The sequence below is a fragment of the Reyranella sp. genome, from assembly GCF_050185545.1.
In the GTDB taxonomy this organism is placed as follows: domain Bacteria; phylum Pseudomonadota; class Alphaproteobacteria; order Reyranellales; family Reyranellaceae; genus Reyranella.
In genome coordinates this window covers 1-48,536 of the sequence record NZ_JBFWZI010000039.1, presented here as the reverse complement: position 1 = coordinate 48,536, position 48,536 = coordinate 1, and the positions used below count along the sequence as shown (strand labels likewise).

Annotated in this window: 49 protein-coding genes; 23 read left to right on the top strand and 26 right to left on the bottom strand. The window is 68.6% G+C overall.

What is annotated here, in order from left to right; genetic code table 11:
• Positions 1-62: 62 nt before the first annotated feature.
• The 6 genes from AB7O82_RS13610 to AB7O82_RS13585 form a co-directional block, all read right to left on the bottom strand.
• Complete coding sequence (locus AB7O82_RS13610; RefSeq protein WP_428543029.1) at positions 63-1,040, bottom strand: NAD(P)H-dependent flavin oxidoreductase; 978 nt, start codon at positions 1,038-1,040, stop codon at positions 63-65.
• A 144-nt stretch (positions 1,041-1,184) separates the two neighbouring features.
• The gene (locus AB7O82_RS13605; protein WP_428543026.1) at positions 1,185-3,509 is read right to left on the bottom strand and encodes a molybdopterin-dependent oxidoreductase; all 2,325 of its coding nucleotides are present in this window, start codon (positions 3,507-3,509) and stop codon (positions 1,185-1,187) included.
• A gap of 171 nt (positions 3,510-3,680) precedes the next feature.
• Positions 3,681-4,469, bottom strand: coding sequence for a crotonase/enoyl-CoA hydratase family protein (locus AB7O82_RS13600; protein WP_428543023.1), 789 nt, complete (start codon positions 4,467-4,469; stop codon positions 3,681-3,683).
• A complete protein-coding gene (locus tag AB7O82_RS13595) occupies positions 4,462-5,133 on the bottom strand; it encodes a glutathione S-transferase family protein (RefSeq protein WP_428543020.1) in 672 nt (223 codons plus the stop codon). Before AB7O82_RS13595 ends, AB7O82_RS13600 begins: the two co-directional genes overlap by 8 nt.
• A 1-nt stretch (position 5,134) precedes the next feature.
• Complete coding sequence (locus tag AB7O82_RS13590; protein ID WP_428619579.1) at positions 5,135-5,878, bottom strand: SDR family NAD(P)-dependent oxidoreductase; 744 nt, start codon at positions 5,876-5,878, stop codon at positions 5,135-5,137.
• Positions 5,879-6,175: 297 nt separating this feature from the next.
• Complete coding sequence (locus AB7O82_RS13585) at positions 6,176-6,685, bottom strand: winged helix-turn-helix transcriptional regulator (protein ID WP_428543014.1); 510 nt, start codon at positions 6,683-6,685, stop codon at positions 6,176-6,178.
• 185 nt (positions 6,686-6,870) lie between these two features.
• Here AB7O82_RS13585 and AB7O82_RS13580 point away from each other — a divergent pair, with 185 nt between their 5' ends.
• Entirely contained in the window at positions 6,871-8,073 is a 1,203-nt protein-coding gene (locus AB7O82_RS13580; RefSeq protein WP_428619577.1) for a CaiB/BaiF CoA transferase family protein, read from the top strand.
• A 164-nt stretch (positions 8,074-8,237) separates the two neighbouring features.
• Here the strand turns inward: AB7O82_RS13580 and AB7O82_RS13575 are convergent, their stop codons facing one another.
• From AB7O82_RS13575 to AB7O82_RS13565, 3 genes are read right to left on the bottom strand one after another with little or no spacing between them, the layout of a single operon-like run.
• Positions 8,238-8,843, bottom strand: a complete 606-nt coding sequence (locus tag AB7O82_RS13575; RefSeq protein WP_428543008.1) for a 2-hydroxychromene-2-carboxylate isomerase — start codon at positions 8,841-8,843, stop codon at positions 8,238-8,240.
• Between the two features lie 4 nt (positions 8,844-8,847).
• Entirely contained in the window at positions 8,848-9,591 is a 744-nt protein-coding gene (locus AB7O82_RS13570) for an SDR family NAD(P)-dependent oxidoreductase (protein WP_428543005.1), read from the bottom strand.
• On the bottom strand, positions 9,588-10,307 hold the full coding sequence (locus AB7O82_RS13565) for an AMP-binding protein (RefSeq protein ID WP_428543002.1): 720 nt from the start codon (positions 10,305-10,307) through the stop codon (positions 9,588-9,590). Before AB7O82_RS13565 ends, AB7O82_RS13570 begins: the two co-directional genes overlap by 4 nt.
• 326 nt (positions 10,308-10,633) lie before the next feature.
• On the opposite strand from AB7O82_RS13565, the gene AB7O82_RS13560 reads away from it, so the two are divergent.
• Positions 10,634-11,356: an adenylate/guanylate cyclase domain-containing protein gene (locus tag AB7O82_RS13560; RefSeq protein ID WP_428542999.1), complete on the top strand. Its 723-nt coding sequence runs from the start codon at positions 10,634-10,636 to the stop codon at positions 11,354-11,356.
• 56 nt (positions 11,357-11,412) lie between these two features.
• Here the strand turns inward: AB7O82_RS13560 and AB7O82_RS13555 are convergent, their stop codons facing one another.
• Positions 11,413-11,631, bottom strand: coding sequence for a hypothetical protein (locus AB7O82_RS13555; RefSeq protein ID WP_428542997.1), 219 nt, complete (start codon positions 11,629-11,631; stop codon positions 11,413-11,415).
• A gap of 467 nt (positions 11,632-12,098) precedes the next feature.
• Between AB7O82_RS13555 and AB7O82_RS13550 the strand changes: the two genes are divergently transcribed.
• The 7 genes from AB7O82_RS13550 to AB7O82_RS13520 all read left to right on the top strand — a co-directional run bounded on the left by AB7O82_RS13550 (position 12,099) and on the right by AB7O82_RS13520 (position 19,669).
• On the top strand, positions 12,099-12,338 hold the full coding sequence (locus AB7O82_RS13550) for a hypothetical protein (protein WP_428542994.1): 240 nt from the start codon (positions 12,099-12,101) through the stop codon (positions 12,336-12,338).
• A 70-nt stretch (positions 12,339-12,408) separates the two neighbouring features.
• Complete coding sequence (locus tag AB7O82_RS13545; protein ID WP_428542991.1) at positions 12,409-14,010, top strand: lysine--tRNA ligase; 1,602 nt, start codon at positions 12,409-12,411, stop codon at positions 14,008-14,010.
• Positions 14,011-14,016: 6 nt separating this feature from the next.
• Positions 14,017-14,784: a hypothetical protein gene (locus AB7O82_RS13540; protein ID WP_428542988.1), complete on the top strand. Its 768-nt coding sequence runs from the start codon at positions 14,017-14,019 to the stop codon at positions 14,782-14,784.
• A 42-nt stretch (positions 14,785-14,826) separates the two neighbouring features.
• A complete protein-coding gene (locus AB7O82_RS13535; protein WP_428542985.1) occupies positions 14,827-15,486 on the top strand; it encodes an ureidoglycolate lyase in 660 nt (219 codons plus the stop codon).
• 8 nt (positions 15,487-15,494) lie between these two features.
• Positions 15,495-17,735 carry a xanthine dehydrogenase family protein molybdopterin-binding subunit gene (locus AB7O82_RS13530; RefSeq protein ID WP_428542982.1) on the top strand — a complete coding sequence of 747 codons (2,241 nt, stop codon included), beginning with the start codon at positions 15,495-15,497 and terminating at the stop codon, positions 17,733-17,735.
• A gap of 276 nt (positions 17,736-18,011) precedes the next feature.
• Positions 18,012-19,172 carry an Acg family FMN-binding oxidoreductase gene (locus tag AB7O82_RS13525; protein WP_428542979.1) on the top strand — a complete coding sequence of 387 codons (1,161 nt, stop codon included), beginning with the start codon at positions 18,012-18,014 and terminating at the stop codon, positions 19,170-19,172.
• Positions 19,169-19,669, top strand: coding sequence for a MarR family winged helix-turn-helix transcriptional regulator (locus tag AB7O82_RS13520; RefSeq protein WP_428619574.1), 501 nt, complete (start codon positions 19,169-19,171; stop codon positions 19,667-19,669). The genes AB7O82_RS13525 and AB7O82_RS13520 overlap by 4 nt, the downstream gene beginning before the upstream one ends.
• Positions 19,670-19,726: 57 nt before the next feature.
• On the opposite strand, the gene AB7O82_RS13515 is transcribed toward AB7O82_RS13520, so the two are convergent.
• Positions 19,727-20,239, bottom strand: a complete 513-nt coding sequence (locus AB7O82_RS13515) for a TetR/AcrR family transcriptional regulator (protein WP_428542973.1) — start codon at positions 20,237-20,239, stop codon at positions 19,727-19,729.
• A 78-nt stretch (positions 20,240-20,317) separates the two neighbouring features.
• Here AB7O82_RS13515 and AB7O82_RS13510 point away from each other — a divergent pair, with 78 nt between their 5' ends.
• Complete coding sequence (locus AB7O82_RS13510) at positions 20,318-21,304, top strand: SDR family NAD(P)-dependent oxidoreductase (protein ID WP_428542970.1); 987 nt, start codon at positions 20,318-20,320, stop codon at positions 21,302-21,304.
• On the opposite strand, the gene AB7O82_RS13505 is transcribed toward AB7O82_RS13510, so the two are convergent.
• On the bottom strand, positions 21,262-21,909 hold the full coding sequence (locus tag AB7O82_RS13505) for a TetR/AcrR family transcriptional regulator (protein WP_428542967.1): 648 nt from the start codon (positions 21,907-21,909) through the stop codon (positions 21,262-21,264). The two genes, AB7O82_RS13510 and AB7O82_RS13505, sit on opposite strands and share 43 nt — an antisense overlap.
• Positions 21,910-21,993: 84 nt before the next feature.
• Here AB7O82_RS13505 and AB7O82_RS13500 point away from each other — a divergent pair, with 84 nt between their 5' ends.
• Positions 21,994-23,022: a sterol desaturase family protein gene (locus AB7O82_RS13500; protein WP_428542964.1), complete on the top strand. Its 1,029-nt coding sequence runs from the start codon at positions 21,994-21,996 to the stop codon at positions 23,020-23,022.
• Between the two features lie 44 nt (positions 23,023-23,066).
• Here the strand turns inward: AB7O82_RS13500 and AB7O82_RS13495 are convergent, their stop codons facing one another.
• The gene (locus AB7O82_RS13495; protein ID WP_428542961.1) at positions 23,067-23,276 is read right to left on the bottom strand and encodes a bacteriocin; all 210 of its coding nucleotides are present in this window, start codon (positions 23,274-23,276) and stop codon (positions 23,067-23,069) included.
• Between the two features lie 125 nt (positions 23,277-23,401).
• Here AB7O82_RS13495 and AB7O82_RS13490 point away from each other — a divergent pair, with 125 nt between their 5' ends.
• Genes AB7O82_RS13490 through AB7O82_RS13480 form a run of 3 tightly spaced genes read left to right on the top strand, consistent with a single transcriptional unit; the run spans position 23,402 to position 24,526 of the window.
• Entirely contained in the window at positions 23,402-23,659 is a 258-nt protein-coding gene (locus AB7O82_RS13490; RefSeq protein WP_428542958.1) for a hypothetical protein, read from the top strand.
• A gap of 16 nt (positions 23,660-23,675) precedes the next feature.
• Positions 23,676-23,831, top strand: a complete 156-nt coding sequence (locus AB7O82_RS13485; protein ID WP_428542955.1) for a hypothetical protein — start codon at positions 23,676-23,678, stop codon at positions 23,829-23,831.
• Positions 23,822-24,526: a potassium channel family protein gene (locus tag AB7O82_RS13480; protein WP_428542952.1), complete on the top strand. Its 705-nt coding sequence runs from the start codon at positions 23,822-23,824 to the stop codon at positions 24,524-24,526. Before AB7O82_RS13485 ends, AB7O82_RS13480 begins: the two co-directional genes overlap by 10 nt.
• 16 nt (positions 24,527-24,542) lie before the next feature.
• Here the strand turns inward: AB7O82_RS13480 and AB7O82_RS13475 are convergent, their stop codons facing one another.
• A complete protein-coding gene (locus AB7O82_RS13475; protein ID WP_428542949.1) occupies positions 24,543-25,400 on the bottom strand; it encodes a branched-chain amino acid aminotransferase in 858 nt (285 codons plus the stop codon).
• Positions 25,401-25,439: 39 nt separating this feature from the next.
• Here AB7O82_RS13475 and AB7O82_RS13470 point away from each other — a divergent pair, with 39 nt between their 5' ends.
• Both AB7O82_RS13470 and AB7O82_RS13465 read left to right on the top strand, forming a co-directional pair.
• Positions 25,440-26,327 carry an EamA family transporter gene (locus AB7O82_RS13470; RefSeq protein WP_428542946.1) on the top strand — a complete coding sequence of 296 codons (888 nt, stop codon included), beginning with the start codon at positions 25,440-25,442 and terminating at the stop codon, positions 26,325-26,327.
• Between the two features lie 26 nt (positions 26,328-26,353).
• Positions 26,354-27,241 carry a dienelactone hydrolase family protein gene (locus AB7O82_RS13465; protein ID WP_428542943.1) on the top strand — a complete coding sequence of 296 codons (888 nt, stop codon included), beginning with the start codon at positions 26,354-26,356 and terminating at the stop codon, positions 27,239-27,241.
• Between the two features lie 51 nt (positions 27,242-27,292).
• Here the strand turns inward: AB7O82_RS13465 and AB7O82_RS13460 are convergent, their stop codons facing one another.
• The 4 genes from AB7O82_RS13460 to fsa form a co-directional block, all read right to left on the bottom strand.
• Positions 27,293-28,069 (bottom strand): IclR family transcriptional regulator, encoded by a 777-nt coding sequence (locus tag AB7O82_RS13460; protein WP_428542940.1) that lies wholly within the window; start codon positions 28,067-28,069, stop codon positions 27,293-27,295.
• 415 nt (positions 28,070-28,484) lie between these two features.
• A complete protein-coding gene (locus tag AB7O82_RS13455; protein ID WP_428542937.1) occupies positions 28,485-29,438 on the bottom strand; it encodes a tyrosine recombinase XerC in 954 nt (317 codons plus the stop codon).
• Between the two features lie 219 nt (positions 29,439-29,657).
• Complete coding sequence (locus AB7O82_RS13450; protein ID WP_428619572.1) at positions 29,658-30,401, bottom strand: DUF484 family protein; 744 nt, start codon at positions 30,399-30,401, stop codon at positions 29,658-29,660.
• Between the two features lie 14 nt (positions 30,402-30,415).
• On the bottom strand, positions 30,416-31,072 hold the full coding sequence (gene fsa, locus AB7O82_RS13445; RefSeq protein WP_428542931.1) for a fructose-6-phosphate aldolase: 657 nt from the start codon (positions 31,070-31,072) through the stop codon (positions 30,416-30,418).
• A gap of 109 nt (positions 31,073-31,181) precedes the next feature.
• Here fsa and AB7O82_RS13440 point away from each other — a divergent pair, with 109 nt between their 5' ends.
• The 7 genes from AB7O82_RS13440 (at position 31,182) to AB7O82_RS13410 (ending at position 39,516) form a co-directional block, all read left to right on the top strand.
• Entirely contained in the window at positions 31,182-33,386 is a 2,205-nt protein-coding gene (locus AB7O82_RS13440; protein WP_428542928.1) for a primosomal protein N', read from the top strand.
• A 184-nt stretch (positions 33,387-33,570) separates the two neighbouring features.
• On the top strand, positions 33,571-34,134 hold the full coding sequence (locus AB7O82_RS13435) for a F0F1 ATP synthase subunit delta (protein ID WP_428542925.1): 564 nt from the start codon (positions 33,571-33,573) through the stop codon (positions 34,132-34,134).
• Positions 34,135-35,661 (top strand): F0F1 ATP synthase subunit alpha, encoded by a 1,527-nt coding sequence (gene atpA / locus AB7O82_RS13430; RefSeq protein ID WP_428542922.1) that lies wholly within the window; start codon positions 34,135-34,137, stop codon positions 35,659-35,661.
• Positions 35,662-35,676: 15 nt separating this feature from the next.
• Complete coding sequence (locus tag AB7O82_RS13425) at positions 35,677-36,558, top strand: F0F1 ATP synthase subunit gamma (RefSeq protein ID WP_428542919.1); 882 nt, start codon at positions 35,677-35,679, stop codon at positions 36,556-36,558.
• Between the two features lie 36 nt (positions 36,559-36,594).
• Positions 36,595-38,019 (top strand): F0F1 ATP synthase subunit beta, encoded by a 1,425-nt coding sequence (gene atpD, locus AB7O82_RS13420; RefSeq protein WP_428619570.1) that lies wholly within the window; start codon positions 36,595-36,597, stop codon positions 38,017-38,019.
• Between the two features lie 4 nt (positions 38,020-38,023).
• Positions 38,024-38,437 (top strand): ATP synthase F1 subunit epsilon, encoded by a 414-nt coding sequence (gene atpC / locus AB7O82_RS13415; RefSeq protein ID WP_428556236.1) that lies wholly within the window; start codon positions 38,024-38,026, stop codon positions 38,435-38,437.
• A gap of 260 nt (positions 38,438-38,697) precedes the next feature.
• Positions 38,698-39,516, top strand: coding sequence for a ferritin-like domain-containing protein (locus AB7O82_RS13410; protein WP_428556233.1), 819 nt, complete (start codon positions 38,698-38,700; stop codon positions 39,514-39,516).
• A gap of 181 nt (positions 39,517-39,697) precedes the next feature.
• Here AB7O82_RS13410 and AB7O82_RS13405 read toward each other — a convergent pair whose 3' ends face one another.
• From AB7O82_RS13405 to AB7O82_RS13370, 8 genes are all read right to left on the bottom strand, one after another.
• On the bottom strand, positions 39,698-39,877 hold the full coding sequence (locus tag AB7O82_RS13405; protein WP_428556231.1) for a hypothetical protein: 180 nt from the start codon (positions 39,875-39,877) through the stop codon (positions 39,698-39,700).
• 280 nt (positions 39,878-40,157) lie between these two features.
• Entirely contained in the window at positions 40,158-40,646 is a 489-nt protein-coding gene (locus AB7O82_RS13400; protein ID WP_428619568.1) for an RNA pyrophosphohydrolase, read from the bottom strand.
• 197 nt (positions 40,647-40,843) lie between these two features.
• A complete protein-coding gene (locus tag AB7O82_RS13395; protein ID WP_428552693.1) occupies positions 40,844-42,259 on the bottom strand; it encodes a S41 family peptidase in 1,416 nt (471 codons plus the stop codon).
• A gap of 389 nt (positions 42,260-42,648) precedes the next feature.
• Positions 42,649-44,253: a 2,3-bisphosphoglycerate-independent phosphoglycerate mutase gene (gpmI, locus tag AB7O82_RS13390; RefSeq protein WP_428552690.1), complete on the bottom strand. Its 1,605-nt coding sequence runs from the start codon at positions 44,251-44,253 to the stop codon at positions 42,649-42,651.
• Between the two features lie 24 nt (positions 44,254-44,277).
• The gene (locus tag AB7O82_RS13385) at positions 44,278-44,904 is read right to left on the bottom strand and encodes a hypothetical protein (protein ID WP_428552687.1); all 627 of its coding nucleotides are present in this window, start codon (positions 44,902-44,904) and stop codon (positions 44,278-44,280) included.
• A 282-nt stretch (positions 44,905-45,186) separates the two neighbouring features.
• Positions 45,187-45,657, bottom strand: a complete 471-nt coding sequence (gene rlmH / locus AB7O82_RS13380; RefSeq protein ID WP_428552684.1) for a 23S rRNA (pseudouridine(1915)-N(3))-methyltransferase RlmH — start codon at positions 45,655-45,657, stop codon at positions 45,187-45,189.
• 232 nt (positions 45,658-45,889) lie between these two features.
• Positions 45,890-46,963 carry a nicotinate-nucleotide adenylyltransferase gene (locus AB7O82_RS13375; protein WP_428619566.1) on the bottom strand — a complete coding sequence of 358 codons (1,074 nt, stop codon included), beginning with the start codon at positions 46,961-46,963 and terminating at the stop codon, positions 45,890-45,892.
• A gap of 175 nt (positions 46,964-47,138) precedes the next feature.
• Positions 47,139-48,419, bottom strand: coding sequence for a glutamate-5-semialdehyde dehydrogenase (locus AB7O82_RS13370; RefSeq protein WP_428619563.1), 1,281 nt, complete (start codon positions 48,417-48,419; stop codon positions 47,139-47,141).
• Positions 48,420-48,536 lie beyond the last annotated feature (117 nt).

Genomic DNA, 48,536 nt, shown 5'->3' with positions numbered 1-48,536 from the left:
GCTAGGGAGATTTGCGCGTGGAATGAACCATGAGAGGGCGGGACGTCCGCGGTCCGGATGAGTCACCGTTTCATGAATCCGCCGAGCCTTTGCTCGATGATCGCTTCGGCCTCGCGCATGATGCGCTCGATCAGCTCCTGGACGGAAGGGACGTCGTGGATCAGGCCGGCGACCATGCCGCAGGACCAGGCACCGGCGTCCATGTCGCCGTCCTTCATGATGCGCGGATAGACGCCGCCGACCTCGGCGATGATGTCCTTGAACTCGATCTTGGGCCCGAGCTCTCGCTCCTTCTGCAGCAGGCGCTCGACGGCGGCGTTCTTCAGCACGCGCTCGGTATTGCGCAGCGGTCGCATGACCAGCCGGGTGTCGAGCTCGCTGGCGGCGACCAGGGCCTGCTTCACGTTGTCGTGGATCGGCGCTTCCCTGGTCGCCATGAAGCGGGTGCCCATGTTCATGCCGTCGGCGCCGAGCGAGAGGGCGGCGACCAGCGAGCGGCCATCGGCCATGCCGCCGGAGGCGACAAAGGGAATCCTGAGCTCTTCGGCGGCTCGCGGCAGCAGGATGAAGTTCGGCACGTCGTCCTCGCCGGGATGGCCGCCGCATTCGAAGCCGTCGACGCTTACTGCGTCGCAGCCGATCGACTCGGCCTTCAGCGAATGGCGCACCGAGGTGCATTTGTGGATCACCTTGATGCCGGCATCCTTGAGCGCGGGCAGGTATTTCTGCGGGTTGTTTCCGGCGGTCTCGACGATCTTCACGCCGCCCTTGATGATGACGTCGATGTATCCCGGATAGTCGGGCGGCGTGACCGCGGGCAGGAAGGTGAGGTTCACGCCGAACGGCTTGCTGGTCATCTCCCGGCAGCGCCCGATCTCGTTGGCCAGCGCCTCCGGCGTGCGCTGCGTCAGGCCGGTGATGATGCCAAGCCCGCCCGCGTTCGACACCGCGGCCGCCATCTCGGCAAAGCCGACGAAATGCATGCCGCCCTGGATGATGGGATGCTCGATGCCGAACATTTCGGTGATCTTGGTCTTCATGGCCGCTCGCTCGCTTGGGTGTGCTGGTCTCGTCGGATCCGTGGCAGGACAGGTGCTTCACTTGCTCGATCCGAAGGGGAGGCTCCGCGCGCTTCTCACCGGCCAAGTGAAGCAGCTGTCTCGCCACAGACCCTTATCAGGTCGTCAGGCGGCTGCCATCCCATGAATGCGCCGCGAGGTCTGCTCCGCGAGCGCGGCCTCCTCGGGCCTTGCCCTCTCCAGACGCACCCAGACGTTCTTGTGATAGGGCGTGCCGGCGATCGGATCGCAATTGTCCGCCGTGGTCAGCAGGTTGATGCGCGGCCCGTTGGTGAGCCGCGTGCCGTCGGCAGCTGGGTAGGCTTGGCCGAAGCCGTGCGGCAGGGCGAGCTGGCCGCGCCGCAGTGAAGGATCGGCCGCGCCCCGCACCACCAGGCGGCCGCGCGGCGATTGCACCGCGAGCCATGTTCCGTCGTCGGCGGAGAGTGCCGCGAGGTCCTGCGGATTGACCGACAGCGCGCCATCGGGATCGCCGCGCCGCCATGCCGGGTTGCGGAAGATCTGGTTGGCGTTGAACATCCGCCGCTGGCCGGCCGCCAGCACGAACGGATACTCCGGGTCCGCTCGGGTTTGCGCCGTATCGAGTCGGGCCAGCCACTCGAGCATCTCCGGAATGGCCAGGCGCACCTTGTGACCGGGCGTGTCGATCAGCGACCACACGTCGTCGTAGGAATGTCTGGTGAACGCCGTGCCGTTGCGCGCGCCGACCAGCGCTTCGAAGAGCCTCTGGGCGAGTTGCGAATCGGGGATCTCGGCCGGCACGTCGAGCGCTCGCCTGACTGCCGCCGGCGAGCGGCGGGCGCAGGCTTGCGCCGCCGGCCACAGGACGGCGGCGGACGCCGTTCCGTTGGGCAGAGTCGGACCCAGCGTCTCGTACAAAACCAGCGCCGCCGCCGGACCGGCCGACGGGTTGTCGCGCATGAAACCGCCGAAGGCGCGGTCGAACTCGGCGAGAGAGCGGCCGGCCGCCTCGCGCAAGGTCGCCAGCACGTTGTCGCCCGGCAGCACGCCCATCGCCCGGGCGAGACGCACGTAGATGTCCGGTTCGGGCAGGGTGCCGGGCAGGCGCGGCAGCACCGCCGGCCGGACGTGGAAGAAGTTGGTCGGGAATTCGAAATTGAACAGCGTGTACTCGGTCTTCTCGTACTGCGAGGAGGCCGGCAGCACGTAGTGCGCCAGCCGCGCCGTCTCGGTCATCGCCACGTCGACCACGACCAGCAGGTCGAGCGCGCGCAACGCGCGTTCGACTTCCCGCGTGTCGGAGGCCGTGTTGGCGGGGTTGCTGCTGTCGACGAAGACGGCACGAAGACGCTCCGGATGGTCCGACAGAATGGCGCGCGGAAAGCTGTTGGGCGGCAACAGGCCGCCGATCACCTGGTCGCCGGTCGGCGCGTAGACCTTGCCCTGGCTGTTGCCCCACAGCGGTGCCAACCAGCTGTGCAGCTGGTTGGTGCCTGGGCGGCCGAAGCTGCCGGTCAGCATGATCAGGAGCTTCTCGAGGTACGAGTTCAGGGTCGAGTTGACGCCCTGCTGGACGCCGAGCTCCACGCGCACCACCATCGCCTTGGCGGCCGCGATCATGTCGGCGCAGCGTTCGATCTCGTCGCGCGTGATGTCGGCCGCCGCCAGCCACGCGTCGACAGGCAGCGCGAGCAGAGCCGCGCGCACCTCGTCGTAGCCTTCGGTGTGCGCGGCGAGGAAGCCGTGGTCGACAGTGTCGCGGCGTACCAGCACGGCAAGCAGCGCGCCCAGCAGGAAGGCGTCGGCGCCGGGCCGCACCGCGAGGTGCAGGTCGGCGAGCTCGGCCGTCTCGGTGCGCCGCGGATCGACCACGATCAGCCTGCGTGCCGGGTCCTTGCGGATCCGGTTGAGATGATCGCGTGCATTGGGGAAGCCGTGCGCGACCCATGGATTGCAGCCGATGGCGAACAGCAGGTCGCAATGATGCACGTCCTCGGCGGTGTGGCAGTTCTGGCTGCCGAACATGCGGCCGTTGACCCAGAAATCGCCGGTCTTTTCCTGGGCGAGCGCGTTGAAGGTGTTGCGCGAGCCGAGCGCGCGGAGCAACGCGGTTGCGTAGGCGCCGCCGGCGTGATTGCCCTGGCCGCCGCCGCCATAGAGGGCAAAGCTCTGCCCGCCGTGACGCGCCTGGATCGCGCGCGCCTTCTCGGCAATTTCGGCGATCGCCGTGTCCCAGTCGATCGGCTCGAAGCCACCGTCGGATCGCCGCCTGAGCGGCGTCGTCAGGCGGTCGGCGTGATGAGCGTAGTAGGGGATGCGCGCGGCCTTGTTGCAGAGATAGCCCTGCGACTTGGGGTTGGCCTTGTCGCCGCGCACCTTGACGATGCGCTCGCCCTCGACCGCGACCTCGATGCCGCAATTGACGTAGCAGAGATTGCACGCAGTCTTGTGCCATTGGGGGGATGACATGGAAGGCTCCTAGAAGTTTTCCTCCCCAACTTCGTTGGGGAGGTGTCGCCGTCATACGGCGACGGAGGGGTCATGAGCGTCAGTCGTGGTGCCCATGACTCCTCCGTCGCGTAGGACGCGACACCTCCCCAGCGAAGCTGGGGCGGGGAATGAAGAGGGGCATTGCATTGCTCACCTTCCCTCGAACCGCGCCGCGCGGCGCTCGACGAAGGAGCGGATGCCTTCGCTGGCGTCCTCGGTGCCCATCACGCGGTCGTGGATGGTCGGGATAGCGGCGATCGCCATCGCCTCGCCGGCCTCGATGTAGCGCAGCGCCGCCTCTTTTATGGCACGCAGCCCGAGCGGGGCGTTGCGGGCGATCTGCTGCGCCAGCGCGACCGCGCGCGCGACCTGCTGGCCGGCCGGCACGACTTCCTGCACCAGGCCGATCTGCAGCGCGCGCGCCGCGTCGAACTCGTCGCACAGCATCAGGTGATACATGGCGTTGCCCCAGCCGGTGCGTGTGAGGAAGCGGAAATGCGCACCGCCCAACGGGGCGATGCCGCGTTTCGACTCCATCTGGCAGAAGCGGGTGTCGTCGGCGGCGACCACGATGTCGGCCGCCAGCATCATCTCGATGCCGACGGTGAGGCAGAGCCCCTGCACGGCGACGACCACCGGCTTCATCGTGCGCCGCTTCAGGGCGAACGGGTCGATGTTGCCGGCCGGGCTGTCGCGCGGCTCGCGGTTGGGCCCGAAGAATTTCGGCATGTCGAGGCCGGCCGTCGTGTCCTTGCCGGCGAAGCTGAGCACGGCGACCCAGCTCGTCTCGTCACGATCGAACCGGGTGAGGGCGTCCGACAGCTCGGCCATCATGCTGGGCGTGAAGGCGTTCTTCTTGGCGACGTTATCGACGAGGATCCTGAAGAGGCGTCCATCGGCTTCCGTGCGCACGATGCCGCTGCTTGCCGGTTCAGCCACGGGGTGTCTCCTGCCTGGGTTCGCTGGGGAGGTTGGCACGCAGCGCCGACTGGTAGGCCGGGCGGGCGGCGATGCGTTCGAGATAGTCGTGACAGGCCGGCGCCACCGGCACCTGGTAGTCGATCGCCCAGACCAGGCAGGTCGCGAGCAGCATGTCGGCGCTGGTGAAGCGGTTGCCCAGCAGGTGGGGGCGGCCGTCGGCCAGCGCCGCCTCGACATGGCGCATCTGGCTCTGGAAGTAGGTGCTGGAGCTCTCGAGCGCGGCCGGCGCCTCGCCGTAGATGTGCTTCAGCGCGCCATGGCGGCGCATGATGTAGAGGCTCGTCGCGTCGAGCTCCATGGCGATGAAGAAGCACCATTCCCGCCAGCGCGCCCGCGGCCTGGGCTCGAGCGGCACCAGGCGGTTGGCGTCGGTGCCATAGGTGTCGGACAGGTAGGCGATGATCGCCGCACTCTCGCCAATCGTGAAATCGCCATCCTGCAGCAGCGGGATCTTCTGGCGCGGATTGAGCCGCGTGTACTCCGCCGTCTTGGTCTCGCCGCTGCGCGGCAGGATCGGGCGCAGATCGTAGTCGAGCGCGAGCTCGTGCAGCGCCCATGCCGCGCGGAGCGTGCGGCTGGTGCTGACACCCCACAGGATGAGGCGGGACGGGGAGTCGGCCATGTCACCACTTCTCGATGGCGGGACGGAGATCGAGCTCGTGGGTCCAGGCATCGCGCGGTTGCCGATGCAGGCTCCAGTAGGCCTCGGCGATCGACGATGTCTTGATCAGGCTGTCGGCTGGCAGCGAGTCGACGGCGTCACCGATCCGTGCGCGCATGCGATTGCGAATCGCCTCGCTGTCGACGCCGCCGTCGATCACCAGGTGGGCCACGTGGATGTTCTTCGGCCCGAGCTCGCGCGCCATCGATTGCGCCAGCGCGCGCAAGCCGAACTTGGCCGAGGCGAAGGCGGCGAAGCCCGGGCCGCCGCGCAGGCTGGCGGTGGCTCGGGTGAACAGGATCGTGCCCGCCGCCCGGGGCACCATGCGGCGCGCGGCCTCGCGACCAGTGAGGAAGCCGGCGTAGCAGGCGAGCTCCCAGGCTTTCTGGAACAGGTTCGACGAGGTGTTGGTAAGCGGCGTGTTGACGTTGGAGCCTGCGTTGAACAGGCAAAGCCCGATCGGCCCGACCTCGCGTTCGACCGTGGCGAACAGCTCCTGCACCGCGCTTTCCTGGCGCGCATCGGCGCTGAAGGCGCGGGCCGTGCCGCCCTTGGCCGCGATCTGGTCGACCACCGCCTGCGACTTCGCGGCATCGCGCCGGGCGATGCAGACTTTCAGCCCTTCGGCGGCGCAGCGCCGCGCCACCGCCGCCCCGATGGCGTCCCCGGCGCCGACCAACAGTGCGACCGCCCCGCCGTCTGCCATGCTCGCTTCCTTCCCCAGGCCCTCGCTTCGCGACGACGGCTCATGTCAGTGCTGTTTCAACACGGACTAAGTGTTGCGCTGAATGGGGCAGGAGGCAAGGGGATTCATCTCTCCTCCCCAGCTTCGCTGGGGAGGTGTCGCCGTCTTCGGCGAGGTCATGCTTCTTCCGGACCGCGGGCGTCCCGCCCGCTCATGACTCATGATCATGAGCGGCGGGACGCCCGCGGTCCGCATGATTCATGACCCCTCCGTCCGCGATTACGCAGACACCCCAACGGAATTGGGGAGGAGCGAGAGTTACGCCCGCCGCCGCTTCGACTCCGTCTCCGGCGCCGCCGGCGGCAGGTGACGCGTGCCGGCGGCGCCGGGGCCGCGATGGACGTGGACCTGGCGCGGGCTCAAGGGCTCGCCGCATTCGGAGCAGACCATCACCGGGTCGAACGTCTTGCCGCAGGTCATGTGCTGGTGCAGCAGCGGCCGGCCCTTCTTGCCCGCCATGTGGACGTCTCCCCAATGCACGATCGACATCACGATAGGATAGAGGTCGAGGCCCTTCTGGGTCAGGCGATACTCGTGGCGCAGAGGGCGCTCCTGGTAGGGCACCTTGGCGAGGACGAACTCCTTCACCAGCTTGCGCAGTCGGCTGGCCAGGATCGGCCGGGTGATGCCGAGCCGCGCCTGGAAATCTTCGAAGCGGCGCACCCGCAGGAAGCAGTCGCGCAGGATCAGCAGGGTCCAGCGGTCGCCGATCACCGACACCGTGCGGGCGAGCGAGCAGGCCTCGCCATCCAGATCGTTCCAGCGCATCCTCGACGTCTCCAAAACCAGCCCGGTCAATCTACCTCACGTTCAAAAAGAAAACCATTTGGCCGCCGTCTCGATTAGGTTTGATCGTGGACGGATGATTTCTCCGACGGCGAAGCGCGGCATCGGACGTTGTCGCTCCCATGCCGCGCCGATATACGTTTTGAAACCAAACCGGAGGATCGGAGATGGCGGGACCCTTGTCGGGGGTGCGGGTAGTCGACCTGACCAGCGTCGTATCGGGCCCGTTCGCCACCATGTTCCTGGCCGACCAGGGGGCCGATGTGATCAAGGTCGAGCCTCCCGTCGGCGACATGACCCGCCGCACGCGGCCGCCGATCGACGACGACGGCCAGTTCTCCCCCATGTTCATCTCGACCAACCGCGGCAAGCGCTCGATCTCGCTCGACCTCAAGCGGCCCGAGGGCGTCGAAGCGCTGCGGAAGCTGATTGCCCGCTCCGACGTGCTGGTACAGAACTTCCGGCCACAGGTCATGGAGCGGCTGGGCCTCGGCGAGGCGGCGGTGAGGGCACTCAATCCACGGCTGATCTACGTGTCGATCAGCGGTGTCGGCGACAGCGGGCCCTATGCCGGGAAGCGGGTCTACGACCCGATCATCCAAGGCTTGTCGGGCTTCGCCGACGTGCAGGCCCAGGCCGGGACGCGCCGGCCGCAGATGATCCGCGCCATCGTCGCCGACAAGACCACCTCGGTGATGACGGCCCAGGCGATCACGGCGGCGCTCTATGCGCGGGAGAGGACCGGTGTCGGCCAGCACGTCAAGGTGGCCATGCTCGATGCGATGATCGCCTTCCTGTGGCCGGAAGCGATGACGAACTACGTGGTGGTAGGCCGCGAGGCGCCGGCGGGCGATCACAATGCGCGGCCCGACCTGGTATTTGCGACGATCGACGGCTACATCACCGCCGGCACGATCTCCGACTCCGAATGGGCGGGCTTCTGCAAGGCCACCGACCGGCCGGATCTCCTGGACGACGAGCGTTTCAACTCGCAAGGCAAGCGGGCGGCCAACGCCACCGAGCGCATCACCCTGATGGGTGAAATCCTGGCGACGCGGACGACCGAGAACTGGCTGAAGCGGCTCGATGACTGCGACGTGCCGTGTGCGCCGGTGCTGCGTCGTGCCGAGGTGCTGACCAACGAGCAGGTGGTGGCGCGCGAGCTGATCGCCGAATATGTCCATTCCGGCGTCGGCCGCGTCCGCCAGGCCCGGCCCGCCGCGCAGTTCAGCGCCACGCCGGGGCGCGCGCCATCGGCGGCGCCCAGGATAGGCCAGCACAGCCGCGAGATTTTGGAGGAGCTGGGTTACGGCGCCGAAGAGATCGATGGGTTGGCGAATACGAAGGTGATCAGGGAAGTGAAGGGGTAGGTTGCTGGAGGCGCGCCACTCCAGTGGCGCGTCTTCTGCGTGACCCATGAAGATCGCGCGGCTGGAGTGGCGCGCCCCCAGCAAGCGAGCTCTTCCGGACCGCGAGCGTCGCTCAAGCTCATGAGCGAGCGGGACGCTCGCGGTCCGGAAGACGATGACTGAACTCACTTTTTCGCCGCGATCGCCTCCTCGACGTCGCGCAGGCGGTCCTTGCCGAAATAGATATCGTCGTCGACGAAGAAGGTCGGCGAGCCGAAGGTGCCACGGTCGACAGCGCGCTGGGTCTCGGCGAGCAGGGCATCCTTGACTTCCGGGGTCTGCACCAGCTCGAACAGGCGGTCGGCCGGCAGGTCGGACTCGAGCAGCGCTGCCTTCAGTACGGCCGGGTCGTCGAGCTTCTTCGGCTCGGCCCACATGTGCCTGTAGACCTCGTCGACATAGCGCTCGAAGATCCCGAGCTTCTTCGCCGCCACGGCGCCGCGCATGATCGTCAGCGTGTTGACCGGGAAGAACGGGTTGGGCTTGAAGCGCGTGATGCCGTGTTGGCGGATGAAGCGCTGCGTCTCGAGCTGCTGGTAGGCCGGCTTGTTACTGATGCCGGCGTTGGTCTCGGCGGGCGAGCGGTTGTTGGTGAGCTTGAATACGCCGCCCAGCAGGATCGGCACATACTCGAACCTGACGCCCTGCCGCTGCTCGATGGCGGGGATCACCAGATGACTGAGATAGGCGTTGGGGCTGCCGAAATCGAACAGGAAGTCTACTCTGGGCACGGGATCACCATTTCTCGCCGAAGGGACGGATTTCGAGCTCGAAGGTCCACGCATCGCGCGGCTGGTTGTAGAGCGACCAGTAGGACTCGGCCACCGACTCGGGCCGCATCAGGCGGTCGGGAGGCAGGTTGGCGAGCGCCGCTTCGCCTTCACGCTCCTTTATGCGCTCGCGCACCCATGCCGTATCGACACCCGAATCGATCACCAGATGGGCGACGTGGATGTTCCTGGGGCCGAGCTCGCGGGCGGCCGACTGGGCCACGGCGCGCAGGCCGGCCTTGGCGGCGGCGAACGCGGCATATCCCACGCCGCCGCGCAGGCTTGCGGTGGCGCCGGTGAAGAAGATGTTGCCGCGGCCGCGCGGCAGCATCAGGCGCGCGGCCTCGCGCCCCGCCAGGAAGCCCGAATAGCAGGCCATCTCCCACACCTTGCGAAAGACCCGCTCGGTGGTGTCGAGGATCGGGAAATTGACGTTGGCGCCGATGTTGAAGATGCAGACCTCGAGCGGCGCGTGCCGGTCGGCCTCCTGCAGGAAGGCGGTGATGTCCTCCTCCTTGCGGGCATCGAGCGAGCGCGCCGAGACCTTGCCGCCAGCCTTCTCGATGGTGCTCACCAGCGGCGCGAGCTTGTCGCCGTTGCGCCGGCCGGCGAACACGGTGAAGCCCTCGGCAGCGAACCTCCGCGCGATCGCCGCGCCGATGAAATCGCCGGCGCCGATGACGGCCGCGGTGGCGTGTCGTTCAGTCATGCAGGTCCTCCAGGAAGCGGATGGCGCGCCGCGGCGGCCAGCTTGTGTTTCAGGATCTTGCCGGTCGCCGAGGCGGGGAGCGCGTCGAGCACGATGATCTCGGCCGGCCGCTTGTACGCCGTGAGCTGGCGCGCCGCATGCGTCGTCAGCGCGTCGACACCGGCCGCGGCGCCGGGCAGCAGTTGCACGTAGGCCACGACTTCCTCGTTGCCCGGCTCGGCAATCGCCGCGTCGTTGACCGGACTCACCGCGAGTGTGCCGAGCGCCCCCATGTCGATGTCGCGCGCCGCGTGGCGGGCCGCATGGGCGCGCGCCAATTCCGAGACCCCGACGGTGTAGTAGAGTACGCGGGCGCCGCAATGGTCGCGGATCTGGTCGATCTCGCGCTCCGACAGGCGCGGATTGACCACGACCGACCAGGCATCCATCGCCGAGCTCGCCAGAACCAGCGCCGCAAGGGCCAGGCTGTTCTCGCTCACGATCATGACGCGATCGCCGCCGCGCACACCGTGGTCGCGCAAGAGCGTTGCCGTATCATCGACGATGCGGGCGAGGTCGCCATAGGTCCAGGTCCTGCCGTGACCGATCAGGGCCGGCTGGTGGGGCGCCGACTGCGCCCACGGCCGCAGCACCTGGTCGAGGCGCTGCGGCAGGCCCTCCAGGATCGACTGCGCAGCCTGTGCGATTTCCGCTGGCGTTCCATTCGGTGCACTCAACCTGTCCTCCCGCGGCGGCCGACTCCGGGGTCGTTTGCGTCTGCGATAGTCAGTGTTGTTTTAGAACTTGTCAATCGACGATTCATCAGATGCTCATGGCTGGGGCAGGGCATTCGCACATGACGGAACTCCGTCATCCCGAGCGGAGCCGCCCGAAGGGCGGCGCAGTGGAGGGACCCTTCTTGCTGATGCTTCGGCAAGAAGGGTCCCTCCACTACGACTCGCTGCGCTCGGCTCCGGTCGGGATGACGGTGCCTCTTTACCATGGGCAAATGCTTTGCAGTGGGAGGGGCATCATGCGACGGAACGCGCTATGATGGGCGGTGATGACGGCCCGCTACGCCACCTTGTGCAAGGGATGCTGGCAGCAGATGCACATGCCGGTGCCTCTGAGCGGCGTCCTTGCGGCGCCGCTGCGCGCCTTCGGCATCCGCCGCAGCAAGATGAATCCCAATCTCTGCACGATCTGCGAGATCATGTTCGAGCGCACGATGAAGGCGCGCTCGATCACGCTCGAGGCGACGATCCTGTTCGCCGACCTGCGGTCGTACACGAAGCTCTCCCAGTCGATGTCGGCCGAGGCGATGACGGGGGTCCTGGACTCCTTCTACGACACCTGCGCCGCCGCCATCTGGCGCCACGACGGCCTGCTCAACAAGACGATCGGCGACGCGGTGATGGCGATATTCAATTTTCCGGTCCGCCACGCCGATCATGCCCGGCACGCGGTGCTCGCCGCCCGCGAGATGCAGGAGGCGTTCGCCGCCACGCGCGCCGAGTTTGCCGCAGCGGACACGGAGTTCGGTGTCGGCATCGGCATCGACACCGGCAAGCTCGCCTTCGGTGAGTTCGGGCGCTCCCATCGCGACTTGACGGCGATCGGTACGGTGGTGAATACCGCGGCGCGCTCGCAGTCGGCGGCGAAGCCCGGCCAGATCCTCGTCACCCGGTCCGTGCTCGAGGCCGCCCAGGCCGACATCGACGCCAGCAAGGCTGCGGACTACGAGCTGAAGGGCTTCGATACGCCGGTAACCCTCTACGAGGCGTGAAGTGCTTCATGCTCTTCGCCGGGGGCGCGTCACTCCCGTGGCGCGATCATCGTCGATCACACAGAAGACGCGCCACGGGAGTGGCGCGCCCATAGGCGCTCTCCCTCACTTCCATGAGAACGCGTCCGGCCCAGTTCGGGCCGTTGCCGTCCGGGCCGATGCCCCAGAAGGGCTCGGTGGGGGGAGTCCTCGACCAGCTCGGCGCTGCCGGTGTCGAGCAGCAGGGCGCGCAGGTTGGCGTTCTGCTCGAACTTGGCTCGGTCGGCGCGACGCATGATGTCGAGCTTGACCTCGTGCGAAGTCCCGGCGCGGCATCCGGTCGTGCGCCTTGAACCAGGAATGCCGCGAGATGCGCCGCGGCGCCATCGGCTGCGCCGCCAGGCTCTTGGCCCGGCCGGGGTGGATCGCCTCGCGAATCGCGGCGCGATAGTGCGGATCGGGGGACTTCTGCGCCTGGTAGAAATGCTCGACGGTCGGCCACAGCTCGCCGTCGAGCAGCATCGGGCTGGGATGGAAGTGCGACAGGAAACCGAACTGCGCCCGGTCCCGGGCGAAGTACAGGATGCGGTTGTCGGTCGGGATGGGGATCATGCAGGCTGGTGTGCCATTCCCGATGTTTCGCGTCGGGTTGTCAAACCGGGCATGGGCAATGACCGGCAATCGCCGGCAACCGGCGGACATTGCCGACCGGTCAGGCGGCATGGAAGAGAGGCGCTACGAGCAACTGTCGAGGTGAACCGTCATGACAGAGCAATCCGGAAGCGGGCCGACACCATCGGGCCCCGGCGAACCGCCCAAGCCGGCACGCGTCGACGTGGTCGAGCTCGTCATTTCCGTGCTCGCGGGCGCGGCCTTCACGTACCTCCTGCTGCAGCCCGCGCCGCCGGATCGTCCGATGTGGCAGACGATCGGGCTGTTCGTGATGCTGGGGGTGGCGATCAGCCGCATTATTGCCTTCTTCGGCCGGAGATTCGGGAAATAAGCCGAGGCCGGCTCTCCGTGCGCGCCGTCGCGTTGACGGCGCTGGCCTGCGCTCATAGTTTGTCCGATCCATGTCCCAGATCGATCGTTCCCTCGCCGAGGCCGCGCGCGCGTGGCCATTCGAAGAAGCCCGCAAGCTCATCGCCCGCACCGAAGGCAAGGTGCCGGCGAAAGGCTACGTGCTGTTCGAGACCGGCTACGGACCGTCGGGCCTGCCGCATATCGGGACCTTCGCAGAGGTCGTGCGCACGACCATGGTGCGCCAGGCGTTCCGCCGGCTTTCGGACGTGCCGACGCGGCTGTTCTGCTTCTCCGACGACATGGACGGGTTGCGCAAGGTGCCCGACAACGTGCCGAACAAGGAGATGCTGGCCGCCTATCTCGGCAAGCCGTTGACCTCGGTGCCCGATCCGTTCGGGAGCGAGCATCCGAGCTTCGGCGCGGCCAACAATGCGCGCCTGCGCGCCTTCCTCGATTCGTTCGGCTTCGAGTACGAGTTCCAGTCGTCGACCGACTGGTACAAGTCGGGCCGCTTCGACGCGATGCTGCTCGCCATGCTGCGGCACTACGACGAGCTGCAGGCAGTCATGCTGCCGACGCTCGGCGAGGAGCGGCGCGCGACCTACTCGATCTTCCTGCCGATCTCGCCCAGGAGCGGGCGCGTGCTGCAGGTGCCGGTGATCAGGACCGACCCCGACGCCGGCACCATCGTCTACCGCGACGAGGACGGCAGCCTGGTCGAGGCGCCGGTGACCGGCGGCAACGTCAAGCTGCAATGGAAGGCTGACTGGGCCGGCCACTGGTATGCGCTCGACACCGACTACGAGATGTACGGCAAGGATCTCATCCCGTCGGCCGAGCTCAGCGCCAGGATCGTGCGCATTTTGGGCAAGCGGCCGCCGGACGGCTTCAATTACGAGTTGTTCCTCGACCAGGAAGGCAAGAAGATCTCCAAGTCCAAGGGCAACGGCCTCTCCGTCGAGGAGTGGCTGCGCTATGGCACGCCCGAATCGCTCGCCTACTACATGTTCCAGTCGCCGCGCCGCGCCCGCCGGCTCTATTTCGACGTGATCCCGCGCGCCATCGACGATTATCTGGCGAGCGTCGAGAGGATGCCGGGCGAGGAGCCCGCCAAGGCGGCCGACAATCCGGCCTGGCACATCCATGACGGCAAGCCGGTCGATCATCATTCGGGCGGCGTCAGCTTCGGCATGCTGCTGAACCTCGCCGGCGTGGCGCACACCGAGGACAAGAACGTGCTGTGGCAATACCTGCGCCGCTATGCGCCCGGCGCCACGCCCGAGAACGCGCCCTACCTCGACCGGCTGCTGTCGGGAGCGGTCGCCTACTACGAGGATTTCGTGAAGTCCTCGAAGAAGTTCCGGCTGCCCACGACGCAGGAACGCGCCGCACTGCAGGACCTTGCCGACACGCTGCGCCGGATCCCCGACGACGAAAGCGCCGAGTTCATCCAGAACGAGGTCTACGAGGCCGGCAAGCGCCACTTCTCGCGCGAGGAGCTGCGGCAGTGGTTCAAGACGCTCTACGAGGTGCTGCTCGGCAGCGAGCAGGGCCCGCGCATGGGCGCCTTCATCAAGCTCTATGGCCGCGACAACGTCATCCGTCTGATCGAGCGCGCGCTCGCGGGCGAGGATCTCGGCAAGGCGGCCTGAACCGCCTTGGAGTCGTCGACGCGCGACAGCTGGACGACTCTCTGCGCCGATCACGAGCTCGACTACTTGGCGAGCCGGACGCCCTTCGAGCGAGGCCGGGGGCTGGCGCTGGACGAGTCCTATCGCCTGGCCCACCTGCCGCTGGTGGCCCCCGACCATCCCCGCGTGATTGCCTTCCGCGAAGGCAGGTACTATCGCCGCGGCCGGCATGAACGGGTCTATTCCCTGGGGATGCCGGTCGCAGACCAGCCGCTTCGGCGGTCCGAGGCCTATGGTGCGCTCGAAGCCGAGCTCAAGGCGTCCGTACTCGCGCCGAAGATCGCGTGGGACATCGTCGAGCTGCGACGTCACAAGCTGCACGCCACGATCTGCGGCTCGCTGTCGGTCGGCGAACCGCCCTCGCTCGACAGAAAACAGCGCGATGCCTTGCGCGCCCTTGGGCCGATTTCGGCGGAGCTGCGCGGCCTCTTCTCCGGCAACGTCAATTGCGGCCGGCTGTATCTTCGCGTCTATCCGGAGAAGCGCGACGGCATGAACATGTTCCGTCGCATTCAGCAGGTGCTAGGTCGACGCGAAACCCTGCTCTACGTGGTCGGCGTCTACAATCTGGTCGACGATCTCGATGCGGCCGAGGCGGCAATCCTCTCGGACCTCATTGCACGCTGGTGGGACCGGCCAATTCTTCGGCTCCAGCTCGATGCCCTGTGGCTGTTGGGCGCGACGGATGACCTGGTACTCGGTCCCAGCACGGTGGAGACGATTCCACTGGCTTGACGGCCGATTGCCGCGCTGTTGCGGCTCATGCATGCTCCGGCAATGGACCAGGTCGTCATCGACTATCTCAATCCGTCGATCCCCACCGGCGTGCGGCTGGTCGACGTGCCGCTCGTGCGGGCGACGCCCGAGTCCCTCGCAGGCTACGGCGAGATCGTCCGCGATCCCAAGGCGCACCGCGTCGAGATCGTTCCGTGGCCGTTGAGCGGCTGGCGCCGGCTCGATGCCGGCACCGGCGTCGAGGGCGGCACGACCGAGGGCATCTTTTCCTGCGCATGGCGCGGCAACGAGCTGCTCGGCCGCAACGAGGCTGTCGGCGGCCATTACGTGATCGGCTTTCGCGAGCCGCCCGATCTGGCGAAGCGGGCGGGCGCGGCGCTCGGCGAGGGCCGCGTCCTGCTCTGGCATTGCAACTATCATCCCGACGGCGGCCAGCTCTTCTGGCCAATCGACGGCCAGCCGTTCGTCGTGCCGGCGGCATTGCCGGGCGACGATCTCAGGCCCGAGTCGTTCGTGGGCTTCTGGTCCGATGGCAGCGTCGGCATCTACATCCATCCCGGCATCTGGCACGAGGGCGTGTTTCCGGTGAACGCTACCGGCCGCTTCTTCGACAAGCAGGGCAAGGTCCATGCGCGGGTGAGCTGCGATCTCGCGCAGGAGCATGGCGTGCTGCTGGCAGTGCCGCTGCCGCACGTCCTGTAGTCGCGCCGATGAGCGGCATCGGCATCGCGCTGCCCCGGCTCGAGGATTCGCGGCTGCTCACCGGGCAGGGCTGCTACAGTGACGATTTCCGGTTGCTGGGCCAGGCTTATGGCTGCGTCGTGCGCTCGCCGCTCGCCCATGCCCGCATCGTCGGCATCGATGCCGCGCCAGCGAAGGCGATGCCCGGCGTGCTGGCCGTGCTGACCGGCGCCGACCTTCTGGCCGACGGGCTGCAGCCCATCCCGCTCGCGCCGATGGCGTCGAGCCCGCCCGACATCAAGCTCGCCAATGTCGACGGCACGCCGCTCCGCATCGTGCGGCCGCACGTCCTCGCCGTCGAGACGGTGCGCTTCGTCGGCGAGCCGGTGGCGTTCGTCGTCGCCCAGTCGCTCGGCGCCGCGCGCGACGCCGCCGAGGCGGTGCAGGTCGCGTACGACGAGCTGCCGCCGCTCGACGAGACGGCGGTCGATGCCCTGGTGGGAGACATCAAGGGCGCCGAGGCGGGCTTCGCGCGGGCCCGACACACGGTGAAGCTCGACACCATGATTCCGCGGGTCACCGGCGTGCCGATGGAGCCGCGCACCGCATTGGGGGATTACGACGTAGAAACCGGCCGCTACACGCTGCGCGCCGGCGTAGGCGCGATCGTGCGGCCCAAGCGCGAGCTTGCCATCATCCTCGGCATCGATCCCGAAAAGGTGCGCGTCATCGCGCGCGACATCGGCGGCAATTTCGGCACCCGCAACTATTTCTTCCCCGAGTTCGCCCTGGTGTGCTGGGCGGCGCGCCGGGTCGGGCGGCCCGTGAAATGGATCGGCGACCGGCACGAGGCCTTCCTCAGCGATTATGCCGGCCGCGACTTCCACATCGTCTCGGAATTGGCGCTCGATGCCGACGGCGGCTTCGTCGGCCTGCGCGCGGCCAGCGTCAGCAATCTCGGCGCCTACACCGCCTCCTTCGTGCCGCTGACCAAGGGCACGCAGCTGATGACCAGCCTTTACCGCATGCCGGCGGTGGCGCAGGCGCGCGGGAGGCTCAGCAACACCCCGTCGACCGCGCCCTACCGCAGTGCCGGCCGGCCCGAGGTGATGTTCGTGATCGAGCGGCTGATCGACCTGGCGGCGCGCACGCACGGCTTCGACCGCATCGCGCTCCGGCGGCGCAACCTGGTGACGGCCGCGCCCTACACCAATCCGTTCGGCATCACCTACGATACCGGCGACTACCTCGGCACCTTCGATGCCGTGCTGGAGCTCGCCGACTGGCAGGGCTTCTCCGCGCGCAAGGCCGACAGCACGGCGCGCGGCCTCAGCCGCGGCATCGGCCTCGGCGGCTATGTCGAATCGCAGAGCGGCGCGCCCGTCGAGCGCGCCGAGGTCGCCGTGCTCGGGGAGAGCGGCGGCATGGTCGAGATCGTGATCGGCACGCTGTCGACCGGGCAGGGTCATGCCACCAGCTTCGCCCAGCTCGCCAGCGAGTGGCTGGGCGTGGTGCCGGAGCGCGTCCGCCTGGTGACCGACGACAGCGACCGCGTGAGCGTCGGCAGCGGCTCGCATTCCGGGCGCTCGCTCAGGCTTGCCGCGACCACCATCCGCCAGGCTTCGCTCGGCATCGTCGCCAAGGGGCGCAAGCTCGCCGCCGAGGCGCTCGAGGCGGCCGAAACCGACATCATGTTCCAGGCCGGCCGCTTCGCCATCGAAGGGACCGACCGCGGCATCGGCCTGTTCGAGCTGGCGGCCGAGCGCGGGCCGATCGCCGACCAGGCCGAGGTCGACAGCCGCGTCGGCTCCTATCCCTATGGCTGGCATGTCTGCGAAGTCGAGGTCGACCACGAGACCGGCGCCGTGCAGATCGTGCGATACACCGCGATCGACGATGTCGGCCGCGCGGTCAATCCGCTGATCCTGCATGGCCAGACCCACGGCGGCATCGCGCAGGGCGCGGGCCAGGCCCTGATGGAACGCTGCGTCTACGATCCGCAGGGCGAGCTGCTGTCGGCGAGCTTCATGGATTACGCCATGCCGCGTGCCGACGACTTCCCGATGTTCAGGACGGCGCTGAGCGAAGTGCCGTCGAGCAACCATCCGCTGGGCTTCCGCGGCGGCGGCGAGGGCGGCATCACCCCGGCGCTGGGCGTAATCGTCAATGCCGTCGTCGACGCCCTGGCTGATCTCGGCGTCACCCACATCGACATGCCGGCCACGCCGGAAAGAGTCTGGCAGGCGATCCAGGCGGCGCAGCGCCGATAGAATCATTCTTTTCCAGCTCAGCTGGCGAGGTGTCGCCGTCATACGGAGAGGGAGGCGTCATGGTTCAAGCGGACTGCGGGCGTCCCGCCCGCGGTCCGGAAGAGTCATGACCCCTCCGCCTGCCTGCGCGAAGCCGAAGCGGCTTCGCCTCGGTGAAGGCAGGTCAGCGAAGACGCCGACACCTCCCAGCGATGACGCTGGGGCGGAAAAGGAGGCTTGCGTTCGAACATTCCATGGAATATATATACATTCCATGGAATGATTCGGAGGTCGACGATGCCGATGTCACGGAAGACGTTCCTGAGGGTGCTGGGCGGCGGAGTCATCGTCGCAGGGGGGGCGGCGATGGCCGCGTCACGGCTCGATGCCATGCCGGCCGAAGCGATCGAGGGATGGCGCGGGCCGGCGGCCGGGGAGAGCGATCCGCGCCGCCGCGCGCTCGCCTGGGCGCTGCTGGCCCCCAATCCGCACAATCTCCAATCCTGGTCGGTTGATCTGGCCGAGCCCGACACCATCCGCCTGTTCGTCGACGGCGAGCGGCTGCTGCCACAGACCGACCCGCTGTCGCGGCAGATCCTGATCGGGCATGGCTGCTTCCTGGAGATTCTTTCCATGGCCGCCGCCGCCGAAGGCTGGCGCATCGAAACGACGCTGTTCCCCGCCGGCGAATGGCGGCTCGATCGGCCGGTCGCGCTGATCCGCTTCGTCCGGTCGGTCGGGATCACGCCCGAGCCGCTGTTCGAGGAGGTGCCGCGCCGCCGGACCGCGAAGCACGCCTTCGACGACCGCCCGCTCGACCCGGCGCACAAGGAGGCCTTGCGCGTGGGCTTCGAGCCCGGCGCGGCCCGGCTGTCGATCGTCGACGAGCCCGCGCATGTCGACCGCCTGCGCGCGCTGGCGATTGCCGGCAGCGAACTCGAGATGAACCTGCCGCGCACGCACAAGGAGAGCATCGACGTCGTCCGCATCGGCGCCGGCGCGATCGCCGCGCATCGCGACGGCATCTCGCTCACCGGGCCGATGATCTGGGTGCTGCGGCAGGCGGGCCTGATGACGAAGGAGAACGCCCAGACGCCCGGCACGGTCGCCTGGAACGGCGGCCGCGACTACACGCTCGCCGGCTATGCCAGCGCACGCGCCTTCGGCTGGCTGTCGACGGCGGACAATGCGCGCCCCACCCAAATCGCCGCCGGCCGCGCCTTCGTCCGCCTGCAGCTTGCCGCGACGAGACTCGGCGTTGGCCTGCAGCCCCACAGCCAGACCCTGCAGGAATATCCCGAGATGGCCGAGTTGCAGGCGGCGATGAAGCGGGAGACCGGAACGGCCCAGATTGGCGCGGCACCTGGCGAGACGCTGCAGATGTTCTTCCGCCTGGGCTATGCTGGCGATCCCGGGCCGTCGCCGCGGCGGCCGATCGAGAGCTTCGTGCGAGCGTGACCGATCCCGAGAAAGATGGGCCAGCCCCGCCGCTTGCCTTCCGCATCGTCAACTGGATCGGCATCCTCGACCAGCTGACGTCGACCGAGGCCAACCGCCTGCTGAAGCCGCTCGACCTCGGCCTGCCTCAGTTCGTGCTGCTCAATCACTTCAGCCATCGCCCCGACCAGGCGCGCACGGTGACCGACATCGCGCGCGCCCTGCAGCAGCCGCAGCCCGGCGTGACCAAGACCGTACAGAAGCTGGTCGACAAGGGCTGGCTGGGCGAACGCGCCAATGGCCGCGACGGCCGCTCGAAGCTGTTGGTGCTGACCGCCGCGGGCAAGGCCAGGCATCGCGCGGCGATTGCTGCCCTCATGCCGAGCCTGTCACGCGCCTTCGCCGACTGGTCGGCGCGCGATCAGCAGACCCTGTTCAAGCTGCTCGATCGCCTGAAGGTGTGGTTCGACCGCGATCGCGACCCGACGCAGGAACCTCGGGACCGGCAAGCGACGTGAAGAGCCGCGCCAGCGCCGAGACCGTCTCGGGCCGGTCGAGCGCGGCTTCATCCTGGCTCAGGATCTCCCAGATTCGACGGCAGCAAGAGCGACGGCGAGTTGTGCCGGCGCGGGTGCGACGCCGACAGCGGCCGCGAGCTTGGCCTGCAGGGCGGGAACGAAGGCCCGCGCCTCTTCGAGAATGGCCTGGCGGCCCTGCATCGCGGCGAGGTTGTCGCGCAGCGCCAGGGTCATGGCGAGCTCGCGCCGCTTCTCCTCGATGAACACGGCCATGGCGATCTGCGCCACGGCTTCGAAGTCGTCGGCGCCCGAAAGATCGGCAGCCAGGACCGCCGTCAGGAACTGGCGGGTGCGGCGGCGCACGATCTCGACAGCGATCGCCGCGCGGTTGGGGAAGTACTGGTAGAGCGAGCCGACCGAGACGCCGGCCACCTCGGCGACCCGGGTCGTGGTCAGGCCGGCCCAGCCGTCGCGCCGCAAAATGCGAATCGCTGCCTCGATGATCGCGTCGACCGTGGCGGTGGAACGCTCCTGCGTGGGCTTCTTGCGCGGTTTCAGGGCGGTCGGCACGGGCGAGCCTGCGATGCGAATGGACGGTGAGGGGAGGGCGCTCCCATCTTCGACGGGTTGCCGCCGGAGTCAAAATCCATGTCCTCGCCTGTCACCTCGCCATTCGCCTCGCCGCTCTCCTCGCCAATCCATCTTCTCACCGGCGCCACCTCGGGAATCGGCCTCGAGCTGGCCCGCCAGCTCTTGGCCCAGCCACGGAGCAGCCTGATCGTGGGTGCCCGGCACCCCGCCGCCGCGCACGCCTTGCGCAGCTTGGCGCGGGAAGACCGGCTCACCATCTTGCCGCTCGACCTCTGCTCGCTCGCCTCGACCGCGTCATTTGCCGACGCCGTCTCCGTGCGCCTGATCGATCGCCGGCTCGCCTCGCTTGCCGCGAATGCGGGCGTCCAGGTCGTCGGACCGCGCCGGGTGACCGGAGACGGATACGAGGAGACCTTCCAGGCCAACTGGCTGTCGCACGCCACTCTGATCGAATGGCTGAGACCCATGCTGGCACCGGCGGCGCCCGTGGTCTTCACCGCCAGCGGCACGCACGATCCGGCGCACCCCGCGGCGCGCCGCTTCGGCTTTCGCGGCGGCCTGTTTCCCGACATCACGCGCGTGGCGCAGGGAAAGCTCGACGAGGCGGCGTCAGTCAAGCAGCAGGGAATGGACCGCTATGCCACCTCCAAGCTCGTCGCCATCCTGCACGTCTATGCCCTGGCGCGACGCGAGGAGGCGGACGGTCCACGCTATTTCGCCTTCGATCCCGGACTGATGGCTGGTACCGGCTTGGCCCGCGAGCGGTCGGCCGTCGAGCGCTTCGGCTGGTCCGCCCTGCTGCCGCTGTTCGCGTCGGTCATGCCGGGGGCCAGCACGCCGCTGCGCTCGGCGTCGGCCCTGGCGCTGCTGCTCACCGGGCGCGCTTTTGCCGGTGCGACCGGCCGGCATCTCGACTTCACGCTCACCGAGATTCCGAGCTCGGCCGATTCGCATCGCTTCGACTGGCAGGACGAGGTCGCCGATTTCGCCCGGCGTGCCGCTCACAAGGGTCGTCCGGCGTCGCGCGCGATCGATTCGATGTAGGACATCACCAGGCGCACCAGCTCGTCCTCGAAGGCTCGGCTTTGCAGGAATGGCTGCTCTTCCATCACGGCGGCGCGGATGGCGCCCAGCAGGGCGCGCGACAGCACGAACACCTGCTCGCGTGCGAGCGGCGGCAGTCGCGTCGCATCCGGACCGATTACCGAGCCGATGTTGGCGATGAAGCTGTTGATCGGGCCGATCATCTCGAAGCCGAGCCCTTGCGCGAGGATGGCCTGCACCACCGCCTTGCGGGCCCGCGAGCGGCCGCGGAAGGCGTGCACCATGGCCCGTACCATGGCGCGCACGCGACTCTCGGGCGCGGGGTCGCCGGCGCCGGACAGGGCGCGGCCGACCTCGATCAGCGCCGCGCTCATCTCCTGGCGGGCAAGCGCCAGCAGAAGCGCGTTCTTGTCGACGAAGTACTGGTAGAGCGTGCCGATGCTCACTCCGGCGCGCTCTGCCACCGCGTTGGTGGTGAAGGCGGCGAGGCCGCCGGCCTCCAGAATCTGAGCCGCCGCCTCGAGGATCGCCGCCACGGTCTCGGCCGCGCGCGCCTGGCGCGGAATTCGGCGTTTTATTTCAGGGAGTTGGCGTTTGATTGCCATGGCGATCCGGCGTTCGGGAAGGCGAGTAAGTAAACCTGAGCATCGCTCATATATTAGCCTGGGCCAACCACCGGGAGTCCTGCCGTGGAAGATCTCGCCATCCTCTATCTGACCCTGCTGCCGATGGTGCTCGGCGCCGCCGTCATCGAGGGCGTCTGGCTCGCGCGAAAGCGAGCCGAGCCGTACGACTGGCGGTCATCGGCATGCTCGATGGCCGACCTCGCCGGTCGCCGCGTGCTGGGCTTCATTCCCTACGCCCTGGCCGCGCCCTGGCTCGACTGGGTCTGGCAGCATCGCCTGTTCACCCAGTCGCTCGACAGCATCTGGTCGGTGCTGCTGCTCTTCGTCGGGCTGGAGTTCTTCTACTACTGGTATCACCGCGCCGCGCACACCGTGCGCTGGTTCTGGGCGGCGCATTCGGTGCACCACTCGCCCAACCAGCTCAACCTGTCGGCCGCCTACCGCCTGGGCTGGTTCGGCCGCTTCACCGGCACGTCGCTCTTCTTCACACCGCTGGTGCTGCTGGGCTTCACGCCGACCGAAGTGCTGGCGGCCCTGTTCCTGAACCTGCTCTACCAGTTTTGGCTGCACGCCGACTGGATCCCCAGGCTGGGTTGGCTCGAGCACGTGCTCAACACGCCATCGAGCCATCGCGTCCACCACGCCCGCAATCCCGAGTATCTCGACGCCAATTTCGGCGGCGTGCTGATCGTGTTCGACCGCCTGTTCGGCACCTATGTCGTGGAGCGCAAGGACGTGCCGTGCGATTTCGGGCTGGTCGCGCCCGAGGTCTCCTCGCGCAACCCGATCGCCCTCAACGTCATGCCGTGGCTCGGTCTGCTCAAGGACCTGCGTTCGGCGCGCTCCTTGCGCGACGTGTGCATGTACCTATTCGGCCCGCCCGGCTGGCGTCCCGACGGCGCCGGCCTCACCAGCGCCGAACTGCGCCGTCGCGCCGGGCTTGCCAATGCGCCGGCAGCAGAGCCGGCGATGATGGGAATCCGCCTTTCATGTTCCTCTCCCCCGCCAGGGCCCGCCAGGGGGAGAGGTCAGGTGGAGGCCTCGAAGGATGTGAGATCGCCTGTAACCCCCTCACCCAGCCTCTCCCTCTAAGCGGGGGAGAGGAGCATGAGAGAGACTCCTCGAACGCCCAACGTCTAATACCTCGGCGCCGTGGCCGCGCCGACGCCGGCGCCGACGGCGCCGCCGACCAGGGCGCCCGGCAGGAGGCCGATCGGCGTCAGGGCGCCGATCAAGGCGCCCGAGCCGGCGCCGATGCCGCCGCCTGTGACGGCGCGCTGGCCCCAGGTATCGCCGCAGGCGGCGGTGCCGAGCAGGATCAGGGCGAGGGTGACGTACTTGGCCATGGTGAGGGGGTCCCCTAGGTCAGTTGCTTAACCCCTAAGATACGGAGCGGGCGCCCGGAACGATGGTGACCAAGTTGTGACCCGAGGGTTGCTTCTGCGGCGGCGGAACGGGACACTCCGCCGGCATGAGCAACGACATCGAAATCTGGCTACTGTTCGCCCCCTTCTGGATCCTGGGTCTCGGCGCCCTCATCGGCGCGGGCTGGCATCTCGTCCATTTCAAGATCAACCATGGCCGGGCTCAGGCGGCCGGCCATGCCCATCTGATCGACGCCAGCCGGCACCATCTGCGGCGCGGCCTGATCGCGGTCGGCGCCTTCGTCGTCCTGGTCCTGATCGGGCTGGGCGTCGCGGCGGCGATGGGTGTCCTGTTCGGGCGCTGATCGCGGACTGTCGACCGTGCTGAAACTTCTCGAACACGAAACGACGGCGGTCACCGACCTTGCGGCGGCGCGGCGCTTCTTGGCGATGCCGGACTCCGCGCAGGACACGGCGGTGGTGATGTTTCTCGAAGGGCTGGCGGGAATCACGGCCGAGCTTGCCCAATGGACGTAGCCAGCAGCCGGTTTCCGCGTCCGCTGCTTCGGAGGGTCGCCTACCTGCGTCGCAATCGCTGCAGCGCCCTGCTGGCGATGCTCTGCGTCATCATCGTGGCTGCCCCACTGCTCAGCGGCACGCCGCTCGCCGGCGGGTTCGTCGGCATCGGCACGATGGCCGTCCTGCTGCTGGCGGTGTGGGCGCTGCGCGTGCGTCGCATGACGCTGTGGGCGGTCGGCGTGCTGGCGCTGTTCGCCGTTCAGGCGATTGCGGTCGAGCAGATGGGAGAGCACTGGCTGCGCCCGGTCGTCTTCGGCTCGACCGCCCTCTTCATGGCGGTCGTCACGCTAGCGCTGCTGCGTTACGTGCTCGACTGGCATCCGATTACCACCGACAAGGTATTCGGGGCCGTCTCGGCCTATGTGCTGATCGCCTTCACCTTCGCCAGCCTGTTCAACTTCATCGAGCTGTTCGACGCGAACGCCTTCAGCTACGCGATCGAGAAGGGACCCTACGGACACCTGCGCTGGTCCGACATGATGTACTTCTCCTTCACCGTTCTCACCTCCACCGGGTTCGGCGAGATCACGCCGGCGACCGGTCTCACGCGCAGCCTGATCGTGCTCGAGCAGGTGCTGGGCGTGATGTACGTCGCCTTCCTGATCGCGCGCCTCGCGAACCTCTACAGCGGCTCCGGCCTTGGCAAGAAGTGAAGCGGAAGGGACTCCGTCAGATCACGCGCTGGGTGCGCGACCAGGCCATGTAGAGCTCGTGCGCCTGGCGCGCGATCGGGCCGGGCTGCAGGTCGCGGCCCTCGTAGCGGCTGACCGGCTGGACCTTGCCGGCGTTGCCGGTGGTGAAGATCTCGTCGGCGCCGTCGAGCTCGTTCGTGGTCACGGTGCGCTCCTCGACGGTGATGCCGGCATTGCGCAGCAGCTCCACCGTGCGATAGCGCGTGATGCCGGCCAGGAAGGTGCCGTTGGGCACCGGCGTGGCGACCACGCCGCCGCGGGCGATGAAGATGTTGGAGCTGCAGGTCTCGGCGACGTTGCCGTTGGCATCGAGCACGACGCCGTTCTGGAAGCCGCGCTTCATCATCTCGGCGACGCCGCGCGAGGAGTTGGGATAGAGGCAGCTCGCCTTGGCGGCGGTCGGCGCGCTCTCCGGCGTCGGCCGGCGGATGGAGCGGCAGAGGCCGAGCGTCAGCGGCGTGCCCGCGCGCATCGGCGAATGGTAGACGCAGAGCAGGAACTGGGTCGAATCGGGGTCGACCGAGATCGGCCCGGCGCCGCCCTTGCCGGCCCAGAACATCGGCCGGACGTAGAGCTCGGCCTTGGGGCCGAAGCGGCGGATGGCCTCGTGCATCAGCGCGAGGATCTCCTCCGCCGTCTTGCTCGGCTCGAGGCCCAGCGCGCGCGCCGAGCGCACCACGCGTTCCGCATGGAGGTCGAGATCGGGCCCGCAGCCCTCGAAGGCGCGGCCGCCGTCGAATACGATCGAGCCCAGCCAGAAGGCGTGATCGCGCGGGCCCAGGATCGCGGGGTTGCCCTCGTGCCACGTGCCGTTCCAGTAGGTGAGCGTATCCATGTTCCTCTCCGCCACGAAAGCCGGCGGACATAGCAGACGGTGAGCGGCACGGCCATCCCGCCGTCCAGCCTGGCGCCCCTGCTGGCGCTGGGTGCGGCATTCTGCTTCGCCCTGGCGCTGATCCTGACACAGTACGGCCTGCGCACCGTGCCGTCATGGCGCTCGCCGCTCTACACGATCGGCGGCTCAATGGTGATGGCGTGGCCGCCGGCGCTGGCCTTCGTCGACTGGCGCGGCTTCGACTTGCGGGCGGCCGCGATCTTCGCCGGCGTCGGCTGCATCTTCCCGGTAGTTGTCTCGATCCTGTCGGTGCGGTCCAACGAGCGGCTGGGCCCGGCCATCGCCGGCGCCGCCGGCAACGTCACGCCCCTCTTCGCCGTGCTGGGGGCGGTGCTGTTTCTCGGCGAGCGGATCGGGCCGGGACAGGCGCTCGCCCTGGTCCTGGTGGTGGGCGGCGTGGCGCTGATGGCGCTGCGCGGCGGCACCGGCCGGCGGCAATGGCCGGTCTGGGTGCTGGGTCTGCCGCTCGCCGCCGCCCTGGTGCGCGGCTCGATCCAGCCGGCAATCAAGACGGGGCTCGGCCTGTGGCCCGAGCCGCTCGCGGCCGCGGCCATCGGCTATTCGTTCTCTACTCTGGTGATCGTGTCGCTGATCGGCCGCCGCGCACTCAGCGCCGGCCCGGCCGATCGCCGCGGCCTGCTGTGGTTCCTCGCGGTGGGGGCGAGCAACGGCACGGCGACCTTCCTGCTCTACGCCGCGCTCGGCCTCGGCTCGATCACCGTGGTGGCGCCGCTGGTCGCGGTGTTTCCCCTGATCGCCGTCGCGCTGAGCTACCTGCTGCTGCGCGAGGAGCGGCTGCACATCGTCGGCCTGCTCGGCGTGCTGACGAGCGTCGCCGGAGTCATCCTGCTCCTGCTGTTGCAATAGCCGTGTCGGCTGTGTTGGATGAGGGGATGCTGAAGCGCGTTCTGGGTCTGCTTCTCCTGCTCGCGGCCGTGCCGGCGGCGGCGCAGCAGAACGTGCGCGTGCCGGTGACCCAGAACGGCCGCACGCTGCAGCTTGCAGCGCAGCTCTTCCGTCCCGCCAAGGTGGCCGGCACTGTGCCCGCGGTCGCGATCTTCCACGGCTGCGGCGGGCCAGGCCAGAACACGGCACGCATGGCGGGGCTTCTCGCGTCGTGGGGCTATGCCGCGCTTGTCGTCGACAGCTTTTCCGCCCGCGGTCTCAAGGATGTGTGCGGCCGCAACTGGCCGACCCAGGCCGACGCCGAGGCGCGCGCGCACGACATCGATGCGACGCTGACTTGGCTCGGCAGGCAGAGCTACGTCGATCCCGGCCGGCTTGCCTTCATGGGCTATTCCTACGGCGGCGGTGTCGCGATGCTGCGGGCCCTGTCGGCGCAAGCCGACACCTCGAAACCGCCGGCGCCAGCCGACACCTCAAGACCGTCGGCCCGGCCCGACGCGGCTTCCTCCGCGGCGCGCGCCGCCATCCTGGTCTATCCCGACTGCGCGCTGGCCGATGCGCTGGGGCCGCGCCTCGCCGTACGTCAGCCGACCCTGTTTGCCCTGGCGGCGCTCGACGACTGGACGCCGGTGTCGCAATGCAAGGCGGTAGTCGAACGCATCGTGCAGGGCCGCGACCTGGTGGAGACGCGAACCTACGAAGGCGCGCATCACAGCTTCGATGCGCTCGGCCTGCCGGTGCGCTATCTCGGCGGCGTCGGCAACCGCAGCAAGCCGGGCGGCTGCTGCGGCGCGCACTACGGTGCCAACGAGACGGCGTGGAAGGCCTTCGTCGGCGACGTCAAGGCGTTCCTCGCGAAGGTGTTCGCGCGGTGATCCATGTTCCTCCCCCGACTACGGAGGAGGCAAGCAATTGGGACGTGTCCTTTACGGTAGCGCCGACAACTGGACCGACACGTCCTGCGCAGCGCTCTTCATGTCGCGGGCGAGCTTGAGCGAGGTCGCGCGGTCGAGCTGGTTCCCGAGGCCGACCGCGACCAGCGTGTGCGAGATGGTGCCGCGGCGGTTCAGCACAGGTACGGCGACGATCGTCACGCCGGCAATGTAGTTGCCGCGGTCGATGCTGAAGCCCTGGCGGCGCGTCTGCTCGACCTCGCGGCGCCAGTCGGCATAGCTCGGCGCCTTGTTCCAGCGCAGCCGGCGGAACCGCTTCTCGATCTCAGCCGGAGGATGGTCGCTGAACGCGACGAGGCATCGGCCGGTCGCGCTGATCAGGGCAGGGAAGCGGCTGCCGACATCGACATGCAGGCGCACCGGAGCCTGCGCCCGCGCCAGCGCGACCACGACCATGTGATCGAGGTCGGGCAGCTCGACGCCGATCGCGGTGACGCCGTAGCGACCCGACAGGTCGTCGAGGCTCGCCTGCACTAGGCTCGGGAAGTCGCTGTTCTCCAGCACGGCGCGGGCGAGCGGCAGCATGCCGACGCCCAGGCCGTACTGCTTGGTGAGAGGATCGACGCGCACCAGCCCCTCGGCGAGGAGCGCCCGCAGGATGTGCAGGGCCGTGCTGGGCACCAGACCGAGCGATCCCGCGATCGCCTTCAGGGCGAGCGGCGCGCGGCTGCGGCTCAGCAACCGCAGGATGGCGATGGCCCGCGTGACGGCGGGCACGGCGCGGATACGGGGCGGACGGGGTTCCGGCATTTTGTCCAAATACAACACAGTTCTCAATAAAGCAGCCAGCGGCATCATCGCCCACCGTATGCGGCACCGATACACAAGGCTTCCTGCTCGTTGGACGTCGACGCGGCCAGCATTCAAGGTCCGCCCGGTGCCGCGCCCCTGTTGCGCGACCTGCGCCGCAGCCTTCCAAGCTTGCGCCACAGCCTCTCAGGGTGCCTCTGAGGGGGAGGTGCCTTTGCAAGTTGACGCCTGCGGGGCTGTCTCCTGCAGGGCGCGTCCCAGCATTTGTAGAGGAGGATTTCGCCATGACTCGACGGAACAGCGGCGACTAGCCGCGCAGGAGATCAAGCCGCTCGCGACCGCAACTAATGCGCGTACTTTGTCGGTGAGGGTGCGGGTTGGTGGGAGCGACCGGTTCGAGCCCGAACCGGCTGCCTCACCCCTTCGCGCGCGGATGGGCGGCGCGGTAGACGGCGGCGAGACGGGCGGAGTCGACGTCGGTGTAGCGCTGCGTCGTCGACAGCGAGGCGTGGCCGAGAAGCTCCTGGATGGTGCGCAGGTCGCCGCCGGCGCCCAACAGGTGGGTGGCGAAGGAATGGCGCAGCGCGTGCGGCGTCACGCTGTCCGGCAGGCCGAGGCCGTGGCGGATCTCGCGCACGCGCTTCTGCACGATGGCGGGGTCGAGCGCGCCACCGCGGGCGCCGAGAAAGAATGCCTCGCGCGGGGCGAGGGCGGCCATGAAGGGGCAGGCGTTGCGATAGGCCCGCAGCGCCTCGAGCGCTTGCGGCAACAGCGGCACCAGGCGCGTCTTGTTGCCCTTGCCGGTGACGCTGAGCGTATCGCGGCCGGCGCGCAGCAGCTCCTCGACCGTGGCCTTGGTGAGGCCGAGCGCCTCGCCGATGCGCAGGCCAGCGCCGTAGAGCAGCAGCAGAACGGCGGTGTCGCGCAGGTCGATCCAGGCGGCGCGCTCCTGCCCGGGGGCCGAGTCGAGCACTTCTTCCATGTCGCCTTCGGAGAGCGCCTTGGGTACGGAGCGCGGCAGCTTGGGCGTCTGGATGGCGGCGATGCTGGCGTTGTGGGCGAGACCACGCTTGTCGAGGAAGCGGAAGAAGGAGCGCACCGAGGAGAAGGCGCGTGCCGTCGAGGTCCGCGCCATGCCCTCGCGCGCCCGCTCGGCCAGCCAGGCGCGGAACTCGGCCGGTTTCAGCTTTGCCAGCGCGTCGAGGGTCGGCGGTGCACCGAGATAGATCGTCATGAAGCCCACGAACGAGGCCACGTCGTGCTCGTAGGCGATCAGGGTGTGGCCGGCCAGCCGGCGTTCGCTCTTCAGCCAGTCGCGCCAGGCCTCGCGCGCAGCGTCGAGCGATGGGCTCACGGGGAGTGGACACATCTTTCGTGTCCCTCCCCCGTAATCGGGGGAGGTGGTCCCCGTCGGCGCTGTTTACAGCGCCTTTGCCGGAGGGGGAAAGCCACAGTCGAGCTTTCTCCGATCCTGACGTCGTAATCCGAATCGTCTCGACTGAGGCCTTCCCCCTCCGCCCCGTACGGGGCACCTCCCCCGATTACAGGGGAGGAACAGGAGACATGTCCGCTTCGCAGCACCCGCCGTTCACTCCGGCAGGTCGAGCCAGGCGCGGATGGTGTTCTCCAGCACCTTGGCGAGGAAGAACAAGAGCTCGGTCGCCTGCTCCGGGCCGAACGCCTTGGGGTCGCGCGCGCCGAAGCACATGACGCCGTCGGGAGAGCCGCTCGACACGCGCAGCCGCATCAGCACGTCCGACTTCACGAAGCGCGAGATGTCGCCGAAGAAGGCCTCTTCGCCGACGATGTCGGAGCGCAGGCGCGCCTGCTTGTCGGGGCCGATGGCGGCGTCGATGGCACCCGGCGCCAGCACGTAGACGCCGCGCACCGGCACGCGCTTGGGCGCATCGGCGTTGGCCTCGATGGCGAGCGTGATGAAATCGACGTCGAGCAGCTCGGGCAGCTCATGGGTGACGACGTGGATCATCTTCTCGAACGTCGTCGCCTGGATGATGCTGATCACCGCCGCCTGGATGCGGCTCTGCACGATCTGGTTCTGCTGCGAGTTGGCGATGATCTCGGTGCGCTCGTTCTTCAGCCGGTCGATCTCGCCGCGCAGGCGCTTCAGGATCACCTGCTGCATGTCGATGACGCCGGGCCCCTGCACCCGCGGCACCATGCTCATCGTCTCGACCAGCTCGGGATGACCTTCGAAGAAGGTCGGGTGCGCCTTGAGATAGGCGACGACGTCGTCGGCCGTGATCACCTTGACCTGGCGACCCGAACCGTCGGGCGCCGTGACCGTGCCGCTGCCCTCCGGGTGGCTGTCCATCGGCGCCTCTCCTGTCAGAGAATCGACTGGCCGGTCTTGGCCCAGTCGTCGAGGAAGGCCTTCAGGCCGTTGTCCGTGAGGGCGTGCTTGAACAGCTGGCGCAGCACGTTGGGCGGCAGGGTCGCGACATGGGCGCCGAGCTTGGCGGCCTGGATGACATGCTGCGAATGGCGCACCGAGGCGACCAGCACCTCGGTCTTGAAGTGGGGATACTGGCGGTAGATCGTCATGATCTCGCCGATCAGGTGCATGCCGTCCTGGCCGATGTCGTCGAGCCGGCCGACGAAAGGCGAGATGAAGCTGGCGCCGGCCTTGGCGGCCAGCAGCGCCTGCGCCGCCGAGAAGCACAGGGTCACGTTCACCATCGTGCCTTCCGAGCTCAGCGCCCTGCAGGTCTTGAGCCCGTCCGGAGTCAGCGGCACCTTGACGGCGACATTCCTGGCGAGCTTGGCGAGCTTGCGGCCTTCCTGGAGCATCGTCTTGTGGTCGGTCGCGACGGTCTCGGCGCTGACCGGGCCCGGGACGATGGCGCAGATCTCCTGGATCACGTCCAGCATCGGCCGCCCCGCCTTCATGACCAGGGACGGGTTGGTGGTCACGCCATCGAGCAGACCGGACGCGGCCAGGTCCTTGATCTCGGCGACATCGGCGGTATCGACGAAGAACTTCATATAAACTGTTCCAATGGCCAGTGGTTCAGGCTCGGCGTCTGCCACAATTTCTAGCGATTCTGCCTCGGAGCCACAAGCCGAGGCGGTCGCGTTGGCGGAGGCTCGTCCGGTGGAAAACGCCTCGGTGCGAACGCTGCGCGTGCTGCTGCCGTTGCCGCTGGCCGACGCCTACGATTACAGCGTCCCCGAGGGCCAGGCGTTCGAGCCTGGCGCCTTTGTCGTCGTGCCGCTGGGCAAGCGCGAGGTCGTCGGCGTGGTGTGGGGCGAGGGCACGGGCGGCGTGGCAAGACACAAGCTGCGCGACATCGCAGGCCGCCTGCCAGCGCTGCCGATGGCCGACGCCATGCGCCGCTTCGTCGACTGGGTCGCCGCCTATACCCTGGCGCCGCCCGGGGCGGTGCTGCGCATGGCGATGAGCGTACCCACGGCGCTGCTCGCACCGCGTACCGAGATCGTCTATCGGGTTGCGGCCAATGATCATCGCGGCGCGCCGACGGCGGACGACACGGCGCTCAAGATCACCAGCGCGCGCCGTCGCGTGCTCGAGCAGCTGAAGGACGGTCCGGCCCTGCCCATTGCCGAGTTGGCGCAGCTCGCCGGCGTCGGCCAATCGGTGGTCAAGACCATGGCGTCGATCGGCCTGATCGAAGGCGTCGAGCGCGTCATGCGCAAGCGCTTCCCGCAGCCCGACGGGCGACGCGAGGGTCCGGCGCTGTCGGCCGAGCAGGCGGTCGCCGCGCAAGGGCTGGTCGACAAGGTGCTGGCGCACGGGTTCTCCGCCACCCTGCTCGACGGCGTGCCGGGCGCCGGCAAGACCGAGGTCTATTTCGAGGCGATTGCCGCCGCACTCGCGTCGGGCCGTCAGGTGCTGGTGCTGTTGCCCGAGATCGCGCTGACGGCGCAGTGGCTGAAGCGCTTCGAAGATCGCTTCGGCGCGCCGCCGGCGGCGTGGCATTCGGGACTGACCTCGCTCGAGCGGCGCGAGACCTGGCGCGCCATCGCCGAGGGCCGCGTCGGCGTTGTCGTGGGAGCGCGCTCGGCGCTGTTCCTGCCGTTCGCCAACCTCGGCCTGATCGTGGTCGACGAGGAGCACGACAGCTCGTTCAAGCAGGAGGACGGCGTCACCTACAATGCGCGCGACATGGCGGTGGTGCGCGCGCGCCTGGTGTCGGCGCCGATCGTGCTCGCCTCGGCGACGCCCTCGCTCGAGAGCGTAGTCAACGTATCGTCCGGCCGCTACGGCGCCGTGCACCTGCCGGCGCGGCACGGCGGACGCGACCTGGCGACGCTCCGCGCCATCGATCTCAGGCGCGAGCAGCCGGCGCGCGGGCGCTGGCTGTCGCCGCCGGTCGTCGAGGCGATGAAGCAGACCCTGGCGGCCGGCGAGCAGACGCTGCTGTTCCTCAACAGGCGCGGCTATGCGCCACTCACCCTGTGCCGCGCCTGCGGCCATGGCATCGAGTGTCCGCAATGTTCGGCCTGGCTGGTCGAGCATCGCTTCCGCCGCTCCCTGATCTGCCATCATTGCGGCTACGCCGAGCAGCCCGAGCAGGCCTGCAAGTACTGCGGTGCGGTCGACCAGTTCGTCGCCTGCGGCCCCGGCGTCGAGCGGCTCGCCGAGGAGGCCATGGCCCTGTTTCCGGACGCGCGGTTGGAGCTTTTCACCTCGGACAGCCTGATGAACCGCGACGAGGCGACGGCCGCCGTCGAGCGCATGATCGCGGGCGAGATCGACATCCTGATCGGCACCCAGATGGCGGCCAAGGGGCACCATTTCCCCAAGCTCACCCTGGTCGCCGTGGTCGATGCCGATCTCGGCCTGAACGGCGGCGATTTGCGCGCCGCCGAGCGCACCTTCCAGCTGCTCTACCAGGTCGCCGGCCGGGCGGGACGCCAGGACCGGCCGGGGCGGGCGCTGGTGCAGACCCACATGCCCGAGCATGCGGTGATGCAGGCCCTGGTGTCGGGCGATCGCCAGCGCTTCATCGCCGCCGAGCTGGCCGACCGCCGCGCCGCCGGCATGCCGCCGTTCGGCCGGCTGGCGGCGCTGATCGTCTCGGGGCCGGAACCGGCCGCTGTGGATAATGTCTGCGCGGCGCTGGCGCGGCGGGCGCCGCAGGGCGAGGGCATCACCACGCTCGGACCCTCGACGGCGCCGCTGGCGCTGCTGCGCGGCCGCCACCGCCGCCGCTTCCTGCTCAAGACGCGCCGCGATATCGCACTGCAACCTCTATTGCACGGCTGGCTGGCGCGGATCGGGCTGCCCGGTTCAGTGCGGCTGCAGATCGACGTCGATCCCTATTCCTTCCTGTGACATAACGCGCTGAAAAAGCGCGGTAATATCGAGCTTTCGCAATCTTGCGCGGGGCCGGGGCGCATGCTAGCAACGCGCGCTTTTCCGGGGTGGGGCGACGGCTGCGCAGACCGTTCTCCTGGGAAAGTCCTGCCGGCTCAGTCAGTTGCCGGCTGGACCTAACGGCAATGGAGAGGCTTTCACAGTGACTTCCGCCACCTCCGCCACGTCCGTCGTGGCCGGTCGCTATGCCAGTGCGCTGTTCGAGCTGGCGGATAGTGCCAGGTCTCTCGATCAGGTCGCCCAGGACCTCACCACCTTTCGCTCCCTGGTCGGGGAGAGCCCCGAGCTTGCCCGCCTGCTGGCGAGCCCGGTGGTCGGCCGCGACGTCCAGGGCAGGGCCCTGCTGGCCGTGCTCGACGCCGCCAGCATCAAGGGCCTGACGCGCAACTTCATCGGCACCGTCGCCGCCAATGGCCGCGCCCGCGAGCTCGTCGCCATGGCCACGGCCTTCCTGGCCGAGCTGGCGAGGCGGCGCGGCGAGACCACGGCCATCGTCACCTCGGCGGTGCCGCTCACGCCGGATCAGCTACAGCAACTGAACGCCGCGCTGCGCGGCGTGCTGGGCGGCGGCCGCGTTTCCATCGACGCGCATGTCGATCCCGACATCCTGGGCGGGCTGGTCGTCAAGGTCGGCTCGCGTCTTTTCGATTCTTCCATCCGCAGCAAGCTGCAGCGCTTGCAGCTTGCCATGAAGGGGGTTGCCTAAATGGATATCCGTGCCGCCGAAATCTCGGCCATTCTCAAGCAGCAGATCGCCAATTTCGGCACCGAGGCCGAAGTCGCCGAAGTCGGCCAGGTGCTCTCCGTCGGCGACGGTATCGCCCGTGTCTATGGCCTCGACAGCGTCAAGGCCGGCGAGATGGTCGAGTTCCCGGGCGGCATCAAGGGCATGGCGCTGAACCTCGAGCGCGACAATGTCGGCGTCGTGATCTTCGGCGAGGATCGCACCATCCGCGAAGGCGACACCGTCAAGCGCACCGGCGCCATCGTCGACGTGCCGGTCGGCAAGGGCCTGCTCGGCCGCGTGGTCGACGGCCTCGGCAATCCGATCGACGGCAAGGGCCCGATCGCCTCGACCGAGCGCCGCCTCGTCGAGCTGAAGGCGCCGGGCATCATTCCGCGCAAGTCGGTCAGCGAGCCGATGCAGACCGGCCTGAAGGCCCTCGATTCGCTGGTGCCGGTCGGCCGCGGCCAGCGCGAGCTGATCATCGGCGACCGCCAGACCGGCAAGACCGCCGTCGCCATCGACACGTTCCTGAACCAGAAGACCATCAACAAGGGCACCGACGAGAGCCGCAAGCTCTACTGCGTGTATGTCGCCATCGGCCAGAAGCGCTCGACCGTCGCCCAGATCGTCAAGACTCTCGAGGACAACGGAGCGATGGAATACTCCATCGTCGTCGCCGCCACCGCGTCCGACCCGGCGCCGATGCAGTTCCTGGCGCCTTATACCGGCTGCGCCATGGGCGAGTACTTCCGCGACAACGGCATGCACGCCGTGATCGTCTATGACGACCTGTCCAAGCAGGCGGTCTCCTACCGCCAGATGTCGCTGCTGCTGCGCCGCCCGCCGGGCCGCGAGGCCTATCCGGGCGACGTGTTCTATCTTCACTCGCGCCTGCTCGAGCGCGCCGCCAAGCTGAACGAGAAGAATGGCTCGGGCTCGCTGACGGCGCTGCCGGTCATCGAGACCCAGGCCGGCGACGTCTCGGCCTACATCCCGACCAACGTGATCTCGATCACCGACGGCCAGATCTTCCTCGAGGCTGAATTGTTCTACGCCGGCATCAAGCCGGCCATCAATGTCGGCCTGTCGGTCAGCCGAGTGGGGTCGGCGGCGCAGATCAAGGCGATGAAGCAGGTTGCCGGCACCATGAAGCTCGAGCTGGCGCAGTACCGCGAGATGGCCGCCTTCGCCCAGTTCGCCTCCGACCTCGATGCCACCACCCAGCGTCTGCTGGCGCGCGGCCAGCGGCTAACCGAGCTCCTGAAGCAGGGTCAGTACCAGCCCATGCCGGTCGAGGAGCAGGTCGCCTCGATCTACTCCGGCACCCGTGGCTTCCTCGACAGCATGCCCGTCGGACGCATCGGCGAATTCGAGCGCCAGATGCTCGACGCGCTGCGCGCCGAGGGCTCGATCCTCGCCTCGATCCGCGACAAGCGCGAGATCGTCAAGGAGACCGACGACAAGCTGAGGGCGTTCCTGACCGACTTCACCAAGAAGTTCGCGTAAAGGTTCCGCCGTCCGATGCCCAGTCTCAAGAGTTACCGCCTCAGGATCCGAAGCGTCCAGTCGACGCAGAAGATCACCAAGGCGATGAAGATGGTGGCCGCCGCCAAGCTGCGGCGCGCCCAGGAGCAGGCCATGGCGGCGCGGCCCTACGCCGAGGCCATGGACAGCCTGATGGCCTCGCTCGGCGCCAGCTTCAAGGGCGGCACCGGCCCGCGCCTGCTGGCCGGCACCGGGTCGGACAAGGTCCATCTGGTGATCGTCGCCACGTCCGATCGCGGCCTGTGCGGCGCCTTCAACAGCTCGATCGTGCGCGAGGCGCGCCGGCTCATCCGTGCGCTGATGGCCGAGGGCAAGACGGTCAAGGTGCTGGCGGTCGGCCGCAAGGGCCGTGACCAGCTGCGCCGCGATTTCGCCCAGAACATCGTCGAGACCATCACCGACCTCGGCCGCCCGCGCCTCGGCTACGGCGACGCCCAGAAGGTCGCCAACCGCGTCATGCAGATGTTCGAGGCCGGCGAGTTCGACGTCGCCACGGTGATCTTCAACCGCTTCAAGTCGGCGATGACGCAGATCGTCACCCGCCAGCAGCTCATTCCACCGCCGCCGCCGGAGACGACGGCAACGCCGGCCGCCGTCGGTGGGGCGGTCTACGAGTTCGAGCCGGACGAGGGCGAGATCCTGGCCGACCTGCTGCCACGCAACCTCACCGTCCAGATCTTCCGCGCGCTGCTGGAGAACGCTGCGAGCTTCTATGGCTCGCAAATGACGGCCATGGACAGCGCCACCAACAACGCCGGCGACATGATCCGGCGCCTGACCCTGCAGATGAACCGCTCGCGCCAGGCCTCGATCACCAAGGAACTCATCGAAATCATTTCCGGCGCCGAGGCCGTCTAGCCCGCGCCGTCTACTATCGAAGGAAAGGGATCCGTCATGGCCACCAACAACATCGGCACGATCACCCAGATCACGGGCGCGGTCGTCGACGTGCGCTTCGAGGCCGATCTGCCGAACATCCTGAACGCGCTGCATGTCGATGCCGGCGGCCGCAAGCTGGTGCTCGAAGTAGCCCAGCACCTGGGCGAGTCGGAGGTCCGCACCATCGCCATGGACACGACCGACGGCCTGGTGCGCGGCGAGAAGGCGGTCGACACCGGCGGCCCGATCGCCATGCCGGTCGGACCCGAGACGCTCGGCCGAATCCTGAACGTCATCGGCGAGCCGGTCGACGAGCGCGGCCCGGTCAACAACACCCAGACCCTGCCGATCCATCGCAACGCGCCGGAGTTCGTCGAGCAGTCGACCGAGGCGCAGATCCTGGTCACCGGCATCAAGGTCATCGACCTGCTGGCGCCCTACGCCAAGGGCGGCAAGATCGGCCTGTTCGGCGGCGCCGGCGTCGGCAAGACCGTGACCATCATGGAACTGATCAACAACGTCGCCAAGGCGCACGGCGGCGTGTCGGTGTTCGCGGGCGTCGGCGAGCGTACCCGCGAGGGCAACGACCTCTATCACGAGATGATCGAATCGGGCGTCATCAAGCTCGACGGCGCCGGCTCGAAGGTGGCGCTTGTGTACGGCCAGATGAACGAGCCGCCGGGTGCCCGCGCCCGCGTCGGCCTGTCGGGCCTCACCGTCGCCGAGTATTTCCGCGACGCCGAGGGCCAGGACGTGCTGTTCTTCGTCGACAACATCTTCCGTTTCACCCAGGCGGGCTCGGAAGTGTCGGCGCTCTTGGGCCGCATCCCCTCGGCGGTGGGTTATCAGCCGACGCTGTCGACCGACATGGGCGCTCTGCAGGAGCGCATCACCTCGACCAAGAAGGGCTCGATCACCTCGGTGCAGGCGATCTACGTGCCGGCCGACGACTTGACCGACCCGGCGCCCGCCACCTCGTTCGCCCATCTGGACGCGACCACGGTGCTCAGCCGCGGCATCGCCGAGATGGCGATCTTCCCGGCCGTCGACCCGCTCGACTCGACCTCGCGCATGCTCGATCCGCGTGTCGTCGGCGATGAGCACTACCAGGTGGCGCTGTCGGTGCAGCGCGTGCTGCAGCAGTACAAGTCGCTGCAGGACATCATCGCCATCCTGGGCATGGACGAGCTCTCGGAAGAGGACAAGCTGGTGGTGGCGCGCGCCCGCAAGATCCAGAAGTTCCTCAGCCAGCCGTTCCACGTCGCCGAGGTGTTCACCGGCACGCCGGGCGTGTTCGTGAAGCTCGAGGACACCATCAAGGCGTTCAAGGGCATCGTCGCCGGCGACTACGACGAGCTGCCGGAGGCGGCCTTCTACATGGTCGGCACGATCGACGAGGCGGTCGCCAAGGCCAAGAAGCTCGCGGCCGAGGCGGCCTGAGCCGATGGCCAAGGTTTCGTTCCGGCTGGTCATGCCCGAGCGCGAGCTGCTCGCGACCGAGGCCGACATGGTCGTGGTGCCGGGCAGCGAGGGCGATTTCGGCGTCCTGCACGGCCATGCGCCGGTGATCTCGACCGTTCGGCCGGGCGTGCTCGAGGTTCTGCAGGGCAACAAGGTCGACAGGCGCTACCTGGTGGTCGGCGGCTTCGCCGAGGTGACGCCGGAGCGTTGCACCGTGCTGGCCGACGAGGCCATGCCGTTCGAGGACGTGACGGCCGAGCAACTTGCCGAGCGCGAGCGCGCGGCCGAGCGTGAGCTGATGGACGCCCGGGGCGACCAGGAGAAGGCGGCGGCCGAGAAGGCCGTCGCCGTCGCCAAGGACCTGCGCCGGGCCCAGGCCTACTACGCCACGCGCTGACGGCCGGGAACGCGCCACTCCGTGGCGCTCGTCTTCTGGACCGCGGGGGTCCCGCCCGCCTCATGATACATGAGCGGGCGGGACGCCCGCGGTCCGCATGAGCGGGCCGTTGACGGCCAGGTCCTTGGCCTGTCCCGGCGGCTGATTTTCACAACCTCCCAACTGTAATATTTCGAGATGTGCACGGGCGGGCCATTGCAAGCCGGCTCCGGTCTCGCTTTATTACGCAAAAGCGACAGGTCGCCGAGGGTGCTCGAAGCATGGGCAACTGGACTCTCGAAACGATCGCCTGGGATCGGTTCGACGCGTCGAAAGTCGATCCGGAGATTCTGCGCAACATCAAGGCTGCCGCCCTGGTGGAGCGCAACGGGGGCGATTACGGCATCTATCTCGGCCGCGTGTTCGCGGACGATCCGGCGTTCATGGAGGCCGTCGACACTTGGGCGGTCGAGGAAGTCCAGCACGGCATGGCGCTCGGCCGCTGGGCCGAGATGGCCGACCCGACCTGGAATTTCGACAAGGCCTTCGAGCGCTTCCGCGCCGGCTACCGCCTGCCGCTCGACGCCAGCGGCTCGGTGCGCGGCAGCCAGGCCGGCGAGATGATGGCGCGCTGCATCGTCGAGACCGGCACCAGCTCCTACTACAGCGCGCTCAAGGACGCGTCGGCCGAGCCGGTGCTGAAGCAGATCTGCGCCAAGATCGCCGCCGACGAGTTCCGCCATTACAAGCTGTTCTACGACCACCTGCGGCGCTGCCTCGCGCGCGACCGGCTGAGCCGTCTGGCGCGCCTGCGCATCGGCTGGGGCCGCCTGGCCGAGAGCGAGGACGACGAGCTCGCCTACGCCTACTTCGCCGCCAACGAGCCCGCGGAGGCGGTCTACGACCGCAAGCGCTGCGCCCGCGCCTACGCGCGGCGGGCCTATCCGCTCTACCGAGAGAGCCACGTCCAGCGCGCCATGGCGATGGTGCTGAAGGCTGTCGGCCTCAAGCCGCAGGGCCGCCTCAACAGCCTGATGACCCGCGCCGGACTGTGGTTCCTGCGCCGCAACGCGACCCGGTACGCCGCGCAGGGAGCGTGAGGGAACGAATCATTGCCGGGAGCGCGCCACTCCGATGGCGCTCATGGGAATGTGTGTCCAGCAAGCAGAGCGCCGCCGGAGTGGCGCGCTCCCAGTGATGACGCATTCTATTCGCAAAGGTAGGCTAACGCCCATGAGCGCACCGCCGGCGCGCCCCGTATCGGCGCCACCGCGCGAGTGGTCAGCCTGACGTGTCGGCGGCCGGCTCGGTCTCCAGCCGCGTGATGTGAGCAACCCTGGCCAAGGTGTGCCAATGCTTGGCTGTTTCGCGCAGTACCCGCCGGTCGCTCGCAAGAACGCAGTCGCCCGCCATCTGCTCGCATTGAGCAGCCTTGAGCAGACACTCGAGCATCGTCCTCATGGGCGCGCCCTCCCTCGTGCATGGATGAGCGGGAGCGCGTGGGCGCGCTTTGATCGTGGCGCCTTGTTCTCTCAGTCGCCGACGCTCCGGAAGTGCTGCCGGCAATGGGACCAATAGGCGCCCGCTGGCGCATCGTTGCAAGGACTGATTTGTCCCGCGAGCGGACGCTTCGTCGGGGCCTGTGGCGAGACGAGTGCTTTGGATCCCGATGCTGGCGCATGGTGCGCGCGACAACGACCTCGTCATCGCAGGCAGGCTCCTGGAGTCGCACTCGCCGAGGCTACGTCGCCGTCGGCTCCACCAGGTCGGCGAACTCGGCCAGCACCGTCTCGTAGACGGCGCGCTTGAAGGGGACGATCAGCTCGACCAGCTCGCGCGCGGGCACCCATTTCCAGGCGTCGAACTCATCGCCGTGCGCGGTGATGTCGATGTCCGCGTCGCGGCCGGTGAAAGCGAGCGCGAACCATTTCTGCGCCTGGCCGCGCCAGCGGCCCTTCCAGTAGGCCGGCGCCACCTCTGCCGGCACGTCGTAGCGGATCCAGTCGCGGCTCTCGCGCAGCAGCAGTGCCCGGGTAGTGCCGACCTCCTCGCCGAGCTCGCGGCACGCCGCCTCGACCGGGCTCTCGCCCTTGTCGATGCCGCCTTGCGGCATCTGCCATGCCTGGCCGGCCGGCATGCCCGGCCGGTGACCGACAAACACCCGGCGGTCGGCGGCAATCAGCATCAGCCCGACATTGGGGCGATAGCGATGGAGGAGATCGTGGGTCATCGGGTCACTCCACCGAAACGAAGTCGAGGCGCGACAACTGCGACTGGGGCGGCTTGATTGGACCGCGGGCGACCCGCCCGCTCTTGATCTGTAAACCATGAGCGGGCGGGACGCCCGCGGTCCGGAAGACCATGACCCCTCCGCCCCGTGGGACGGGGCACCTCCCAGCGGAGCTGGGGAGGAGTGCAGAAGACCGCTCAATTGGCGCGGCTGCTGTAGAGCGAGATGCCGCGGATCAGGTCGGCGGCGCGCAGCAGCTGGTAATCGGCCGCCGCTTCCTTCGGCGGCTCGTCCGACTCGCCGGGCTTGGCCGGCGTGGGCTGGCCTGGCGTCGTCTGGCCCGGCGCGGTCTGGCTGGTCGACGGCTTGTCGTCCTTCTTCTCGCCCGGCTTGCCCGCTTCGGGCTTGGCCTCGTCCTTCTTGTCGCCGCTCCTGTCGTTCGGATTGAGGATCGAGCGGCGCAGATTCTCCTCGCGGAAGCCGGGGCGGCCCGCGATGTTCTCGATCTTGGCCGGCTCGACCTCGATGTCGGGCTTGATGCCTTCCTTCTGGATCGAGCGGCCCGACGGCGTGAAGTAGAGCGCCGTGGTGAGGCGAATGGCGCCGCCGCCCGACACCTGCATGATGGTCTGCACCGAGCCTTTGCCGAACGAGCGCGTGCCCAGCACGATGGCGCGGCGATGGTCCTGCAGGGCGCCGGCGACGATCTCCGACGCCGAGGCCGAGCCGCCGTTCATCAGCACCACGATCGGCAGGCCGCCCGCGACGTCGCCCGGCTTGGCGTTCCAGCGCTGCACGTCCTCGCTCTTGCGCGCCTTGACCGAGACGATCTCACCCTTGTCGAGGAAGGCGTCGGACATCGAGATCGCCTGGTCGAGCAGGCCGCCCGGATTGTTGCGCAGGTCGATGACGAAGCCCTTGAGCTTGTTGCCCGCCTCCTTCTTGAGCTTCTCGACGGCGTCGAGCACGCCCGCCGTGGTCTGCTCGGTGAACGAGGTGACGCGGATGTAGCCGATGTCGCCGCCCTCGAGGCGGTAGCGCACCGCCTTGACCTTGATGGTGTCGCGGGTCAGCGAGACGTCGAACGGATCCTTGGTGCCGCGCCGGATCGACAGCTTGATCGGCGTGCCGACCTTGCCGCGCATGCGCTCGACCGCCTCCTGCAGCGTGAGGCCCTGCACCGGCTCGCCGTCGAGCGCGAAGATCAGGTCGCCCGACTGGATGCCCGCCTTGGAGGCCGGCGTGTCGTCGATCGGCGACACCACCTTGATGACCCCGTTCTCCATCGTGACCTCGATGCCGAGCCCGCCGAACTCGCCCTTGGTCTGGACCTGCATGTCCTTGTAGGTCTTGGGGTTCATGTAGCTCGAGTGCGGGTCGAGCGAGGTCAGCATGCCGTTGATGGCGTTCTCGATCAGGGTCTTCTCGTCGACCGGCTCGACATAGTCGCGGCGCACCCGCTCGAGCACGTCGCCGAACAGGTTGAGCTGCTGGTAGAGCTCGCTCTTGTCGCCGCCCTTGGCCTTGGGGTCGGCCTTGTCCTGCGACCACGCGGTGATGCCGACCGGCACGGCCAGGAAAGCCATGATCGCGGCGACGGAGGCGATACGCATACGGGTCATCGTCTTTCCTTCGAGGTGGGGCCTTCGAGGCGGGCCTTCGAGATGGGGTCGCCGGGCCGGCGGGCCGGGCGATCAGGGTGTCCGGGTCGTGGGGGCAAGATAATCGCAGGAGCAAGATACAGGGGGGTCTTTGGCAGTATCAAGGCGGCGGCAGGGGCTCTTCGGGAACCTCTTCTATTCCTCCCCCGTAATCGGGGGAGGTGCCCCGCCATGCGGGGGTCATGGTCGTCCGGACCGCGGGCGTCCCGCCCGCTCGTGATCATCCGCTGACTCATGATGATGAACGGGCGGGACGCCCGCGGTCCGGATGACCATGACTCTCCGCCGGCGAAGACGTCGACACCTGGGGCGCTGGAGAAGCGATAAGGAGAATGGGCACCTCATGCCGAGGCTGCGGCAGCTTGTCCCGCCCCATCTCCCCTTGGTGTCACCGCCAGGATGTGCGGCCGGGCGCGCTCGGAGAGCAGGGAATGGCCGGTCATCTCGGCGGGCTGGCGCACGCCCATCAGGGCCAGCATGGTCGGCGCCACGTCGGCCAGCTTGCCGTCCGACAGCGAGCGGATGTTGGCCGGGGCGTTGAACAGGAGCGCCGGCACGCGATTCAGCGTGTGCTGGGTGTGCTTCTGCCGGGTCGTCTCGTCGAACATCAGCTCGGCGTTGCCGTGGTCGGCGGTGACCAGGAGCACGCCGCCCGCTTTCTCCACCGCCGCCATCACCTGGCCGAGGCAGGCATCGACCGCCTCGACCGCCTTCACCGCCGCGTGGTAGACGCCGGAATGGCCGACCTGGTCGGTGTTGGCGTAGTTGACGACGACAAGATCGTAGCGCCCCGAGCCGATCGCCTCCACGAGCCTGGTCGTCACCTCGTCGGCGCTCATCTCGGGCTTGAGGTCGTAGGTCTTGACCTTGGGCGAGGGCACCAGGATGCGGTCCTCGCCCTCGAACTGCCGCTCCTCGCCGCCGTTGAAGAAGAAGGTGACGTGGGCGTACTTCTCGGTCTCGGCGATGCGCAGCTGCGTCAGCCCGGCCCTGGCGACGGTCTCGCCCAAGCCCATCTTGATCGTCTCTGGCGGGAACAGCGTCTTCAGGAACGGATTGAGCGCCGCCGAGTACTCGGTCATGCCGACCGCCGCCGCGATCTTGACGACGCGCCCGCGATTGAATCCGTCGAAGCGCGGATCGAGCAGCGCCGTCAGGATCTCGCGCGCCCGGTCGGAACGGTAGTTGAACATCAGCACGCCGTCGCCGTCGGTCATGCCCTCGTAGCTGTCGATCACGGTCGGCACGACGAACTCGTCGTCCTGGCCCGCGGCGTAGCCCTTGTCGACCGCCGCTTCGGGAGTCGCGGCGTGTTCGCCCCTGGCGTCGACGATGGCGTCGTAGCCCAGCGTCACGCGCTCCCAGCGCTTGTCGCGGTCCATCGGATAGAAGCGGCCGGCGACGGTGGCGAAGCGGATCGGCAGCCCCTGCTTCAGCCCGGCCTTGATCTCGCCGATGCACTCCTGGGCGCTGCGCGGCGGCATGTCGCGTCCGTCGAGGAAGGCGTGGATCCATACGGGCACGCCGGCGCCGGCAATCAGGTTGGCGAGTGCCACCAGGTGGTCCTGGTGGGCATGCACGCCGCCCGGCGAGGCGAGCCCCATCAGATGGCAGGCGCCGCCGCTTTTCTTCAGCACCGCGATCAACTCGGCCAGTACCGGACTCTTCGCCAGCGAGCCGTCGGCGATGGCGTTGTCGATGCGCGGCAGGTCGGGCACGGCGACGCGGCCGGCGCCGAGATTCATGTGGCCGACCTCGGAATTGCCCATCTGGCCCTTGGGCAGGCCGACGAAGGTCTCGGAAGCGTCGAGCAGGCCCTGCGGGCAAGTCGCGACCAGCCGGTCGTAGTTCGGCGTCTTCGCGTTCAGGATGGCGTTGTACGGACGATCCGGCCGGTGTCCCCAGCCGTCGAGAATGCACAGGACTGCGGGACGCCGGTTGGCCATGAATACCTCAGAAGGGGGTGCAACTCAGGACGGCGCCTGCGGGCGCGGCGGCTGGGCACGCTCGACCGAATTGAACTTGTTGGGGCAGTTGAGGTCGCGCGGATCGGTGTCGGGGTTCTGGTCCGGCACCTCGATGGCGCAGAACACGAACTCGCCGCGCGGCTCGCCGTCGATCGAGATGTCGTACGTGTAGGTGCCCGGCGGGTCGCCCGGGATGATGCACCACGAGCGCTGCAGCACGCCGTCCTGCACCGTCTCCAGCATGCGCGTCGTGGCGCGCGTCTTGTCGGCGCTGACCTCGGTCTCGGGCCCGGCGATCACCTGCTCGGCGGGCGACGACGTCGTCAGCACCTCCTTGAGCGAGACCACACGGTTGGGCCCGCCGAGATACATCCGCCAGCCGAAGCAGGCGCGGTTGAACAGGAGCGGGATGGCGTTGGTCTCGTAGTGCCGCTGCTTGCCGTCCTCCCCGGTGATCGAGACGTAGGGAATGCTGCGCACGGCCTTCGGCCTGTCCGTCGACGGCTTGTCGGACGGCGAGCGCGACGGCGGGGACTGGGCCCAACCGGACTGAGCCAGGACGGCCGTCGTCACGGCCGCGAGGGCGAGGACGGAGCAGGCGGCGAGCAACCGTCGGACAGGGGCGTACATGGCTGCAATGTAGCCTCGGATTTTCGTCAGAACAGGGGCAATTTCGGAGATTTCCCCCAATCGGGTCCAAGGCGAGCCTCTCATGACACGAAGCCGCGCAACTCGGTCCTGAGCGCCTGTTCGCTCCCACCGAAGCTTGCGATCATTGCCGCAAGGAACCGTCTCGGGCGCAGCAAGTCGAGATCGACAGTACGCCCAGCGCGAATGGCCAGCAGCACCAGGAAGGTCGTCTGGGTCGCCCGTTGCCTTCCCGAAAGGGGTGTATGGCGTTCAACCCTGAGGCTACGCCCGATGGTACGGGTGCCCGGCCAGCAGCTGCTGGGCGCGGTAGAGCTGCTCGGCGAGCATGGCCCGCGCGAGCAGGTGCGGCCAGGTCATGGGGCCGAAGGAGAGGACGAACGCGCATTGCCCGAGCAGCGGCTCGCCGTGGCCGTCGGCGCCGCCGATCAGGAAGGCGATGTCGGCAACCGCATCGTCGCGCCAGCGCCCGAGGCGCCGGGCGAAGGCCTCGCTGTCGAGGAGGCTGCCGCGGCGGTCGAGCGCCACTGTGACGGCGCCGGCGGGAACCGCGCGCAGCAGCAACTCGCCCTCGCGCTCGATCATCTGCGGCGTAGGCATCTTGCGCTTGTCCTCGAGCTCGCGCAGGCCGAGCGGCCAGCGGATGCGGCCGGCATAGTGCTCGTAGAGGTCGCGCTCGGGGCCGCGGCCGGCGCGGCCGATGGCGGCGATCAGCAGGCGCACGGCATCGGCCATACGGCGTGGTCATGATCTTCCGGACCGGGGGCGTCCCGCCCGCTCATGATATTGACCATGAGCGGGGGGGACGCCCGCGGTCCGCATGAATCATGACCCCTCCGCCTGCCAGCGCGAAGCCACTTCGGTTTCGCGCTGGCAGGCGGAGGCGGGTCGCCGCAAGACGGCGACACTTCCCCAGCGAAGCCGGAACGAGAATGAAGGTCGGGACCAAGGGGCGGCAGTCCCGGCCTCACGAGGCCGCCGGTTTCTTGACCCGCGCGCGGCGCGGGCGGGCGGCGGCGGCCTTGGGCCGGGCGGCGGCGTCGGCCTCGAGCGCCCACATCTTCTCCAGCGCGTAGAAGGCGCGGGTCTCGGGGCGGAAGATGTGCACCACCACGTCGCCGGCATCGACCAGCACCCAGTCGCCGCCCTGCTTGCCCTCGACCGGCGTGTAGCCGTGGCCGGCCTGCTTCAGCCGGTCGGCCAGGTGCTCGGCGATCGCCACGACCTGGCGGTTCGAGCGGCCCGAGGCGATCACCATGTAGTCGGCGAACGCCGACTTGCCGGCGAGGTCGATGACGACGACGTCCTCGGCCTTGTCGTCGTCCAGTGAACGGCGCACCAGCGCGAGCAGCGCGTCGGTGTCCTTGCTCCGGTCGGGAAGCGCACGGATCGTGGCGGAGATGGGTTTTCCTTTCGCGTTGGCGCGCCGCGGACGCACGGCGCGGATGGCGGTTGCCGAATGGCTGTCGAGCCGGCTCGGGATGAACACCCAGGCCGGCGGCTCGGCCGATGCAAGCATGCGCGCCCGGGCCGCGTCCATCCGGTAACGCGCAAAAGCGCGCGGTGCTGCCGACGCCAGCGCCGGATAGCTCCAGCCCGGCCGCGCGAAGGCGGCGATCGGGATGGCCGCGAACAGGTCGCGCCAGCCGAGCCAGTCGACCAGCTGCGGCAGGATGTCGGCCCCCATCAGCCAGACGAAGCGCGCCTTCGGATAGGCGCGGTTGAGCGCCCGCACCGTGTCGAGCGTGTAGCGCGTGCCGAGCAGCAGCTCGGGCGCCTCGACGCGAATCCGCGGATGGCGGCCGACGACCCGGCGGGCGCGGGCCAGGCGCGAGGCCAGCGGCTCCATGCCGTCGCCGGTCTTGAGCGGATTCTGCGGCGAGACCAGCCACCACACCTCGTCGAGCCCGAGCCGCCGCAGCGCCTCGAGGCTGATGTGGCGATGGCCCTCGTGCGCCGGGTTGAACGAGCCGCCGAGCAGCCCGATACGGCGCGCGGTGTCGCGCGGCACGCCGGGCATGGGGAGAATGGGGGAGGTCATGCAGTCAAGCGCCGGGAGCGCGCCACTGACGGCGGAGTAATCTCCGCCGCAGTGGCGCTCATGCTTGGACCGCGGGCGTCTCGCCCGCTCATGAGCATGAGGCGGGCGAGACGCCCGCGGTCCAGATGATATGAGCGCCACTGGAGTGGCGCGCGCCCAGCGAAGAAGCGCGCGCTCATGGCCGCACGGTGCCTTGGCCGCGCACGATGTTCTTGTAGGTCGTGAGCTCGACCAGGCCGACGGGGCCGCGCGCGTGCATGCGGTTGGTCGAGATGCCGATCTCCGCGCCCAGGCCGAACTCGCCGCCGTCGGCGAACTGGGTGCTGGCGTTGTGCATGACGATGGCGCTGTCGACCTGGTCGAGGAAGCGCTGCGCGGTCGCCGCGTTGGCGGTCACGATCGATTCGGTGTGCTGGCTGCCGTAGCGGGCGATGTGGGCGATCGCGCCGTCGACGCCGTCGACCGTGGCGACGGCAATCACCGGGGCGAGATACTCGGTGCGCCAGTCCTTCTCGGTCGCCGGGACGGCCTGGGGATCGCGCTTCATAACCTCGGCGTCGCCGCGAACCTCGCAGCCCAGCGCATGCAGGCGCTCGAGAACGGGGATCAGATGAGTATCGATCGCGGCGCGATCGATCAGCAAGGTCTCGGCGGCGCCGCACACGCTGACGCGGCGCATCTTGGCGTTGGCCACCAGCTCGCGCGCCATGGCGATGTCGGCGTCGCGATCGACATAGACGTGGCAGATGCCGTCGTAGTGGCGCAGCACCGGCACGCGGCTCTCGGCGGTGACGCGGTCGATCAGCGAGCGCCCGCCGCGCGGCACGATCAGGTCGAGCCAGTCCTGCGCCTTCAGCATCTCGCCGACGGCGGCGCGGTCGGTGGTCGGCACCAGCTGCACGCAATCCTGCGGCAGCCCGGCGCCCGCCAGTGCCGTGCGGAGAAGCTCGACGATGGCGCGCGAGGAATGGAAGCTGTCGGAGCCGCCGCGCAGCACCACGACGTTGCCCGACTTGAGGCAGAGCGCGCCGGCATCGGCGGTGACGTTGGGCCTGGCCTCGTAGATCACGCCGATGATGCCGATCGGCACGCGCACGCGGCTGATCACGAGGCCGTTGGGCCGCGTCCAGCGCTCGATCTCTGCGCCGACCGGGTCGGGCAGGGCAACGATGTCGTCGAGCCCGCGCGCCATCGCCTCGACGCGGGCGGGATTGAGGAGAAGGCGGTCCTGCAGCGCCTCGGTCATGCCGGCGGCCCGGGCGGCGGCGATGTCCTTTGCGTTGGCGGCGAGGATCGCCGCGGCGTCGGCGCGGATCAGGCGTGCGGCCTCGGCGAGCGCCGCGTTCTTCGCCGCGGTCGAGGCGGTGCGCAGGCCCACCGCCGCCTCGCGCGCGCGCGCGCCCAGCGCGGCGATCAGGGCGGCGGTGTCCTCGGCGGGCAGGGTTTCAGCGTTCATGGCAGACTCCGAATCTTTTTCCTCTCCCAGCGAAGCTGGGGAGGTGTCGGCGTCTTCGCCGACGGAGGGGTCATGCTCTTCGGACCGCGGGCGTCCCGCCCGCTCATGAGAAGAGCG

Coding starts and splice junctions, on each gene's coding strand:
- AB7O82_RS13610 (WP_428543029.1), bottom strand. CDS start 1,040: ATGAAGACCAAGATCACCGAAATGTTCGGCATCGAGCATCCCATCATC.
- AB7O82_RS13605 (WP_428543026.1), bottom strand. CDS start 3,509: ATGTCATCCCCCCAATGGCACAAGACTGCGTGCAATCTCTGCTACGTC.
- AB7O82_RS13595 (WP_428543020.1), bottom strand. CDS start 5,133: ATGGCCGACTCCCCGTCCCGCCTCATCCTGTGGGGTGTCAGCACCAGC.
- AB7O82_RS13590 (WP_428619579.1), bottom strand. CDS start 5,878: ATGGCAGACGGCGGGGCGGTCGCACTGTTGGTCGGCGCCGGGGACGCC.
- AB7O82_RS13585 (WP_428543014.1), bottom strand. CDS start 6,685: ATGCGCTGGAACGATCTGGATGGCGAGGCCTGCTCGCTCGCCCGCACG.
- AB7O82_RS13580 (WP_428619577.1), top strand. CDS start 6,871: ATGGCGGGACCCTTGTCGGGGGTGCGGGTAGTCGACCTGACCAGCGTC.
- AB7O82_RS13570 (WP_428543005.1), bottom strand. CDS start 9,591: ATGACTGAACGACACGCCACCGCGGCCGTCATCGGCGCCGGCGATTTC.
- AB7O82_RS13560 (WP_428542999.1), top strand. CDS start 10,634: ATGACGGCCCGCTACGCCACCTTGTGCAAGGGATGCTGGCAGCAGATG.
- AB7O82_RS13555 (WP_428542997.1), bottom strand. CDS start 11,631: ATGCGTCGCGCCGACCGAGCCAAGTTCGAGCAGAACGCCAACCTGCGC.
- AB7O82_RS13550 (WP_428542994.1), top strand. CDS start 12,099: ATGACAGAGCAATCCGGAAGCGGGCCGACACCATCGGGCCCCGGCGAA.
- AB7O82_RS13545 (WP_428542991.1), top strand. CDS start 12,409: ATGTCCCAGATCGATCGTTCCCTCGCCGAGGCCGCGCGCGCGTGGCCA.
- AB7O82_RS13535 (WP_428542985.1), top strand. CDS start 14,827: ATGGACCAGGTCGTCATCGACTATCTCAATCCGTCGATCCCCACCGGC.
- AB7O82_RS13530 (WP_428542982.1), top strand. CDS start 15,495: ATGAGCGGCATCGGCATCGCGCTGCCCCGGCTCGAGGATTCGCGGCTG.
- AB7O82_RS13525 (WP_428542979.1), top strand. CDS start 18,012: ATGCCGATGTCACGGAAGACGTTCCTGAGGGTGCTGGGCGGCGGAGTC.
- AB7O82_RS13510 (WP_428542970.1), top strand. CDS start 20,318: ATGTCCTCGCCTGTCACCTCGCCATTCGCCTCGCCGCTCTCCTCGCCA.
- AB7O82_RS13505 (WP_428542967.1), bottom strand. CDS start 21,909: ATGGCAATCAAACGCCAACTCCCTGAAATAAAACGCCGAATTCCGCGC.
- AB7O82_RS13495 (WP_428542961.1), bottom strand. CDS start 23,276: ATGGCCAAGTACGTCACCCTCGCCCTGATCCTGCTCGGCACCGCCGCC.
- AB7O82_RS13490 (WP_428542958.1), top strand. CDS start 23,402: ATGAGCAACGACATCGAAATCTGGCTACTGTTCGCCCCCTTCTGGATC.
- AB7O82_RS13480 (WP_428542952.1), top strand. CDS start 23,822: ATGGACGTAGCCAGCAGCCGGTTTCCGCGTCCGCTGCTTCGGAGGGTC.
- AB7O82_RS13475 (WP_428542949.1), bottom strand. CDS start 25,400: ATGGATACGCTCACCTACTGGAACGGCACGTGGCACGAGGGCAACCCC.
- AB7O82_RS13465 (WP_428542943.1), top strand. CDS start 26,354: ATGCTGAAGCGCGTTCTGGGTCTGCTTCTCCTGCTCGCGGCCGTGCCG.
- AB7O82_RS13460 (WP_428542940.1), bottom strand. CDS start 28,069: ATGCCGGAACCCCGTCCGCCCCGTATCCGCGCCGTGCCCGCCGTCACG.
- AB7O82_RS13455 (WP_428542937.1), bottom strand. CDS start 29,438: ATGTGTCCACTCCCCGTGAGCCCATCGCTCGACGCTGCGCGCGAGGCC.
- AB7O82_RS13450 (WP_428619572.1), bottom strand. CDS start 30,401: ATGGACAGCCACCCGGAGGGCAGCGGCACGGTCACGGCGCCCGACGGT.
- fsa (WP_428542931.1), bottom strand. CDS start 31,072: ATGAAGTTCTTCGTCGATACCGCCGATGTCGCCGAGATCAAGGACCTG.
- atpA (WP_428542922.1), top strand. CDS start 34,135: ATGGATATCCGTGCCGCCGAAATCTCGGCCATTCTCAAGCAGCAGATC.
- AB7O82_RS13425 (WP_428542919.1), top strand. CDS start 35,677: ATGCCCAGTCTCAAGAGTTACCGCCTCAGGATCCGAAGCGTCCAGTCG.
- atpD (WP_428619570.1), top strand. CDS start 36,595: ATGGCCACCAACAACATCGGCACGATCACCCAGATCACGGGCGCGGTC.
- atpC (WP_428556236.1), top strand. CDS start 38,024: ATGGCCAAGGTTTCGTTCCGGCTGGTCATGCCCGAGCGCGAGCTGCTC.
- AB7O82_RS13410 (WP_428556233.1), top strand. CDS start 38,698: ATGGGCAACTGGACTCTCGAAACGATCGCCTGGGATCGGTTCGACGCG.
- AB7O82_RS13405 (WP_428556231.1), bottom strand. CDS start 39,877: ATGAGGACGATGCTCGAGTGTCTGCTCAAGGCTGCTCAATGCGAGCAG.
- AB7O82_RS13400 (WP_428619568.1), bottom strand. CDS start 40,646: ATGACCCACGATCTCCTCCATCGCTATCGCCCCAATGTCGGGCTGATG.
- AB7O82_RS13395 (WP_428552693.1), bottom strand. CDS start 42,259: ATGCGTATCGCCTCCGTCGCCGCGATCATGGCTTTCCTGGCCGTGCCG.
- gpmI (WP_428552690.1), bottom strand. CDS start 44,253: ATGGCCAACCGGCGTCCCGCAGTCCTGTGCATTCTCGACGGCTGGGGA.
- AB7O82_RS13385 (WP_428552687.1), bottom strand. CDS start 44,904: ATGTACGCCCCTGTCCGACGGTTGCTCGCCGCCTGCTCCGTCCTCGCC.
- rlmH (WP_428552684.1), bottom strand. CDS start 45,657: ATGGCCGATGCCGTGCGCCTGCTGATCGCCGCCATCGGCCGCGCCGGC.
- AB7O82_RS13375 (WP_428619566.1), bottom strand. CDS start 46,963: ATGACCTCCCCCATTCTCCCCATGCCCGGCGTGCCGCGCGACACCGCG.
- AB7O82_RS13370 (WP_428619563.1), bottom strand. CDS start 48,419: ATGAACGCTGAAACCCTGCCCGCCGAGGACACCGCCGCCCTGATCGCC.